This is a genomic window from Hymenobacter plasmatis, from assembly GCF_020711255.1.
In the GTDB taxonomy this organism is placed as follows: Bacteria; Bacteroidota; Bacteroidia; order Cytophagales; family Hymenobacteraceae; genus Hymenobacter.
In genome coordinates this window covers 57,672-109,532 of sequence record NZ_JAJFAW010000019.1, presented here as the reverse complement: position 1 = coordinate 109,532, position 51,861 = coordinate 57,672, and the positions used below count along the sequence as shown (strand labels likewise).

The window sequence follows — 51,861 nt, the reverse complement described above, 5'->3', positions numbered from 1 at the left end:
CTTGCATGTATTAGGCCTGCCGCTAGCGTTCATCCTGAGCCAAGATCAAACTCTCCATTGTAAAATGTTCTACACCCCGGCGAACCGGGGCTGATGTCGAGTGCTGACCTTGCTCACATATTTGACGTTATCGTCTAATTCGTTTCGCTTGGTTTGTTTCACTGTGTTCTTCCCGAAGAAAGACCGGCAAATGAAACACTTACTATTTTGTCTGTTTCCGTCATTCAAAGAACGTGTGTTACTTCCATTTGAAGTAACAGTGCGGAGTTAGTTGTGACTCCTTATCGTTGCTATTGCAGTGCCCTATTCGATTTGGGAGTGCAAAGGTACGAGGCTTTTTCTACTTAGCAAGTTTTATTAAGAAAAGTTTTTGAAGCTTTTCAACTCGCTTTTCAAATTTTTCTGCTTCCTATCGAAGCGGGCTGCAAAGGTACGGTAGCTCTTTTCGGCTTTGCAAGCGGTTCGAAAAATAAATTCTTTCGAGGCTTTTTAAGCGCCGCAGGTGGTAGACAATTCTACGGTCTGCAGGAGTTCCAATATTTAAAAAATTTCGCTGGAGACCTTCGTTTCGCAGCGCCCCGTAGTCCGTTTGACGTTTTTGGGACTGCAAAGGTAGGAGGAGTTTTTGGAGCGGCAAGGGTGCTTTTACGAAATACCTGCAAATAGGTTGTAAGTGTCTGATTGATGCGTCGAAAAATTTGTCCGCATGATGATACTGTATAGAGACGTATCCCTGTTGAGCTAAACCAGCCTAAACACGAAGCCTAACAATTGTCGCTTTTAGCTCAACCATTGGGCAAGGCCCTGTTCATATTAATGCTCTTGTTATAAGCTCACTTATCCACTGCTTGCTTTTTCAATTGGTAGTGGAAGTGTAGTATGCTTGACTGGCAACTATAAAAAAAGCGCCGTAAGCTGTCCCCAATAGGTTCAGTTTACGGCGCTTTTCTTGGCTTACCCTTGGTAGATGTTAAGCTTTACCGTGGCTTTCTTGGCAAGAATTAGCGGTGGAGGGTGCTTACTCTATCTGGGCCCACGCTGACAATGCTAATGGGTACTTGCAGTTCCTGCTCCAGGAAATCCAGGTAGGCTTGCAGATTGGCAGGAAGTTGGGCAGCGTCTGTTATGGTAGTGAGGTCACTGTTCCAGCCCGGGAGGGTGCGGTATTCGGGGGTGATGGTGGTGAGTTCGCCGGGGTCAGGGAGTTGCGGGGTGCTTTCGCCGGTGGCGCTGCGGTAGTGAGTGCAAGCCTGGATTTCGGTGAAGGCATCGAGCACGTCGGCTTTCATCAGGTGCAGCTCGGTGACGCCGTTGAGCATGATGGCGTAGCGGAGGGCGGGCAGGTCTATCCAGCCAGTGCGGCGTGGGCGGCCGGTGGTGGAGCCGAACTCGCGGCCAGCCTGGCGAATCTGCTCCCCTACTTCGTCATGCAGCTCTGTGGGGAACGGGCCACTCCCAACACGGGTACAATAGGCTTTGGTGATACCGTATACCTTATCAATGTGCCGGGGCGCGATGCCCAAGCCGGTGCAGGCGCCTGCGGCGATGGTGCTCGAAGACGTAACGTAGGGATAAGAGCCGAAGTCGATATCCAACAAGGAACCTTGAGCGCCTTCGGCAAGAATGCGCTTGCCTTGCTTCAGCAGGTCGTTGAGCAGGTATTCGGTATCGGTGAGCTGGAGGGTGCGCAGGAAGGCGACGGCGGAGAAGAAGTCGTCTTCTAGCTCTTCAATTTCCAGCCCCTTATTATAATGGGAAGCCAGGGAAGCATGCTGGGCAACGGCTTCCTTATAACGGGTCTCGAAATCGGGCAGCAGAATGTGGCCAACGCGCAAGCCGACGCGGCCGATTTTGTCGGAATACGTGGGCCCGATGCCTTTAAGAGTACTACCAATTTTGGAGCCGCCGCGGGCTTCTTCGTTGATGCGGTCGAGGGCGCGGTGCGAGGGCAGGATGAGCTGGGCCTTCTTGGAGATGTAGAGGTTCTTAGCCCAATCCACTCCCCTATCGGTGAGCTTTTGGAGTTCGGCGCGGAAAACGATGGGGTCGAGCACGACGCCATTGCCTACAATATTGAGGATGTGCGGGTGGAAAATGCCGCTGGGCACTTGGTGCAGCACGTGCTTGATGCCATCGAAGGTGAGGGTGTGGCCGGCGTTGGGGCCGCCCTGGAAGCGTGCTACGGCATCATAGGTGGGCGCGAGTACGTCTACGATTTTGCCTTTGCCTTCATCGCCCCACTGGAGGCCTACTAATACGTCTACTGGCATTTGAAATGGGTTTGTGTCGGGCTGAACATGGGAAGGATTTGCTGCCTCCGGGCCTGCTCAGGGAATCTATTATTTAAAGAGAAAAGCTACCATTGGGTCCGTCGCAAGCTTGCGGATGGCAAATGGCAAAAAAACAGCCGCCCTATTGGACGGCTGGGATTAGTTGTTGGCGGGCGGCGGCCTCATCGGTGGCCACGGTAAAAATATTGGTGAGCTTGGTTAGCGCCAGCATTTTCTTGGGGTGGTCGGCGGGGTTGATGAGGACCATTTCACCGCCTCGGCTCCGGAATTTGGTGAGGAGCGAGACTAGGACGCCAATGCCGGTGCTGTTGATGTAGCGGACTTCGGATAAGTCGACGGCGCAGAAGTTCAGCGTTTCGCCCAAGTGGTCGTTGACGGACTTGAGAAGCTGGTCGGTATCGGGACTGCCGATGAGGTCGCCGGCGAGGCGAATAAACAGGATGCCGTTTTGAACGGAACTGGTGATGGTCATGCGGGAGAAACGGATGAGCGGGCGGCAGCCTGAGCACGGCAGTCGCCACAAATGCCGTAAAGATTTAAAGAATGGTGCAAGATATGGAAGTTCAGAAGCTCCCCCACCATGGTTTGAATGCCGTGAATACGTGGGTCGCAGAATTCCACCACTTTATGGCATTCGGTGCAAATGACGTGGTCGTGCTGACGGTAGCCGTAGCTCTTTTCATATTGAGCTAAGTTGCGGCCGAACTGATGCTTGCTCACGAGCCCTTGCTCCACCAACAAGTCGAGGGTATTATAAACCGTGGCGCGGCTCACTTGCAGGCCCCGCTCCTTCATGCCTGCGTAGAGTTCTTCCACGTCGAAGTGGCCGGAACGGGCGTAGATTTCTTCGAGGATGGCGTACCGCTCGCCGGTTTTGCGCAGGCCTTTGTTTTCGAGGTGGGCGGTGAAGAGCTTGCGCACCTCCTCCAGCTTGTCGGTATTGAGGGTGGCCTGGGAGGCGGCGCTGGGCGTGTGCTTGGCCGCGTAACCCGTTTCGGAAGAGCCGCCTACCTCCTGCCCTGCCGCTTTGGCGGATTCTGCTGGTGACTGGGGCGCCTTGCGGGTGGCTTGGGGGGAATTCACGTTATATATAAGGTATAGTTGGGCAAAGGTAGAAACTCAGGCTAGCTAAGCGCCAAAGCCCGCTTTCGGTTTTACCGTTCGAAATAAAGATGGTAATGATTGGCGCAGCCCGGGTTGAAGGCTGCCTGGCACGCGGGGCAAGTGTTGTCGCAGCTCAGATACTCAGCGATACTCAGGGTGCTTTTGCAATTGCCGCAATAGATGGCCTGAGTTGCGAATTCCGTCTTGGGCCAAACTACGGGGGCGTGGTCGGCCGCTTCTTCGTGGCACTGGATGCAGGCGTAGAAGGCCTCACAGCATTTGAACTGGATAGCGATGATGTCGCGCTCGGAATGGTAGTGGGCGCATTGGGTGCGCTCGTTTACCCCGGTGCCGTGGCAGATGATGGGGGCCGCAATTTTCACTTCAACGAATCAAACCGCTCTACCTGCAACACGCCGTGCACCTTGCTCAGGCGATGGATGAGCTTATTCAGGTGGTCGGTGTCGTTTACAAAGACCATAATCTCACCTTCGAAGATGCCGTCGTTGCTGTCCACGGTGATGGCCCGCATATTGACCTTAAGACTGGTGCTGATAATGCGGGTTACGTCGTTGACGAGGCCTACCCGGTCCGTGCCTTTGATGCGGATGCCCGCCAAGAAAGCCAGCTCCAGTTGCTCCGTCCACTTGGCGCGCACAATGCGGTTGCCGTAGTTCGACATCAAATCGACGGCGCGGGGGCAGCTGGTGCGGTGAATGATGATGCCGCTGTCGGTTTCGAACCCAAACACGTCGTCGCCGGGAATGGGATTGCAGCAGCGCGCAATGCTATAGTTGAACTTGTCGGTGTTCTCCCCCACCACGAGCATATCGGGCCGAACGCCGCGAATTTTCTGCACCTCGTGGTCGAAAGACTTGGGCTCTAGCACCGAGGCCACGCTGGCCACGGGCTTGTCGGCATTGAACAACGACTCCCGAATGGTGCGGCCATCGACTTGCCCCACGGCCAAGCGGTAGTAAAACTCCTGGGCCGTGGGCACATTGAAATAAGCCAGCAGCCGGTTGAAGCTTTCCTGCGTGAAAGGCACGCCAATCAGCTCAAGGCGCTTTTCGAGCAGCTGGCGGCCGTCCTCGGCTTTGGCCCGGCGGTCGTCGCGCAGAAAATCCTTGATTCTGGACCGCGCTTTTGTCGTGATGACGTAGTTGAGCCACTCGTTGGTGGGCCGCTGCTTGTGCGAGGTCAGGATTTCGACCTGGTCGCCGTTGTGGAGCTGGTAGCTCAGCGGCTCCAGCTTCTGGTTGACTTTGGCGCCGAGACAGTGCAGCCCAATTTGTGAGTGAATCTCGAAGGCAAAGTCCAGCGCAGTGGCCTTGTCGGGCAGAATTACGAGCTTGCCTTTGGGGGTAAAGGCGTACACCTCCTTCACGAACAGGTTCTGGCGGAATTCGTCCATGAATTCCAGTGCGCTGGAATTGTTGGACTCCAGCATCTCGCGCACCTTATTTACCCAACCTTCCAAAGAGCTTTCGGGCTGAATGCTGCCGGTGTCCTTGTATTTCCAGTGCGCAGCGTAGCCTTTTTCGGCGATGTCGTCCATGCGCCGCGAGCGGATTTGCACCTCCACCCACTGGCCCGAGCGCGACATTACGGTGGTGTGCAAGCTCTCGTAGCCGTTAGCCTTGGGCGTGGATACCCAGTCGCGCAGGCGGTCGGGGTTGGGCTGGTAGAAGTCCGTCACAATGGAGTATACCTGCCAGCAGGCGGCTTTTTCCTGCTCCGGCGGCACGTCCAGAATCACCCGGATGGCAAACAGGTCATACACCTCGTCGAAGGTGATGTTCTGCTTTTTCATCTTCTTCAGGATGGAGTAGATGCTCTTGGGCCGGCCCTTGATTTCGTACTCGAAGCCCTGCGCCTTCAGCTCATCGTCGATGGGCTGCACAAACTCCTTAATGAAGCGGTTGCGCGCGCTCTGGCTCTGGCGGACTTTCGCCTTGAGGTCGTTATAAGTTTCGGTATCGGTAAACTTGAGGTACAAATCCTCCAGCTCACTCTTTATAGTATAGAGGCCGAGGCGGTGGGCCAGCGGCGCATACAGATACAGGGTTTCCGAGGCAATCTTGAGCTGCTTGTGCCGCGGCATCGAGTCGAGCGTCCGCATGTTGTGCAGGCGGTCGGCGATTTTGATGAGGATGACGCGCACGTCTTCGCTCAGCGTGAGCAGCATTTTGCGGAAGTTCTCGGCCTGCTCGCTGGTGCCGTACTCGAATACGCCGGAAATTTTTGTGAGCCCATCAATAATGCGGGCCACTTTGGGGCCGAACTCGCGCTCGATATCCGAAATTTCCGTCGGCGTGTCCTCCACCACGTCGTGCAGCAGGGCAGCTACAATGCTCGTCGTGCCCAGCCCAATTTCCTCCACCGCAATCTGGGCCACGGCCAGCGGGTGCAGAATGTACGGCTCGCCCGACTTGCGGCGCATCTCCTTGTGCGCCTCAAGGCTCTGATTGAACGCCTTTTTGATGAGCTTGGTGTCGCCCTCTTTCAGGTAGGGCTTGGCCGTGCGCAGCAGGCGGCGGTAGTGGCGCAGGATTTCCTGGCGCTCAGCTTCGGGAGAGATAACGGGAGGCATAATAGGTAAAGTAACAAAGCAGAAGAAGAAAAGGTGGCCCGAAAATCCCCACAACGACTACTTACGCTTGGGCTTTGCGTGCAATCGTTTTAGCGAGTACCTTTGCGGGCCCGTAGCAATTGGCTGCGTGGTGCTCATATGCGGATATGGCGAAATTGGTAGACGTGCCAGACTTAGGATCTGGTGCCGCAAGGCGTGTGGGTTCGAGTCCCTCTATCCGCACTTTATTTGATGTAGGCCTTCAGTCGCATAGGCTGGAGGCTTTTTTTCAACTTTTCAACTTGGCCAGCGGAAGCCGGCTCCCCTGTTTTGAACATTACCCTCGACAAGAACGACGAGCAGCTGACCGGGCTGCTGACCGTGCATCTGACCGAAGCCGACTACGCGCCTACGGTTGACAAGCAAATCAAAGAGTACACCAAGCGCGCCCAGGTGAAGGGCTTCCGCCCCGGCATGGTGCCGGTCGGCATGGTGCGCAAGATGTACGGCAAAGGCATTCTGGCCGAGGAAATCAACAAAATGCTGGGCAAAGCGGTGGACTCCTACATCAAGGAGAACAACATCAAGCTGCTCGGCGAGCCCCTGCCGGTGCAGAGCAACGTGGATTTCGACACTGACAAGGACTTCGATTTCCAGTTTGAGCTGGGCCTGCTGCCCGACTTCGAGCTGCCCGCCGAAGGTGCCCTGCAAGTGGAGCGCCACCAGGTAACCATCGACGAGGAGACTCTGAGCCAAACCAACGAGCAGATTGCCCGTCAGTACGGCGAGACCACCAACCCCGAGGTTTCGGAGGCCGGCGACTACCTGTTCGGCAAGCTGAAGAAGGCCGATGAGGAAGGCGAAGGCCGCACGGTGCTGCTGCCCCTCAATAAGGTGACCGGCGACGTATCGCATTTCATCGGCAAGAAAGCTGGCGACGTTATCACGTTTGACTTGCAGGCCGCTTTCGGCAACGACGCGGCTTCGATTTCGAACTTCTCGGGCCTGAGCAAGGAAGAGGCTGCTGCTGCCACCGGCGACTACGTGCTGAACGTGGAGAAAGTGAACCGCACGGCGGCTCCCGAGTTCAACCAGGAGCTGTTCGATAAAGTATTCGGCCCCGAGGCGGTTTCTTCGCAAGAGGAGTTCGACGCCAAAGTGCGCGAGACCATCCAGTCGAACTACGACCGCGAGAGCGACGGCGCGCTGAACAACAGCATCGTGGAGCAGCTCGTGAACACCGTGGACATCAAGGTGCCCACCGAGTTCTTCAAGAAGTGGCTGGTGCGTGCCAACGAAGGCAAACTGACGCCCGAGAAGGTAGAAGAGCACTACAGCGACTACGAGAAGGAGCTGAAGTGGAGCATGATTCGCAACAAGGTGGTGGAAGACGCCGGCCTGAAGGTGAGCAACGAGGAAATCGTGAACCGCACCCTCGACAAAATCATGGGCCAGTTCAACATGCCCAACATGCCCGACGAAATGCGCGAGTCGATGCGCAGCTACGCCGATAGCTTCCTGAAGCAGGACAACGGCAAGAACTACGTGAGCGAGTACGAGGCCATTCTGGCAGAGAAAGTGCTCGAAAACCTCCGCGGCAAAGTTGTTGTTACGGACAAGCCCGTAACGGCCGAAGAATTCCGGACCCTGCACAGCTAAGCTTAGCCCCGCAGTTTCCTTTTTTCAAAAAGCCCTTACGGTGACGTAGGGGCTTTTTTGTTGGGGTTCCGACAACATTCCTTTACTTCGCCCGTCTTTCTTACCTCACTCGCGCACGCTTCGGCAGGCGCCTCATTTCCTTCAAATGCTGAATAAACAAGAGTTTCGCAAGTTTGCCGTTAAGCACCAGGGCCTCAGCGGGCTGGGTGTGGACCAGTATATCCAACACGTGGAAGGCCAGACGCGCGGTGGCCTCATTTTGCCCACCGGCATGACCCGCTCGGTAATCGAGGAGCGCCCCACGCGCTTCGCCGAAATCGACGTGTTTTCGCGCCTCATCATGGACCGGATTGTGTTCCTGGGCACGGCCGTAGATGATTATGTAGCCAACATCCTGACGGCCCAGATGCTGTTTCTGGAATCGGCCGATGCCAAAAAAGACATTCTGCTTTATATCAACTCGCCCGGTGGCTCGGTGTATGCCGGCCTGGGCATCTACGACACCATGCAGTACGTGAACCCCGACGTGGCCACGATTTGCACCGGCCTCGCGGCTTCGATGGGTGCCGTGTTGCTGGCCGGTGGTGCCGCCAACAAACGCTCAGCCCTCCCCCACGCCCGCGTGATGATTCACCAGCCCTCGGGCGGCGCGCAGGGTCAGTCGTCGGATATTGAAATCACGGCCCGCGAGATTCTGAAGCTAAAGAAAGAGCTGTATGACATTTTGGCCCAACACACCGGCAAGACCTACCAAGAAATCCACGACAACTCGGACCGCGACTACTGGATGCGTGCCGATGAGGCCAAGGAATACGGCCTGATTGACGAGGTGCTGGAGAAGAAGAAAGACTAATTACATATAGTGGAACTCTTCGGAGTCATTTGATAAGAAAAGCCCCTGCTGATTTGGCAGGGGCTTTTTGTTTGCCAGAATGCTTGGAATTCAGCCCAAGAAGAGCAGGTTGAGCCGACGGCGTTTAGAACTTACCCGTGAGGCCTACTTTGAGGTAGGTTTGGTCGTAGCCTAACTCGGCGAAAGCACCGAAGTTTTCGAATAGATAGTAACGCCCGCCTACAAACAGACCGTAGGCCAGGCCGGTGGAACTGTTGGTGTCCAGGCCGTTGGGGTTACTTCCTTCGAAAGACACGCCGGAATGCCGCACGCCCACGCCCACCCCACCATAGGCATCAAACTCAGGCGTGACGGGGTAGTGAAACGAGCCGCGTACGGTCATGATGACATCGGTGTATTTCCATTTATCGCCGCTGCTCAGCACGTACTTGGCACCCTGGTAACCCGCGAAGATGCCCGCGCCCAGCACGCCAGGGCCCACGGCCATCAGCCCTTTCTCATAGGACAAGCTGATGGCAGGTGATACGCTGGAGCTGCCGCCAATCACCTTCATGCCGTAGTTGTAGCGGCTGCCAACTCCGATACCCAAATTAATGGCTCGCGTGCCGACCTGAAAGGGACCAGTAGTGAAAGTGGTGGGAAGCGCGGTTTCGAGCAGCGACGGCTCCGGCTCGGATGCGGGTGCCGGCTGAGCTTTGGGTTGAGAGGCCGGCGCGGGAGTTGGTTTAGAAGCTGGTTTAGCAGTTGGCTTGGTAGCCGCGGGGCGAGGTGCCGGCTTGCGAGTGGTTTGGGCTTGGGCCCCGAGAAACGGAAGCGCGGCCACCGCCGAAGCCGCTACTAAAATGTGAAAGACGCTTTTCATAGAAGGACAAAGTAAGACGGTATGGATAGAAAAGCGCGGCGCTAGGGTGAACACTGGCGGCAGCAAATGGGCAACGCAACGGGCAACAGCCACTTTCAGGCCCTGGGTATCGGACAAATTGTTCCCAATACTGCCTTGGCATGGTTTCGGCGAGAATTAGAAAAAACTACCGGGCGGGAGGTGCGGTTGTGTTCTCAAAGCCGGTAAAATATTGGTCTTATCAGCGGCGTAGCAACCCTTAGCCCGTTGCCAGTGTCTTGATAGCGTGCTTATTGAAAATTGGATAAGTGGGCAGTCAAAAATGCTTTGCCGGTAAAAGCTGGGCCAGGCCCTGATTTTAAATAGCTCAACATCTAGGGAATACCTTATCTAAGCTTTTGAGAATGGCACCAATTTCCGCGCAACAGGCGTTGGCCTTGTTGTACCTTTGAGCCCGCTTGTTTAAAAACTAGCCTTCCCACCTACTATTCTATTCCTCTTTCCGTGGCTGAAATATCCTGTTCCTTTTGCAATAAAAGCAAGCGCGAAGTCGCTGTTATGATTTCGGGCATCAACGCCCACATCTGTGAGAAATGCGTGGGCCAGGCCCAGCACATCCTCAACGAAGAAGCCAAAGCCCAGGACGCCAGCAAGCAGCCCAAGTTCAACCTCATCAAGCCCAAGGCAATTAAGGACCACCTCGACCAGTACGTGGTGGGCCAGGACGAAGCCAAGCGCGTGATGTCGGTGGCCGTGTACAACCACTACAAGCGCCTGATGCAGAAGCCGCAGGACGACGAGGTGCAGATTGAAAAGTCCAACATCATCATGGTGGGCGAAACCGGCACCGGCAAAACCTTCCTGGCCCGCATGCTGGCCAAGATTCTGCAAGTGCCCTTCTGCATTGCCGATGCCACGGTGCTCACCGAGGCTGGCTACGTGGGCGAAGACGTGGAAAGCATCCTTACCCGCCTGCTCCAGGCAGCCGACTACAACCTCGAAGCCGCCGAGCGCGGCATCGTGTACATCGACGAAATCGACAAAATTGCCCGCAAGAGCGACAACCCCAGCATCACGCGCGACGTGAGCGGCGAGGGCGTGCAGCAGGCCTTGCTCAAGCTGTTGGAAGGCACTGCCATCAACGTGCCGCCGCAGGGTGGCCGCAAGCACCCCGAGCAAAAGATGATTTCGGTGAACACCGAGAACATCCTGTTCATCTGCGGCGGCGCCTTCTCCGGCCTCGACCGTATCATAAAGAGCCGTCTGAACACCAAGCCCATGGGCTTTGCCAAGACCAACCTCGATGACCAGGTCGACACCGAGAACTTCCTGCGCTACGTGTCGGCTCAGGATATCAAGAGCTTCGGTCTTATCCCCGAGCTCATCGGCCGCCTGCCCGTGCTCACCCACCTCAACCCGCTGGACCGCACCACGCTGCGCATGATTCTGACCGAGCCCAAGAACTCGCTCGTGCGCCAGTACAAGCGCCTGTTCGGCATGGAGAATATTGAGCTGGATTTCACCGAAGACGCCCTCGAGTACATCGTGGAGAAAGCCGACGAGTACCGCCTCGGGGCCCGCGGCCTGCGCTCCATCTGCGAGAGCATCATGACCGATGCCATGTTCGAGATGCCCTCGGAAGAAGGCGCCGACGCGCTGCTCATCAACTTAACCTACTGCCGCAGCAAGTTTGAAAAATCGACGCTGCGCCACATGCGGGCCGCGTAAGGCCACAACAAATCAACTGCTATTTCGCCTGAATTTATCAGGCAGCAAGCAAAAAGGCCCGCCAACTGGCGGGCCTTTTTGCTTGCTGGAATTACTTGGTTTTAGCTCAACTTCGCTTATTCCACGACTACGCGCCGGATGCTGGGGCTGCGGCCCTCTGCCTGCACGGTGAGCAGGTAAGTGCCCGCCGCTAGGCCTGCGGTAGCCAGCTCAGTAGCGCTGCCGCTAAAGGTGCGCGTGCTCACTAGTTGGCCCACTACATTGCGTAACGCGAGGGTAGCTTTTGCGGCGGGTGCGGCCAGCTTTACCTGCAGCGGGCCATTGCCTATTACTGGGTTGGGCCACACGCTGAATTCGCTCGTGGTCGAATTGGCGGTGGCCGTCGGGGTCGTGACGGTGAAAGGGCTGCCAGCGCTGGCGCCGCTTGGTGTGGTGACCACCACGTTGCCGGTGGTTGCCCCTGCGGGCAGGATAAACGTGAGGGTGGTGGTATTCACCACCGTGAAGCCTGTGATGGCCGCTCCGTTCAAAGTCAGGGTCGTGGCGCCGGTGAAGTTGGTGCCCGTGACGGTGATAAGGGTGCCGACTGGCCCATTTGCTGGGCTCAGGCTGGTGATGGTCGGGGCCGAAGTTAGGTTGGCACAGGTGGCGCTTAGCACGAACGTACCGGTGTCGCCATTGTAGCCGCTCACAAAGACGAGGTATTGGGTGCCCGCTACCGAATTGAACGTGACGGTAGAGGCCGTTGAGCCAGTGGTGCAGTTGTCATCTTCATCATTGCCGCCCACACAGGTATAAGCGCCGCAAGTGCCGGAATACACAAAGAGCTTCGTGTCATAGTTCGTGCCGGCATTGCAGGTAGAAACGGTGAAGCTGGCTCCCGTCCCGGTGATGCTATAAAACACGCCCCCGCCGTCCACCGCGGTAGTACAGGCGGTGGTGGGGTCGCCGGTGGCCGTGGCCCTCACAGTGGTTCCGGTCAGGGTCTGGCCGCAGGTCAAGGGAGCAGCATTGCTACACAAATCATTGGCGGGCGCAACCACAAATTGAGCCGTTGAAGTGCCCACGCCGCCAGCGGAAGTCACGGCGATGGGGCCGGTAGCAGCGCCGGTGGGCACGGTCACCGTAATCTGCGTGGCCGAGTTCACCGTGAAGGCGGGCGCCACAGTTCCATTAAAGGTGATTTGGGTGGCGCCGGTAAAGTAGCCGCCCGTTAGCACTACTACGGTACCCCCGGCGCCGGCAGTAGGCGTGAATGAGGCAATAAATGGAGCTGGAATGACCGTGAAGCTATTTGCCGAAACGCCTGTGCTTACGGGCGTAGTCACGGAAATGGAGCCGGTGGTAGCATGCACGGGCACCGTCGCCGTAATCTGCGTAGCCGAGTTTACGGTGAAGGAAGGCGCGACGATACCGTTAAACGCCACCTGCGTAGCACCCGAAAAATCTGAGCCGGTGATGACGACGCTGGTGCCCACGGGCCCGGTGGTGGGGCTAAATCCGCTGATAACCGGCGAGGCTCCCACCACAAACGGCGTAGCCGAGTTAGCCGTGCCGGCTGGGCCCGCAACGCTGATGGGGCCAGTGCTGGTGCCGGCAGCTACCGTCGCCGTTAGCTGCGTAGCCGAGTTGACGGTGAAGCTGGCAGCTGTTGTGCTGTTGAAACTCACTGCAGTTGCCCCGGTAAAGTTTGAGCCGAGCACGGTCACATCCGTACCACTTAGCCCGCCGGTGGGTGTGAAGCTGGTAATGGTGGGCCCCACAGCGGGAGGTGTGATGGTGAAGTTGGCGTCCGAGATATCAAAGAAGTAGTTATCGGCGGCTTCAACCATTACGCGGGCCTGGGTTTGCGTGGAAGCTGGGCTGGGGGCAATTACCACGGCCGAGCCGTCGTTGGCTTCGTTCTGGGCCAATATGATAGGGTACGTCAAGCCACCATCAAGGCTAAGGCGCAGCTTTACCAGGGCGCAGCTCACCGGGGCATTGGTGGTACCGGCAACATCCCAGGTTACGGTCTGGGCCGCGCCGCCGGTCCAGGACACGGCCGTATTAGGCGCCGTGACCACGAAGGGGCCGGCGGTGCTGCTCACATCCAGGCTCACGAGCGGGCTGAAATTTACGCCGCCAATGATGCCAGCCGGGCCGTTGTGCTCGTCGCGGGCCGTGCACCGAAACGTCAGCGCGCGCGTCACGGTGGGCAGTCGCTCGCCAATGGTCGTGGTGTTAGCCACCAGATTGCTCAACCGCGGAAAGTAGCGGGTACCCGACGCCGTGGGGTAGAAGGAGCGAAACAGCGGCACGTTGTCGCCCGGCACCTGGGCCGTGGTGGGCGCGCCCGCACTGCCCAAGTCCAGTTCCTCCCAGGAGTAAGTCAGCGCGTCGTTTTCAGCGTCGGTAGCCGAGGCCGTCAGCTTGAAGGGCGTGCTTATAGGCAGGGTTTTGCCACCGGCGGGAGCCGTAATGCTCGGAGCGGTGTTGCCGGTGGGCGATTCAACGCTACACGTGGTGCCTTCGATGAAGGCCCGCATCTCCTGGTAGTTACCCGTATGAAACGTGGGGTCGGAGTTGGGCTGCAAGTCGTTGGCGGAGCCACATATGCCCGCATAGGCCATAATTGTGGAGCCTGAGCCCGGCTCCCAGGCCGTGCTTGGGTTGCGGTTGCCGCCCGCGCAGTTGCCAGCGTTGCCGTTGAAAGGGTGGCGGCCCGCAAACTGATGGCCCATTTCGTGGGCTACGAAGTCAATGTCGAACGCGTCGCCCACGGGGCTGGGCGAGCCGGTGACACCGGCGGCTTTCCAGGCGCTCGAGCACACCACGCCGAAGTAAGCCCACCCGCCGCCCCCGGTGCTCACCACGTGACCAATGTCATAATTGGCCGGGCCGATGAGTTGGTCCACGTTGGTTTGGTTCTGGCTCAGCATGGCGCTGCCGCTGGAGTTGGAGTACGGCGTGGGCGGCTGCGGCCCGGCGCCGCTCAGAAAAATCAGCTTGTCGTTGTCGGGCACCAGTACCATGCGCACGGCCAGCTCTTTTTCGTACACGCCCACCACCCGGTTCACGGTCGTGACTTCGGCGGCCATCACGCCAGCCACTGTGTTGCCTTTGGTAAGGGCATACTCCGGCGTGCAGGCCAGAGCCAAGCGGTAGGTGCGCAGCTGCGGTCCACTCGACCGCGCCATAGTGGCCCTACCAGCCGACGCGGCCAGCCGAGCCGATTGAGCTTTCAGGTCGGCAGCGGTGGGCGCGAAGCTACACGCGAGGGCCGACCCAGCCGCCGCCCGGTTCATATCCCGCTGATAGAAGCCCAGGTAGTGCCGGGCATCATTTCGAGACACGGGGTCGATGTAAAAGCTATTGCCCCCGGCCGTGAGTACTTGGCCGTGAAAACCCTGCGGCGTCATGTCGAGCCGCACCGACGCCGATGCATCGTCGAGGCCTATGCCGGCGTAGGTCTTTATATCGGGAAAACGAGCCGCTAGCGCGGGAGCCATGATGGGAGCCTCGTGCAGGGCAAAGCGACCGGTGCCCCCATCGGGCAGAGGCAATGCTATTACCAGCGGCACGGCGCCGGCCAGCGCCTCCGGCGGCGCCATGGCCAGGGCCGCCTGCAGGCCGTCCACATCCAGCGTCAGGGCTTGCGACCGGTACAGCGCCGATGCCAGCGACGAGGTCGCCGCCGTAGTTCGCGCCGCAGCATCGGCGTGGAAGAACTGCGGCGCTTCCTTTTGAGCTTGGGCAGCCAGCGTAACACCAAGAGCCAGGAGCATGGAGGCACCAATTCGGCTCAGGGTAGTTTTAACCGCAGAATAGCTTGCCGGCACGCAGGTGCTGTAAAATTGCTTCACGAAGAAATGGTGCCTTTAGTAGCAGGAGTAAATTTAGCCGAAAACGATATGCTATTAGAATTTGATGCTCCTCCCCTGCTGCTTTGCGTGAGCTAATAACAGTTGACCACCCCACCGCTATTGTAAATGCCTAATTACAAACCTCTTGTTAATGGCTTTTGGGAAGAAAGCAAAAAGCTCCGACGCTTATCGTTGGAGCTTTTTGGATAATCAGCAAATAAAATTTTTCTTAGAACCGGCAGCTGGCACCCTGGAAATGAAGCGAGAAGCTAGCTCAACCCGGTGCGGTTCCTTAAGCCTCTTTTAAGTACTTCACCATCAGCTCGGCCGTCTTACGGGCGGCTTGTTGCTGGCCGAGCTTTTCGCGCAGCTCGGCATAGCCGGCTTTGATGCGGGCCATGTAGTCGGCATCCGTCAGCATGGTCTTGAGCTCGTCGAGCAGGTTGCGCGCGTTGAAATCGCTCTGGATGAGCTCCTTTACCACGGCGCGGCCAGCAATCAGGTTCACAAGGGAGATGTACGGGACTTTGATGACCATCTTGCCGATGGCGTAGCTCAGGCCGCTGGTGCGGTAGCACACAATCTGGGGAACGCCAAACAAGGCGGTTTCGAGGGTGGCCGTGCCGCTGGTAACCAGGGCTGCGCTGGCATGGCTCAACAAATCGAAGGTTTGCTCGAACAGAAACCGGATGCCGTTGCGCTCAAAATGGCGGTAGTAGTTCGGGTCGAGGTTGCTCACGCCGGCCACCACAAATTGATACTCCTGAAAACCGGGCAGAATGGCAATCATTTCGTGCAGCATCTCTTCGATTTCCTGCTTGCGCGAGCCCGGCAATACGGCGATTATCGGCCGGGTCGGGTCGAGGCGGTTGCGGTCGTAGAAGTCCGGTGCAGGCTGGAACTCGGCCACGGCATCGGCGGTGGGGTTGCCGGTGTAATCCACGTTGTACCCAAACTTCTGGTAGAACTCTTCCTCAAAGGGCAGAATGACGAACATCTTGTCGACCCGTGCCTTCACCTTTTCGACGCGGCCCTGGTTCCAAGCCCAGATTTTGGGCGAGATGTAATAAAACACCTTGATGCCGTGGTCTTTGGCCACCTTGGCCATTCGCAGGTTGAAGCCGGCGTAGTCTACCAAAATCAGCACGTCGGGCTTGTAGGCCAGCAAATCGGCCTGGCACTGCTTCAAATACCCCCGGAACTTGAGCACGCTGGTGGCTGCCTCTACAAAGCCCATGATGGCCAGGTCCTGGTAGTGGCGCACCAGCTCGCCGCCTTCGGCCTGCATTTGGTCGCCGCCCCAGAAGCGAAATTGCGCGGCGGCGTCCTGTCCGCGCAGTTCGCGCATGAGGTGGGCTGCGTGGAAATCGCCTGAACGCTCGCCGGCAATGAGGTAATATTTCATTCTTTCATTTAACAGTTATCAATTAACATTTAACAGTAAGCCGTTGCCTCCAAGGTTGTTCAGAGTAGCACTGGCTCATCAATCAACAAGTGTTAACTGTTAATTGATAATTGTTAAATGAAATCAGCCGCCGTAATATTCTACAAAGTTGCGCGGCGTTTCGTAGAGTTTTACGCAGTGCAACTTGGCCTCGGTAATGGCGGGTAATTCGCGCTCCAGAATTTGCCAGAAGGCGATGACCAGGTTCTCGGTGCTGGCCATTTGGCCGGCCATGAACGGCACGTCGAGGTTGAGGTTTTTGTGGTCGACCTGCTCGGTAATGTGCACGCGCAGCAGGTCGGAAAGGGCCTTTAAGTCAACCACAAAGCCGGTATCCGGGTCGGGCTGACCTTTAACGGTTACGATGAGGTCGTAGTTGTGGCCGTGCCAGTTGGCGTTGGCGCAAGGTCCAAATACCTCGCGGTTGCGTTCGTCGCTCCACTTGGGGTTGTGCAGCTTGTGGGCGGCGTTGAAATGTTCCTGACGGCTAACGTATATCATTCTTCGGGTTGTCAGCTGTCGGTGGTTGGCTGTCAGTATAGACGAGCCTGTTCCAGACCTGACAACTGATACCTAACAACCGGCAACTATGAATTTCTACGCAGCAAATATACGAAGAAGGGTACCCCGAACAGGGCCGTGACTAAGCCCACCGGCAGGCCGGCCGGCGGGTACAGCAGGCGCGCAAGCAAGTCGCAGGCCAGCAGAAACACGCCGCCCAGCAGCGCACACGCCAGCAGATTGTACCGGCCCGTGGTGCCCAGCAGCCCCCGCGTGAGGTGCGGAACCAGCAGGCCCACAAAGCCTACCGGGCCGCACAGCGCCACCACGCCCCCGGTAAGGCCAGCCGCCAGCAGCACCAGCAGCCACCTCCGCTGTGCCACCGGCAGGCCCAGCGCCGAGGCCCGCTCTTCCCCCAGCAGCAGCAAGTTGAGGTCCTTTTGCAGAAAGGCCAGCACAAACAGGCTGATGCCCAGCGCCGCCGCCGGGTACGGCAGCACGCTCCAGCCAGCCCGCTCAAAGCTGCCAAATGCCCAGAACACCACGCTTCGCAAGCTGCCCTCGGGCGAAGCCAGGAAGGTGAGCAGGCTGCCAATGGCCGCCGCCAGCGCCCCCACGGCTACGCCCGCCAGCAGCAGCGGGGCCGGCAGAATGCGGCCGCGTCGGGTGCCCAGGGCCACCACCAGCAGCGTGGCCCCAAATGCCCCGGCCAGCGCCGCTACCGGCGGCAAATACACGCCTGCCACCGTGAGCGACGGCACCAGCACGTAAGAAGCAATGGCCCCGAGCGAGGCCCCCGAGGCCGTGCCCAACAGGTAAGGGTCGGCCAAAGGATTGGTAACCAAGGTTTGCAGCAGGTAGCCGCTCACGGCCAGGCTGGCCCCGGCCAGCAGCGCCAGCAGGATGCGCGGCAGGCGCAGCTGCACCAGCGCAAGTTGGGCTGGGTCGGCGGGGTCGTAGTGCCGCAGCGTATTCAGAATGAAAGGGTACGAGGTGGAGTAGCTGCCCACGCGCAAGCCCAGCAGCACCAACGCCAGCATCAGCACGAGGCCTAGGGCTAAACACAACAGGGGGCGATTTTTCACTCCGCGGCCTTAATTGATAACAGCTTTTGCAGCTCGCGCACCGACTCCAGCACGCGGGGGCCGGGGCGCTCGAGCAGGTTGCCGGTGATGGGAAATACGCGGTGGGTCTGGTAGGCGCGGATGCGGCGCAGCTCGGGATAGTTCTTGAAAAAGGTGCTGTCCAACTTCTCGAAACTGCCGCCCAGCAGCACGTCGGGGTTGAGCTTGAGGATGTACTCGCGGGTGAGGGCCGGGTAAGGCTGCGGGAAGGTCTCGGTGACGGCGTTCTGCCCACCGGCCAAGCGGATTTCATCGGTAAACAGCGTGTTTTGGCCGTAGCAGTAGATGGGGTCCTGCCAGGTGATGGCCAGCACCCTCGGCGGCGCGGCGGATTGGCTTTGGGCTGAGGCAGCGAGGGTTTTGAGCTGGCGGCGCAGCGAATCGGCGAGGTGCTGGGCCTGCGGCTGGCGGCCAAGGAGCCGGCCCATAGTTTCGAGGCCGGTAAACACGTCCTCGACCCGGCGAAACTTCATGTAATACACCGGGATGCCCAGCTCCTGCAGGCGTTGGGCATCGTCGACGGAGGTGATGCCTTCGATGGTAAACACCACGTCGGGGCGCAGCAGCACCAGCTTTTCAAAGTCCAGCGGGTAGTTGTTGACCACGGGCTTCCGGCGCACGGCGGCGGGGTAGTCGTCCTGGGGCACGCGGGCCACGATGGTGGCAGTATCGGCCACGGCGTACAACATTTCGGTCATGCTGGGGGCCAGCGCCAGCACCCGGCGCGGCTGCGCGGGCAGCGTGAGGTGGCGGCCCAAGTCGTCCTGCACGGCTACGGCAGCCGCTTGCCGGGGCTCGGAGTGGCAGGCCGCCAGCAGAGCCAGCACTGAAATCAGTAACGGGTAACGCATGGGGCAAAGGTAGGCCGGATGGCCAACGGCCAACCGCAACGGTTTACCTTTGCCGCTCTCCCAAATCCGCCCAGTATGATAGTAGTCACCGGCGCGGCCGGCTTCATCGCCAGCTGCCTTGTTTCCCGCCTCAACGCCTCCAACTTCAACGACATCGTGGTGGTTGATAATTTTTCGATTGCCAAGAAGCTGCCCAACATCGAGGGCAAAAAACTGCGCGAGTACGTCGACCGGGAAACGTTTTTTGAGTGGCTCGATGCCAACCACGAGCAGGTGGAATTCGTGTTTCACCTCGGCGCCCGCACCGACACCACGGAGATGGACCCGGCCGTGTTCGATGTGCTCAACCTGAACTATTCCAAGCAGATGTGGCAGGCCTGCGTCCGCTACAACCTGCCGCTGGTGTACGCCTCCTCGGCCGCTACCTACGGCGACGGCACCCTGGGCTACACCGATACCGACGAAGCCCTGTTTCCGCTCTACCGGCCGCTCAACCCCTACGGTGACTCGAAAAACGACTTCGACAACTGGGCCCTGCAGCAGAAAGAGAAGCCGTATTTCTGGGCCGGGCTCAAGTTTTTCAACGTGTACGGGCCCAACGAGTACCACAAGGGCCGCATGGCGTCGGTGATTCTGCACGCGTTCCGGCAGATTGAGCAAACGGGCTCGATGGTGCTGTTTAAGTCGCACAACCCGGACTACGAAGACGGCGGGCAAATGCGCGACTTCGTGTATGTGAAGGACGTGGTGGAGGTGTGCTACTTCCTGCTGCACCACCGCAAAGATTCGGGCATTTACAACCTGGGCAGCGGCCAGGCTCGCACCTTCCTGGACCTGGCCCTGAACACGTTTAACGCCCTGGGCCGCACCGCAGACATCCAGTTCCGGGACACGCCCGAGGACATTCGCGACAAATACCAGTACTTCACCCAGGCCAACATGAGCAAGCTCGCCAGCATCGGCTACGACCTGCCCTTCACGCACCTGGAAGACGGAATCGCCGACTACGTGAAGAACTACCTGGTACCGGGCAAGTATTTGTAGGCTGAAGTTTTTAGCTTGCGCCCGGCTTGGGCCGCCCAAAACCATCGGGGCGGCCACCGGTTGCCACTTTCCCACTGCTACTGGTTCAGCTTTGGGCGTGCTTCTCCTTAGGCTGAAATCCTTCCTGCTTTCCCACCCATTATTTCCGCTGTGACTCACTCTGGCCGTCCCGTTATTACCGTTGTGGGCGGCGGCTTCGCAGGAACGGCGCTGGTGCTGCAGCTACGGCGGCAGCCTGCACTGGCGCAGGCCGAAATTCACCTGATTGAGCCACGCGACATTCCCGGGCCCGGCCTGGCGTACACTGCTCGGCGCCCCGAGTACCTGCTCAATGTGCGGCCCGGTGTGCTGAGTTTGTACCCCGATGAGCCTGGGCATTTTGCCGCGTGGCTACGGCAGCAGCCCGAAAGTACGGGCGGCATGCCCGAGTTTGCCTCGCGCTCTGCCTTCGGGCGTTACCTGCACGAGGAACTGGCCCCCGCGCTGGCGCCGGGCACGGGCCAGGTGCAGTGGCACGCCACCAAAGCCGTAGCCGCCCCGCTCCTCCCCGATGGCCGCCGGGCCGTGCAGTTGGCCGACGGCACCGAAATCCGGAGCGACTACGTGGTGCTGGCGCTGGGCAATTTCCCGCCCCCGCCGCCCGCCGGCCCCGACCTGGCCTACCTCGCCCACCCCGGCTACCACGCCGACCCCTGGGTGGCCGGCAACCTGCGCCGCATTGGGCCCGACGAGGACGTGCTGCTTATTGGCTCGGGCCTCACGGCGGTGGACGTGCTGCTGGCCCTGCGCCAGGATGGCCACCGCGCCCCCATTACGGTAGTGGCACGGCACGGCCGCTGGCCCGCGACGCACGGTCCCGAAACGGCCGCTTACCCGAACTTTTACCCGGAGCTAGCGCACGAAACCACGGTTACTGGCGTGCTGGCGGTTTTCAAGCGGCACCTGCAGGCGGCGGCCGCGCGGGGCATCGACTGGCGGCCGGTGCTCGACTCGCTTCGGCCCAACTTGGGGCATATCTGGGCAGCTTGGCCGCTGGACGAGCAATGCCGATTCTTGCGGCACCTAGCGGGCCTGTGGTCGGTAAAGCGGCATCGCAGCCCCCCACAAAACGCGCAGGCCATCGACGACCTAACGGCGGCGGGCATGATACACATGCAGATAGGCACGGTGCGCGAGATTCTGCCCGCCGGCAATCAGCTGCGCGTGCGCATACGGCCCCACGGCACTGAGGCCTGCTGGCACGCCGCCCACCACGTGGTGTGCTGTGCCGGCCCGCTACTTGATTATGGCCGCATTGACGACCCGCTGGTGGTGAGCCTGCGCGAAGCCGGTCAGCTCAACCCCGACCCGCTGCGGCTGGGCCTGCTCACCGACGAATCTGGGGCAGTCCTGGGGACCAGTGGCGCTGCTTCACCGGGGCTTTTCACGCTCGGCCCCAGCCGCCGTCCGGCTTATTTCGAATCAACCGCGGTGCCAGAGCTGCGGCAGCAGGCGGCGGATTTGGCTCTGGAAATAGCCCGCCGCGAGGGGAATATTGATTGAGCTGGCTCAATAAGACAAAAGCCCCGGCTACTTCGAAAAGTAGCCGGGGCCTCGTTTTATAACCTACCCGGCTGTCATGCAGAGCGCAGCGAAGCATCTTATCACCATTGAACGACTCGTTCGAACCTGAGAAGATGCTTCGCTGCGCTCTGCATGACAGGCGATTGAGCAACTATGGTGCTGCTCCACTTAAACGCAAAGCCACTTAAGCGGCCATGCGCTCCTGGTTCGGGTAGATGGGCAGCACGGGCGCGCCTTCAGCAAAGAAGGAAGCAGCGGTGCCAGTGACTTGAGCTGGGACAGTAACCGCCGTTTCGTCGGCGTGACGGCGCAGGGCACGCATCAGGAGATATTTGTATTTCTCAGCATCAGCCAGGGCTTGCTCAATGGCTTGCACGGCGTCGGCATAAGCCACAACGGGCTGCAATTCGCGGCGCGGACGGCGGGCTTCAAAAACGTGGTTTTCGAGGTATTCGGCAGCAGACTTCATGACGAAAAATTGGGCTGAATCAATGAGGATAACGGCGTGCTTCATTAACCCCAAAATCCTCATTATCATTCCACCCAACGCAGTATTTGGCTCACTTTAGAGCCAAGAAAACCACGACTTTTTTAGCTCAATTTCCCGCTTTGTTACTAACTGATTTTCAGCACTACTTTGCCGAACTGCGCGCCGGCATCGAGGCGGCGCAGGGCAGCTTCTCCCTCGGCTAGCGGGAATACTTCGTCTACCACCGGAATTATACTTTTCTCGGTTACCAGCTGCAGCATATCCTCAAAGTCCTGCTCGGTGCCCATGGTGGAGCCGAGGATGCTGAGTTGCTTCCAGAACACCTTGGCCGGCGGCAGTTGGGGGATGGTGCCTAGGGTGCCGCCATAGAACACAATGCGGCCACCCGGCACAGCGGCATCCAGCAGGGAGTTGAACGGAGCCCCGGCGGCGCTGTCGATGATGATATCGAACGGGCCGCCGGCTTGCTGCATCAGGGTTTTCACCCAGTTGTCGGCGTTGTAATTGACGCCGCCTTTGGCGCCCAGCGCCTGCGCCCGGGCCAGCTTCTCGTCGGAGCTGGAAGTCACCCAAACTTCGGCGCCGCGGGCCGCGCAAAACTGGGCGGCCAGCAGGGCCACGCCCCCGCCTACGCCGGTCACCAGCACCCGCTCGCCGGCCTGCACCTGCGCCCTGGTAAAGGCCGCGCGGTAAGCCGTGAGGCCGCCCAGCGGCAGCGCGGCGCCCTGCTCAAAGCTCAGGTGAGCAGGCAGCGGCCGGATGTAGCGCGCCGGCAGCGTGATGTACTCGGCAAACGTGCCGGGGTCGGGCATACCCAGCACCACAAAGTCTTTGGCCTGGGCGCGGGGGTTGTCGCCCCAGCGCAGGCCAGGGTTGATGAGTACGCGGCTGCCTACGGCGGGCGCATTGGCGGGCACCTCGGGGCCATGGGCGGCTACCTCACCAGCGCCATCGGCCCCGAGGGTGCAGGGCAGGCGCAGGCCCGCGTATTGGCCCTTTTGAATCCAGACATCGCGGTGGTTGAGCGCGGCGGCGTGCAGCTTCACCAGAATTTCGCCAGCGGCGGGAGTAGGTGTCGGAATCTCGCGGACGGCGGCGGGTTGGTTGATGGCGTCGAGCTGCAGGGCTTGCATAGGTGGGTTTGGGTTAGGAAGGTTTTGATAGACAGTGCGGCATTGTAATGAGTTAAGCCCCGCATTGTTTATCGACGCGCAACACGGAATGCGCACCGCTGAAGCTGCACGCAACGACGGCTTACGGCAGAGTTTTCTTGAGCCCGGCCAAGGCCAGCGGCCCGGCCACAAACAGGCCGGTGAGCAAGCCGCCGATGTGCGCAGCGTTGTCGATGTTGCCGGTCAGGCCCGAAAGCAGGTTACTGAGCACCAAGTAGATTACCAGTCCCAACATGGCGCGGCGGTCGGACTTGTCAAGTACCAGCCGTTTACTCACCAGCAGGGTAAGCAGGAAGCCGTATAGGCCAAAAATAGCCCCACTTGCGCCCACCGAATTGATGCCGTAGACATGCCACCACAGGCTGGCTAGCCCACCACCCACGCCGCTGGCCAGGTACACCAGCACCAGCCGCACCGGCCCCACCCGGTCTTCCACCAACAGGCCCAGCAGCCAGAGCGAAAACATATTCAGGAGCAAATGCGAGAGGCCGGCGTGGATGAACAGGCAAGTGAGCAGCCGCCACGGCTCGCCGTTCAGCGTGAGGCCGGATACGTTGGAGCCCCAGCGCATGAGCTGATGCCCCGAAGGGCTGGAGGCCGACACGCCGTTGAGCAGCATCAGGCCGAATACCAGCAGGTTGAGGTCGAGCAGAATCGGCGTGGCCAGGAAGCGGCGCGAGGGAATGAACAGCCCCTTGAACAAGTGCCCAATCAGTTCAGCCCACGTTTCCTGGTCCTCGGCGGGCGGTGGTGGGACCGGCTGGCCGGGGGCGGGCAGCAGGCCCCGGCGCTCGAGCTCGGCCACGGCGGCAGCCCCCACGGCTGGCGGGTAGCGGGCTGCATTCTGAGCCAGGTATAGCAGCTCGGCTTCGGGCTTTTGGGCGAAGAGCTGAGCGGCCAGCGCGGCCGTGGAACTGGCGGCCGAAGAGCCGTTATCGGGGTCAGGTGCTTCCATATGAACTTGCCGCGGCAAGGAGCACGCCACCTTGCCAATCGGCCACTTTGCCAGGCGATGGTAGCGCCCGCGTCCTTACTTCTGCCGCCTCAACTAAGTAACAACCGAACCCGCGCATTGCCATGGCAGCGGCTACATTTTGAGCACCGTACGCTTGTAGGCCCGGCCCGTTACGGGCGACACCCGCACCAGGCCGCCCAGAATATCCTGCACTTCGGCCGTGCGGCTTACCATTTCTTTATCGGTCAAAAATTTGCGCCCGGGCAGCAGGTCCGGCAAATTGTCCAGAATGTGCTGCTGGCTGCTGGCGGCCTTGGCCATGAGGTCATACTGGCTTTGCATGGCGGGCCGAAAGCCGTAGGAATAAACGGCGGCGTGGTTCCAGGCGCGCCACGTTTCGCGCACCACCAGGGCCTGGTCGGCAAACATGGGCCCGGCCTTGCCAGCTTCGGCCTGGTTGGTGAGGTACTCAGTCTGGGCATTGGCGCTCCAGAAGCGCTTGGCCAGCTCTCGGAACTGGCGCAGGTGCTTGGCATCGGCCTTTTCGGAAGCAGGCACCCGCTTGAGTTGCTGCTCTACGCAGCCGGCCACCACGCCCTCGTAGCTGGGAATCACGGAGGTGGCCACTTCCGTGAGCTGGGGCGCGGCGTGAGGCACGTGGGCAGCAGCGGCCTTTGCTGCCGCGGCGGCATCATTTTTTTGTTTCATGAAATGAAACGTGCCCGCTCCAATGGCCAGCACGGCTACCAGCAGCACCACCGCGCCGGTTTTGGAGCTGGTTTCCTTGGTCTCAATAGGTACGTAAGCCGGGGTGTCGGGGCTGACGGTGGGCAGCAGGCCCCGGCGCTTCAATTCGCCCCGCGCCGCATCCACCACGCTGGGTTGGTAATAATCGGGGTGCTCGACGAAAAACAGGAGTTCGGCGTCGGTTTTCTTGTGGTAGAAGTCGGTAGCGGTTTCGGACACGGCAGTAGTTTGGGGCTGAGGAATGAATGCGGACAGCAAGTTGGCGAATGGCGGGCAATAAGCCATTCCCAACCGTTGAGCCCCGCCGCCGTAAACCTTCTTCCGGGGCCACTGCGCCCCAATTAATCTTTCATTTTCTCCTAGCCATGCCCATTCCCGAGCCCACTCCCACCGACCCGCGTCCTGACCAAGCCAGCACCGGCGGCCAAACCACTTCGCAAGGCACCGACACCGACCAGAACGCCACCGGCAACCCCGAAGCGGGCACTACCGAGGACGGCGCCACCCCCAAGAGCACCCAGGAAAACATGGGCGACGGCGCGGGCATCCGCGGCGATTACGGCGATGCCAGCCAGACCAACGGCCTCGAAGGCGGCCCTGCCGGGTCCGACCCCGACCAGCCCCAGACCGATACTGAGCTGACCGGTTCCTGAGTTAAAGCACAACCCGCAAAAAGCAGGCGGAAGCAAGCAGTACCACGTGGCCCAACCCGGCCGGGGCTGCTTGCTTCCGCCTGCTTTTTGCGCAATAGGCCCGGCCAACTTGCGTTGTCAGGCTATATGCTACTGTTGTGCTCCGTAATTTGCAGCACTTATTCGTGCTGTTGATATCTGATTAATGCTCCGTTCTTTCCACGCTGGCCGTTTCCTGTTTTTTCTATTTGCCATTGCCTGGAGCGGTTTGGGCACTCGGGTACAGGCCCGAGTCACTGCCGACTCTACCGATACCCCGCCGCCCAAGCACGAGCTGCGCGGCATGTGGATTGCCACCGTCGAAAACATTGACTGGCCCAACCAGCGCGGCGAGGCCCCGGAGCAGTACCGCCGCGACTATCGCCGCCTGCTCGACGCCGGCCAGCGCGCCGGTATCAACGCCGTGTTTGTACAAATCCGGCCCGCTTCGGATGCCTTCTATAAGTCGACTTTAGAGCCCTGGAGCAAGTGGCTCACCGGGGTGCAGGGCAAGGCCCCCGCCGGGGGCGACGACCCCCTGCCCTTCCTCATCACCGAAGCGCACCGCCGCGGCATGGAGTTCCACGCCTGGTTCAACCCCTACCGCGCCACCATGGACTCAGTGACGCGCCGCCTCGCGCCCAGCCACCCCTACCGCCAGCATCCGCAGTGGTTTCTGCGCTACGGCGGGCAGCTGCTGTACAATCCCGGCTTGCCCGAAGTGCGAGCCCACATCACCCGCGTGATTCTCGACGTGGTGCGGCGCTACGACATCGACGCCGTTCACTTCGACGACTATTTCTACCCGTACCCCGAGCCGGGCCAGGTGTTTCACGACGAAGCCGCCTTCCGCGACTTCAACCCCGACCACTTTGAGAAGCTGGCCGACTGGCGCCGCAACAACGTTAACGTGCTGATTCACGACCTGCACGACAGCATCCGGCTCACCAAGCGCTGGGTAAAATTCGGGATTTCGCCCTTTGGTGTGTGGATGAACAAATCGGCCGACCCGTTGGGCTCCGACACCCGCGCCGGGCAGCCGTCTTTTTCCAATCTGTACGCCGACTCGCGCCTGTGGCTGGAAAAAGGCTGGATTGACTACATCGTACCGCAGCTGTACTGGAGCTCCAACTTTCGCCTCGTGCCCTACCCCATCCTGCTGGAATGGTGGACGCGCAACCACTTCGACCGGCACCTGTACATCGGCCACGGCACATACCGCATGCTGGAAAGCACCCGCTCCGACACCACCTGGCGCAACCCCCGAGAGCTGCCCCGCCAGATTCGGCTCAACCGCTCGTATGACGGCGAGGCTCCCGGCAGCGTATTTTTCTCGGCCAAGTCATTACTGGCCAATCCACTGCACACCACCGATTCGCTGCGCCAAAACCTATTCCGCTATCCGGCGCTGGTGCCCTCCATGCCCTGGATGGATGCCGTGCCGCCCCTACCCGTGGCCAACCTGACGCTTCGCCGCCTCAGCCACTACGTGACCCTGAACTGGCAGCCCGGCCCCGCCGCCCCCGATGGCGACGTGGCGACGTACTACGTTCTCTACCGCTTTGAAGCCAACGAGCGCTCGACGCCCAACGACCCGCGCCGCATCCTGGCGCTGCCCCGCCCCGCCCCCGGCTTCCCCGCCACCTTCGTGGATACGGCCGCTGTGCCCGGCCAAGCCTACGCCTATTATGTGACGGCAGTAGACCGCCTGCACAACGAAAGCCGGCCCATGCGCGTCATCACCATGGGGCTGCAATCAACCGAAATAGCCCAGGGCCAAGCACCCGCCGGCGCCACCAGCACCGGCGCCCGGCCTGCCACCGTGGCCGCGCAGCCAGGAATGAGCCGCCCCCAGCCGCGCATCGTGCTCCGGCCCAACGGCACGAACGAAAGCCCGGAAGCCTCCACGCCATTCACCAAAGTCAAGATGAAAGTGAAAGAGAAGCCCAAGCGGCGCGGCTTCTTCGCGAAGCTGTTTGGGAATTGATTTTTAAAAGCAAAAAAAGAGGCTTTCCAGATTGGGAAGCCTCTTTTTTTGGTGAATTGTGTGCGCTTTAATTCATCACCTGACGGATACTAGAAGCGCGGCATCTCTGCCTCGGCAGTAACCTAAATCGGCTGTCATGCAGAGCGCAGCGAAGCATCTTATCACCGTTGAACGACTCGTTCGCACCTGATAAGATGCTTCGCTGCGCTCTGCATGACAAGAGGCGTGGGCAAGTTGATGAGCGGTGCTCGGCATGACGTTTTTTATTGAGCTAGTTTCCTGAGAGCGTTGCTGCTGCCACGCCCAAATTGATATTTAGCCCAACCAGCACCAAGAAAAGAATATTCTTTTTGCCCGGAATTCGTACCCATTTATATGCTGCGGTAGAAGCCTTCCCAGGGCCGCGCCAGCAGCGTTTATAACATCCCATATCATCATCGATGCGCACAAAATTATTCGGCTGGTCACTGGCGCTTCTAAGCATTCTACCGCTGGCTGGCCGCGCGCAAACCGAAACTGCGACGCCCAAAGCGGTGCCAAAACCCGTGGCGGAAGCGGCGACTCCAGCCACGTTACCCAAGCCAGCATCGCCGCGGCAGCTGTTTCCGGGCCTGTTTGAAGCCGTGCAGATGGGCCGGGTTTTCCCCGACGGCAAAACCTTCGTTGATGCGGCGCCACGGCAGCGTCCGGCCACCATACTGGCCGCGTGGCAGCGCGAAAAAAGCAAGCCCGGCTTTCAGCTCAAGGCGTTTGTGGAAAGCCACTTCGTTATGCCGACTGATAGCGTAGCCACGTTCCGCAGCAACGTCCAGGCCGGCCTGCGCCATCAGCTCGATACGCTTTGGACGGTACTGGCCCGGCCCGCCACTCCTCCAGCCGACCCCAATGATTCGCTGGCTGCTTTCCGCTCCCTGCTGCCGCTCCCGAAACCTTACATCGTGCCCGGGGGGCGCTTTCGCGAGATGTATTACTGGGATACCTACTTCACGATGCTGGGCCTGGCCGAAGCCGGCAAAGGGCAGCTTCTGCACGACCTCACCGACAATTTCGCGTTCCTGATAAGTCGCTATGGCTTCGTGCCCAACGGCACCCGCAGCTATTACCTTACCCGCTCGCAGCCGCCCTTTTTTGCCAGCATGGTCAACCTGATTGCCAAGGACCAGGGCAACGGAATGCTGCTGCGTTACCGCGCGGCCCTAGAGAGCGAATACCGCTACTGGATGCTGGGGGCTGAGCAGCTGGCGCCCGGTACCGCCGCCCACCGCGTGGTGCGCGTGCCCAGCGGCGCCGTGCTCAACCGGTATTGGGACGAAAGCACGCAGCCCCGTGAGGAATCCTACGCCGAAGACGTGAAAGCCGCCAAGCTCAGTAAGCAGGCGCCGGCCCGGTTCTACCGCAACGTGCGCGCTGCGGCCGCATCCGGCTGGGATTTCAGCAGCCGCTGGTTCCAGCCAGGCGGTGGGCTAGCTACCATCCAAACCACTGACCTCGTGCCCGTGGACCTCAACTGCCTGCTCTACCAAATGGAGCTAACCCTGGCCGAAGCCTGCCGCGTGGCCGGCCAGCCCGTGCAAGCCCGCGACTACACCGCCAAAGCCACCCGGCGCCGGGCCGCCCTCCTGGCCTTGTGCTGGGACAGTAAATTGGGCTGGTTTCAGGACTACAATTGGGCTAAACGCCAGCGCTCAGCGGTGCGCACGCTGGCGGGGGTGTACCCGCTGGCCTTCGGGCTGGCTACGCCCGTTCAGGCTACCCGGGTGGCCAAAGAGCTGAAAAGCAATTTCCTCCGCCCCGGTGGGCTGGTTACCAGTCTGAGCAAAACCGGCCAGCAGTGGGATGCGCCCAATGGCTGGGCCCCGTTGGAGTACCTGGCCATCGAAGGGCTGCGGCGGTACCAGCAGCTGCCCCTGGCCGACACTATAGCCCACCGCTGGATTGGGCTTAACCGCCGCGTGTTCACCCAGACCGGCAAGCTGCTGGAGAAATACGACGTGGTGAACCCCAACCGGCCCGCCGGGGGTGGCGAGTACCCCTTGCAAGACGGCTTCGGGTGGACCAACGGCGTGTTGCTGCGGCTGCTGGAGTGGTACAAGCTGGAGTAAAACCATGCCTGAGAAGCCGTCGCAACGAATTATTGAGATGCCAAAACGGTGTAGAGACGCGACACTTCGCGTCTCCTCGTTGAACGATGACGGCTCAACGAGCCCCACATGGCGCGGTCCCGGAGACGCGAAGTGTCGCGTCTCTACCACCGTTCTGGTTATTGTAAAATCCAACCCGAATAACTGCTTAATGACAGCCAGGGTAAATAAAAAAGGGCCGCTTTCCAATCAGGAAAGCGGCCCTTTTTCAATCTATTCAGCTGCTGCTGAATCTAAGCGGCTTGCTGTTCCGCGCTTATAGGGAGCGGTACTCAAACTTTACCCTGCCGATTCCGCCGCTCGTGCTGGGGCGCACGGCCTGAATGCGCAACAGCATAACTTCGCTGGTACCGCGCACTTTCACGGCGTATACGTCGCCTGCCGTGGCAGTGCCCAGGTCAGCCACCAGCGTGTTTTGGAAAACAAGGGTACCGATGGCGTTGGCAGTGGCCGTCGCGTACGGGTTGGCCGTCAGTTGCGCGGCGGTGAGCTTGTAGTAGCGCGTGGTGTTGGGCGCGTTCAAGGTGAGGCCACCCGTGGAGCTCAGGCCGCTCACTTGCAGGTCTTTGCCGGTCACGGGGTTAGCGGAAGGCTCGTTCAGGCCGGTCTTCAGGTTGAAGGCCAGCGAGTCGGGCGTGGAGCCGGCGCCGAAGCTAACCCGGCCCAGGCGCGAGGTGGCCAGGGCCGTGGGAGTCACCACGTTCACCGGGGCCGAAACCAGGGTACTGGAGCCGGCCTGGGCATAAGCCGTGAAGGCAAACGTAACCGCCTGCCCGTTGCTGCCGGCCGGCACTTTCACATCAACCGTGCGGGTGTTGGTCACGCCGGCGGTGGGGTTTTTCACCACGCCCTGGCGAACCAGCGGCCCCGTACCAACGCGGGAGAAGTACGTGAGGCTGTCGACTGCTTTGAACAGCTGGGCCGTGGGCGTAGCGGCGGGCGGCGGGAAAGTCGAAACCCCGTTTTCGTTAATAATTAACGAGTAGCCAATCAGGTCGTTTTCGCTCTGGGCTGCGGCGGCCAGGCCGTTGCGGTACGTAGCCGGGGTGGCCCCAAATTTCAGCGTGGGGTTGTTGGCCACGTTGTACGTGAAGCGGCGCAGGCGCGTAGCCCCGTTGGCAAACGTCGAGATAACGTCGACCCGCACGGGCAGGCCATTGGCCACGTTCGGCACCACGTAGGGCACCGTTTGCACGGTCAGGCCCAAGGCGGTATTCAGGGTACCGCCGGCGTTGTACGTGCCGGTGGTTACCGAGTCGGTTTTGTTAATCACCTGGAAAACGGAGACGCTCTTGAGTTGGTCGGCCGCGTTGTAGCCCAACGAAATCGGAATGGTTTCGCCCACCGCGTACTTGGTGTTCACAGCCAGGTTGGGCAGGGTGATGGACGCAAAGCCCGTGTCGCCGGCGCTGGTGTAAAAATCGTCGAGCTCTTTTTTACAGCCGGTGGCCAGCATGGCCAGGGCGAGTAGCCCGCACAGCGTGGTGCGGGCCGGTATATATGATTTCATAAACAGAGTCAGTTAGGTGAGGCCCGAAAGCCGGAAAAGGAAAGCGCGGCCCGGCCGCGGGGTGCCTCAGGGCATGTCAAACCACAGTGGCTTGGTCACGTAGTCCTGGTCGGAAGTGGCACCCACTTCGGAGTAGAGGCCGGCCACGGCGTTCGGGTTCACGGTCACTTCGGTGGCGCCGGGCAGCAGGCGGCGGGGGTATTTGCCGGCCAGCGGGCCGGTGCCGCTGCCGCTGTAGGTCGGGTACTGGAAGTTCACATAAATCAGGGGGTCGAAGTCGAGACGGCGCAAATCAGACCACGAGTCCGGGTTGAGGAACATGGCAATGTACTTCTGCTCCATGATGGACCGGAGGGTCAGGGCAGCCTCGGTTTGGGGCACGGCAGCGCTGGCCAGGTAGGCGGCAATCTGCGCGTCCGTGATGACGGGGAACGTCACGGCCGGGGCGGCGAAGGTGCCACCGCCGCTCATTTTCTTCATGTGCGCCCGGATACCTTCTTTCAGCGAGCTCAGGGCCAGGGTCTTGTCGCCGGAGCGGTATGCGGCCTCGGCCTCAATGAACTTCACCTCGTGGTAGGTAATGGCCTCGTAGTAGCCCAGGTCGCGGGCATACCAGCTGCCGTAGAAGTCGGTGAGTGTGGAGCCAGGCGTCAGGTTGGCCGTTGAGCTGGTGCCGGCACCGGGCGCAGCGCCGGTGCTGATGGTCGGCGCCATCACCCCAAAACGGGGGTCCACTACCCCGGGAAAGGTGGTGCCGTTCAGGTACTTGATGATGTTGGTCGAGAAAGTAGCCCCACCGAAGTTAGACCGCGTGGTGCCGAAGATGTTGGTCGTGCCCGCGAGCGGAGCCACGGCCACTTGAAACTGAATCTGGGCGTCTTCGGCCGACGATTTAAAGGCATTGGCGCACAAAGCCAGCACCGCCTTGGGGTCGTAGCTGGCTTTCTTGGTGAGGTGCTGGGCTTGGCGGGCCTTGAGGGCGTAGGCCAGGTGCTGCCACTTAAGGGGGTCGCCCTTGTACATTATGTCGCCGCTTTCGCTGGGGTTGGTGCTGTAGAACGGGCGGAACTCCGCGCTGGCGGGCTTGGCCATTTCCACCGCGCCCTCGTCGCAGAGCTGGTTGATAACCTTATAGATATCCTCCTGCTTGTCGTATTTGGGCGTGAAGTTGGCCCCGCCCTGGTAGGCTTCCGTGTACGGAATGTTGCCCAGCATGTCGGTGGCATGCGCCAGAATCAGGGCCTGCATGATTTTGCCGGCACCCACGTAGTACGGCGAGCCTTCTTCCTGAGCCGTTTTTATCATGCCGGGGATGTTGCCGCCCGACTGATAGTAGGAGTAGTTGAAGGTGTTGGTGCTCTGCGCGTTGGTAAAGTAGTACTGGTCGTTGGTACCGCTGTTGGCGGTGCGGCTCACCACGTACTGCGTGATGTAGGGCGTGCGGAGCGCCGTAAACATCTGGGTCTGGAGGCCGTTGGAAATAATGCCCGGCAACACGAAGTTGGGGGTGGAAACCACCGGGTTGTTGGGGTTGTCGTTTACGTCGAGGAATTTCTCGCACGACGTAAGGGCACTGCCACTCAGCAGCAAGCCCAGGCCCATCAAAAAATGTTTCAGGTTCATATTATAGCAGGAAGGACAGCGTTAGCCGTCAATTAGAAATTCACGCGCACAGCCATGTCCACGCCGCGCGTGGCAGGCACGTTGCCGTAGTCAAACCCACTCGAGCCGCCGCCGCGCACACCGGCGCCAGCTGCGGAGGTTTCGGGGTCGGCGCCGCTGTACTTGGTCAGCAACACCAGGTTGCGGCCGGTCACGCTCAGCTCCACGCCTTTGATGAAGCCGGTGCGGGACAGGAACGTCGCGGGTACGGCGTAGCTCATCGTCACGTAGCGCAGGCGGGCCCATGAGCCGTCTTCCACGAAGGCGGTGCCCGTGCGGCCCAGAATGCTGGTGTAGTAAGTCTGGGTCAGCTCAACGGGGCGCGAGTTAGGCGAGTAGGTGCCGTCGGCGTTTTTCACCACGCCGTCGAACACCACCTGCTTGTAGCGGTCGGCGGTGCGGGGCGAGGTGCCCACGCCGGTCTGGTACCAGTCGTTGCCGTTCACTACCACGCCGCCCACGCGGAAGTCGAGCAGCGAAGTCAGCGACAAACCTTTGTAGGTAAACGTGTTGGTGAGCTGCGTGGTAAAGCGCGGAGCACGGTTGCCAGCGTAGATGAAGTTCGTGTTTACCGAAGGGTAGCCCGTGCTGCCGATGATGACCTTGTTGTAATCGGGGCTATTGGGGTCGGTTACGCGCACAAAGTCGGTGGCGCCGAGGCCCGTGATGGGGCGGCCCGGGAAGGCACCGCCTTCGTGCACGTCCGTGATGAAGGCATCCGACTGGAAGATAACCGTGAGCGGGAAAGGCAGCTCTTCTACGCGGTTGGTGTTGTGGTAGAAGTTGGTAATGATGTCCCAGGAGAAATCTTTGGTTTTCACGGGCGTGCCGGTCAGCGAGATTTCCTGGCCTTCGTTGGTCACGATGCCGCCGTTGATGTACTGCAGGATGAAACCGGCCGCTTGGCTCACGCGGGGCGCAATAATCTGGTCCTTGGTGCGCGAGTAGTAATAGTTGAAGTCCAGGCCCAGGCGGTTCTTGAAGAACTGCAGGTTCACGCCGGCTTCGTAGGTGCGGGTGCGCTCGGGCTTCAGGTTGGGGTTCGAGCCAAAGAAGTCGTTGCGGAAGCCGCCGCCGATGTAGGTGTTCTGGGCCAGGGCCGACTGCACCCGGTACGGGCCGGTGTCTTTGCCCACCTCGGCTATCGAGGCGCGCAGCTTGCCGTAGTTCAGCACGTTGTTCTGCTCCAGGCCCAGGGTTTTGGTGAATTCATAGCCCAGGCCGGCCGAGCCGTACAGGAAGCCTTTACCGTAAATCTTGTTCTCATCGGGCCGCGGCAGGGTCGACGACTGGTCGTAGCGGGCCTGCAGCTCCAGAAACAGCTGGTCGAGCAGCGTCAGGTTCAGGCGAGCGAAGTTGCCGATGAGGTGGCGCTTGGTGTCGCGCTGCAGGGCGTTGCGGTTCACCGTGTTGTTGAGCCCCACGAAATTAGGGTTCTGGAAAATCAGGCCGAGGTAGTCTACGGCCTGGTCCTGGTTCTCTTCAATGGTGTTGCCCAACACGAGCGCGCCGCCAAAGTTGTCGTTGAAATCGTGGGTGAAGCTGGCCAGTGTGGTGGCAGTCGTCAAGCGGAACTGGTCCACGGTTTCGGCCAGGCCGCCGTTCTGGTTGCCAATCTGCGAGGTGCCCACGGCGCGCACCGAAGTCACGCGCGAGGTGTACAGGTCGGTGCCGATGTTGTGGCTCAACGTCACCCATTTAAACGGCTTGAAGCTGAGCTGCATGTTGCCGATAAAGCGGTTGGTGCGGTCGGTCTGGGGGTTGTTTTGCACCGTCCAGTACGGGTTGTCGGCGTCGGCGTCGGTGCCGTTGCCGCGGGCCAGCAGGCGGCGGCGGGTGCCGTCGGCGTTGAGGTAGTTGCGGGCATCGTCATCGCGCGGCCAGTTGAGCAAGCTCAGCAGGAAGCCGCCCGTTGAGCCAAACAGGCCGGGGCCCTGAATGGGCCGCTCGCCGCCCGTGGTCAGGTATTGGGCTGCGCCGCTCACCTTGAGTTTGGGCGAAATCTCGGCCGTGCCCGACAGGCGCACCGTCGTTTTGTCGTACTTGCTTTCGGGCACTACGCCGGATTGCTGCAGGTTGGAGGCCGACACAAAGAAGCTGGCCTTGTCCGAACCGCCCGACATGTTCAGGAAGTTTTGGAAGTTGTGGCCCTTGCGGAAGAAGTTGCCCACGTTGTCGTACACCTGCTCGCCCGGCGAAAAGCGGGGGCCAAACGAGATGCGCGTGGTGGGGTCGGTGATGCCGCTGGAGCCGCGCTTGTACAGGTCTTGCATCTTGGGCAGGCGGCTCACCTCGTCTACCGAGTACTGGGTGCGGTAGTTGAGGGTGGTGCGGCCGGCCACGCCTTTTTTGGTGGTGATTACCACGGCGCCACCGGCGGCGCGCAGGCCGTAGAGGGCGGCGGCGGCGGGGCCTTTCAGCACCGTGATGCTTTCAATGTCTTCGGGGTTGAGGTCGCCGGCGCGGTTGGCCGAGCCCACCGAGCGGCCCAGCAGGCCGTTGAACTGTGAGCCCGCGCCGGGGGCAGCGCTTTCCGAAAACGAGCCGTTGTCCATTATCATCCCGTCGATGACGAACAGCGGCTGGTTGTCGCCGTCGAGCGAGGTACCGCCGCGGATGATAATGCCCGAGCCTTCACCCGGCGCACCGCCCGAGGAGGTGATGTTGACGCCGGCCACTTTGCCTTGCAGCGCGTTCACCACGTTGGTCTGCCGCGAGTCGATGATGTCCTTGCTCTTCACTTCCTGCACGGCCGTCACGAGTTCGCGCTTGGCCTGGGCCAGGCCGTAGCCCGTCACCACCACTTCTTCGAGGCCGGTGGTGCTTTCTTTCAGGGCCACGTCCACGCTGCCATCGGCGGGCACGGCGCGCTCCTGCGGCGCGTAGCCGATGAAGCTAAATACCAACGTGGCGCCCGGTGCTGCCTGCACCGAGAAGCGGCCATCGGAGCTGGAGGTGCTGCCTGTGGTGGTGCCTTTCACCAGCACGGTTACGCCGGGCAGGGGGGTTTGGTCGGTGGCAGAGGTAACAACGCCCGTCACGGCGCGAACCGTTTGGGCCCAGCCGGGAGGCGCTAGCAGCACACCCAGCAAGAGCAGGAGTAGCCAGTAATTTTTTTTCATGTGAATAAAAATGGGGTGGGAAAACAGAAAAATGGAAGCCAATAAAAAAAGCCGGAACCCCGGCAAGATGCACCATCAGGTTCCGGCCTAGCGGGTCGGAGAAAATACTATGCTGCTACAACACAACGGTATGTTCGTATTTAGGCTGGTATAAGTGTGCATCAGAAGAGTAGCGTGCCGAAGTCAGATGTGCTAAATGTTCAGGCAAAACTCATCCAAATGTGCGCACAAAAATCGATTTTTCTTGCAAGCCTACGGTTGAGAAAAAGCTTTGTTTGAATAGATAAAGTTGATTATTAAAGATTATAATAGCTTTGATTCCTGGTTAGCTTTCGCCTATTTCCGGTTTGGTTGCCTCTCTCTTTCGCCCCATCTTTTCCCTGCACCCATGGCCCCCACCCTTGCCACCTTGCCCACGCACGCCGGCGCCCGCCTGCCCGTCAGCATCTACGCCGACTCCGACGAAGCCTCTGCGGCCGTGGCCGCGCAGATTGCCAACCTGATTCGCACCCGGGCCGCCGAAGGCAAGGCCTGCGTGCTGGGCCTGGCCACGGGCTCGTCGCCCACGCGGGTGTACGAGGAGCTGGTGCGCCTGCACCGCGAAGAAGGGCTGAGCTTTCAGAACGTCATCAGCTTCAACCTCGACGAGTACTACCCCATGGCGCCGAGCTCGCTGCAGAGCTACGTGCGCTTCATGCGCGAGTACTTGTTCGACCACGTCGACATCCGGCCCGAAAACGTGCACATCCCGGACGGCACCGTGCCGCCGGAGCAAGTAGCCGAATATTGCCGGCGCTACGAGGAGCAGATTAAAGAAGCCGGGGGCATCGACCTGCAGCTGCTCGGCATTGGGCGCACCGGCCACATCGGCTTCAACGAGCCCGGCTCGGGGCCGGCTTCGCGCACCCGCATCATCACCCTCGACCACGTGACGCGCACCGACGCGGCCTCCGATTTTTACGGTGAAGAAAATGTGCCGCGCCGCGCCCTCACCATGGGCGTGGGCACCATTCTCGAAGCCCGCCGCATTGTGCTCATGGCTTGGGGCGAGGGCAAAGCCGCCGTGGTTAAGCGCATGGTGGAAGGCGAAGTAACCGACTCCGTGCCCGCCACTTACCTGCAAAGCCACCCCGATGTGCAAGTGGTGCTGGACGAAGCCGCCGGCGCCGAGCTCACGCCCCGCAAAACGCCCTGGCTGCTGGGCCTGCCCTGCAACTGGCACGACGACGCGCTGGTGCGCAAGGCCGTGACCTGGCTGGCGCGCTGCGTGAGCAAGCCCATTCTCAAGCTCACCGACGAGCAGTACAACGAAAACGGCCTCTCGGAGCTGCTGGCCCAATCGGGCCCGGCCTACGACATCAACATTCGGGTGTTCAACGAGCTGCAGCATACCATCACGGGCTGGCCCGGCGGCAAGCCCAACGCCGACGACACCTACCGCCCGGAGCGGGCCGCGCCCTTTCCGAAGCGGGTGCTCATCTTCTCGCCCCACCCAGACGACGACGTGATTTCGATGGGCGGCACGCTGCTGCGGCTTGTAGACCAGGGCCATGAGGTGCACGTAGCCTACCAGACTTCGGGCAACATTGCCGTATTCGACGATGAAGCCATCCGCTTCGCGGAGTTCGTGGCCGACTACGACCACGCCTTCCGCCTGCCCGCCGTCGAGCCCGCCGACAACCTCTACCACCGCGTCACGGAATTCCTGAAGAACAAGCCGCCCGGACAGGTCGACTCCCACGAGGTACAGCAGATAAAAGGCCTTATCCGGCGGGGCGAGGCCAAAAGCGCCTGCCGCCTGGCCGGCATCCCCGATGCCAATGTTCACTTCCTCGACCTGCCCTTCTACGAGACCGGCCGGGTGCGCAAAAAGCCCTTGGGCGACGAGGACATTCGCCTCACCATGGAGCTGCTCAACCGCATTCAGCCCCACCAGATATACGCGGCGGGCGACCTTAGCGACCCGCACGGCACCCACCGGGTGTGCCTGGCCGCTATTTTCCAGTCCATCCACCAGCTCAAAGCATCGGGCACGCCCTGGCTTGATGACTGCTGGGTGTGGCTCTACCGCGGCGCCTGGCAAGAGTGGGACATCGACCAGATTGAAATGGCCGTGCCCCTCTCGCCCGATGAGCTCACGCGCAAACGCCGGGCTATTTTCAAGCACCAGTCGCAGAAAGACCGGCCGCTCTTCCCCGGGGCCGACCAGCGCGAGTTCTGGCAGCGCAGCGAGGCCCGCAACCGCACCACCGCCAAGCTTTACGACCAACTGGGTTTGCCCGAGTACGAGGGCATCGAAGCCTTTGTCCGGTGGGAGTTTTAGGCGTTATTTGCCCATTGAGGCCTTTTATTAGGCACAAGCCGGCACAAAATACTTTTGTGCCGTTGCGGTAGTTTATAGAGGTCTTAGTATGAATCCTTACGTTGCGCGCCTGCACCAGCTTGCGGGTCAGCCCAGTCGCCGCATCATTGGGCTGATGTCGGGCACTTCGCTCGATGGGCTGGATGTGGCGCTCTGCCGGCTCACTGGTCATGGCCCAGGCACGCAGCTTGAGCTGGAGCAGTTCCGGACCGTGCCTTACAATGACGACACGCGGGCCCGCATTCGCACCGTGTTTGCCCAAGAGCAGGTCAGCCTGGAATACCTCACGCTGCTCAACCCATGGCTGGGCAGCCTGCATGCCGCCGCCATCCTGGACTGCCTGCGCGAGTGGCAAATAGCGCCGGCCGACGTGGACCTGGTAGCCAGCCACGGCCAAACCGTGTACCATGCCCCGCAGCACCAACACCAGCGCGCCGACTTCTCTATCAATGCTACCCTGCAGCTCGGCGATGGCGACCACGTAGCCGTGGGCACGGGCATCATCACCCTCAGCGACTTCAGGCAGAAGCACGTGGCCGCAGGCGGCGAAGGAGCTCCTCTGGCGGCCTACGGAGACTTTCTCCTACTGAGCAGTCCCGACGAGGAACGGCTGCTGCTCAACCTGGGCGGCATTGCCAACTTCACGTACCTGCCCCGCGCCGGCGGCGACGCCAGCACAGCATTCAGCACCGACACTGGGCCCGGAAATACCCTGCTCGATGGCACTGCGCGCGCCCACCGCCCCAACCTGCAGTACGACGAAGACGGCCGCCTGGCCGCCGCGGGCCACGTGCACGAGGGCCTGCTGGCGGCCCTGCTCCACCACCCGTTCTTCGCTGCTCCCCTGCCGAAAACCACGGGCCCCGAACTATTCAGCTCAACTTTTCTGACCGAAGCCCAGCAGCGCAGCAACACTGCCTCGCTGAGCCTGGAAGACACGCTAGCCACCCTAGCCGAACTGAGCGCGGTAGGCGTGGCCCGGGCCGTGCAGGCAGCTTTTACAGAGCGGCCGGCGCCCACAGCCGTGTACACCAGCGGCGGCGGCGCCCACAATCCGGCCCTGATGGCGGCGCTGCAGCGGCACCTGCCCGACGCCCGCTTCCAGAGCACCGATGTATTGGGCGTGCCTGGCGATGCTAAAGAAGCTATTCTGTTTGCAGTGTTAGCCAACGAAACCGTGGCAGGCCAGCCGGTGGCGATTGGCGCTGGCCGGCAGCGGGTGCCAGCCGTAAGCATGGGGAAAATTTCATTCCCGGGCTGATTCAGCCATTGGTTAGCTTCATTTTATATGTCTGTTTATATGTCTGTCATGCAGAGCGCAGCGAAGCATCTTATCCCCGCGGAACGAGTCGCGCTGAACTGATAAGATGCTTCGCTGCGCTCTGCATGACCGAACTGCCAATAGCAAATTCCTGAAGAGCTTCAACAGAAAGCAGCCCCTCTGTCCAGTTTCGCTAGACGTGAGGGGCTGCTTTTTATTCGCCTGTCATGCTGAGGCACGAAGCATCTTATCTCCGCTGAACGACTCAGGCGTGATAAGATGCTTCGTGCCTCAGCATGACAGATGCAAAGGTTGGCGGACTGAGTCCTACTAAATCGTAGGGTCAGCTGGCGTGGCGGAATTGTTCTCCCGCTCTACCCGGGGGTATGGCAAGAAATTTCGGTTACGCTCGGCCCCCGTGGTGCCCGGGCCGGGCCGGCCAAAGCGCCGGCTGTCGCTGAGGCGGAACCCCTGGAAGGCCAGCTCAATTTGGCGATTGCGGTAGATTTCCAGCAGGATGGCATCGGCGGTGAGGGGCCCGGAGTAGGCCGGCAGCGCGGCCCCCACCCCGAAGGCATCGGCGGCCGGCGTCTTGGTGAGCACCTTGTTCAGCTCAACTACGGCGTTGGTCAGGTCGGCTTTGCGGGCGTAGGCTTCGGCCCGAATCAGGAGCATCTCGCCGGGCAGGTACACCGGAACGGCCGCGTTGTTGGCGGTGTAGAAGCCCGTGCCCAGGTTTTGCGTGGCGGCCGGGTTCGAGCGGATATAGAACGGCAGGCGTCGGTCGGCGGAGTTAGGAGCTAGCGCACCCGTCAGGCCGAGGCTGGCGTTGGTAGGCTCAAACACGTTCTTGTTGCCGAAAGAAGTCTCGAACAAGGGGTTGCGAGTGTTGTCGTCGAAGTTGAACACCGACTTTTTGGTCAGGTCTACTTTGCCGGCGGCGGCCAGGGCCTTGTCGTAGTCGCCGGCTTCGAGGCTGTAGCGCGCAATCAGGGCCTGCACTGTGTTGGTCAGGTCGATGCCGGGCACAATCTTGGCGTTGAAATCGGCCGAAACCGGCGTGGCGGCCAGCTGCGTGGCGGCGGCTTCGAGCTGGGTTACGGCGCTGCGCAGCAGGTCGAGGCGGGGCACAAAGGGGGCGTTTTCCTGCGTGGTGAGCGGGGCCTGCTCAAAATACTGGGCCAGCGTGCCCAGCGCCAGCGCCCGGAAAATACTGGCGTAGGCCACGATGCCGCTGCGGGTGCCGGCCTCCGGGGCGTTGCCCGCATTTAGCAGAATCAGGTCGGCGTTGGCGCGCACCAGTTGGCTCTGGGTCCAGAGGTTGCGCGCCACGCCGTTGCTGTTGGTGAGGTTGCCGGCCCCGAGGCTGACGTTGTATTCCTCGATGTTGCCCACGTTCAGGATGGCCAGTTCGCGGGTAGTGAGCCCGCCGGCGGCCACGGTGTTGTAGAGCACGCTCAGGAAGCCGCCGGCGGCGTAGCGGTACTGCAGGCCGTTGCAGAGGGTGATGAGGCCGTCGGAAGAGGCCACCACCTGGTCTTGGCTGGTAGTGCTGGGGTTCTGGTATTCCTTGTTGCAGCTGCCGAGGGCCAGGGGCAGCAGGGCGGCAAAAACGAGTAGTTTCTTCATGATAATAAGGAAAGAACAGGCATTAGAAGGAGGCCGACAGCTTCAGCTGGTAGGTGCGCGGAATGGGCACGTTGCCAAAGTCGATGGCCCGCAGCAGGTCGGAGGTGCCGCCGGCGCTGGTTTCGGGGTCGAAGCCGTTGTAGTTGTCCCACGAGTACAGGTTGCGGCCCACCAGCGTGAGGTTCAGGGCGCTGATGAGCTTGGTGAACGTGGGCAGCGTGTAGTTCAGGGCCACTTCGCGCAGCTTCACGTACGAGCCGTCGTCGACGCGGAATTCCTGGGTGTTGTAGATGGCGAAGATGTAGCCGCGCGGCAGCTGCCCGCGCAGCTCCTGCTCGGCCAGGTCGCCCAGGCCCACCCCCTGCCGGGTGCGCTTGTCGGCGTTGAACACGTCCACGCCCTGCACGGCGTCGAGCAGCACGTGCAGCGAAAGCTTCTTATAAGTCAGGTTTGTCGTGAACGAGCCCGTCCACTTCGGGTTGGGATTGCCGATGATGACGTTGGCAATGGTTGAGCCCGGGCCGTAGCTGGGTTGGCCTTCGCTGTTGCGGGCCGGCGTGAACTGCGTCGAGCCTACGGCCTGGCCGATGGTGCGCTCGTCCTGCGGGAAGCCCTGAGCTGTGAGCAGCAGCGAGCCGTCGGGGTTGCGGGCGTAGGCCGAGCCAAAGAACACGCCGGCCGGCTGCCCTTCCAGCAAGTACACCGGGGCCCCGGCCACGTTGTCGATGGAAATGGCCTGGGTGGCGCCGTTGGAGCCGGGCAGGCTCAGCACCTTGTTGCGGTTGCGGTTGTAAATCACGCCCACGTCCCAGGTGAAGTTGCTGGTTTTCACTGGTACGGCGTTCAGCGCAATCTCCAGGCCGCGGTTTTCCATCGAGCCCACGTTGTTCACGATGGAAGAGCCGCCGGTGCTCGGGGCCAGGTTGCGGCGCACCACCAGGTCGTTGATTTTCTGGTAGTAGAACGTGAGGCCCAGGTTCAGGCGGTCGCGCAGAAAGCCCAGGTCGGCCCCGGCTTCGGTCTCAGCCATGCGCTCGGGCTTCACAGCCGGATTGGCCAGGGTGGTGCCGGGCGTGATGGTGTTGCGGCCCAGGAAACCCACCGGGTTGAACTGGTAAAACCGGTCATATGACCCGATGCCCGTCAGGTTGCCGGCTTCGCCGTAGCTGGCGCGCAGCTTGAGGCTATTGAAGGTGTTGGCATAAGCTGCGTTCTGCCAGAAGCCCAGGTCGGACAGCACCAGCGAGCCGCTGATTTTGGGGTACACCTGGTTGGTTTCGGTGGTGGAGAACTTCGACGACCGGTCGCGCCGCACGGCTCCGGTCAGGAAGGCCAGGTTGCGGTAGCCGATGGTGGCCTGCCCGTAGTAGCCGCTCAAATCAAAGCGGTCGAGGCTGTAGGCCGACACCACGGTGGTGCTCGCCGCGCCCGACACCGTGGTGATGAACGGGGCCAGGTTCTGCCCCTGCGTGGTGGTGTAGTCCTGCCGGGCAAACTGGTAGCTGTAGCCCGCCCGCAGGTTCACCTTAAGGTTTTCGTTGACCGCGATTTCGTAGCCTGCGTTCACGTCGGAGTTGAGCTGCAGTACCGCGTTGTTGCCGTTGGCCGCGAAGCCTAAGGGGTAGCGGGCGGCGGGCAGGCCGGCCGTGGCCTGGTACGGATAGGGCCGGATGTAGCTCTGGCCCACCTGCGAGTAAGCGTCCACGCCCAACACGTAGTCGAGCGAAAAGCTCTTAAAAGGCGTCAGGTTCACCTGCACGTCGCCCACCGTCCGGTTCACGCTCTGCGTAAACTTCATGTCCTCAATGGTAGAGAGCGGGTTTACGCGGGTGGGCTCCACGGCCAGCAGGTTGCCGGCGGCGTCGCGCTGGTTGATGTCGTAGATATTGTTGGTGATGTTGATGGAGTTGATGGGGCTGTAGAACACGTTGCCGTTGGCCTTCTCGTTGGAGAAGCTGTTGATGTAGCTCAACCCGGCCGAGACTTTAGCCCAATTGGTAAGGCGCTGGTCGACCCGCGCCCGCAGGTTGTAGCGCGTGAAGTCGGTGCCCTTGATGATGCCCTGATTTTTGAGGTAGTTGGCCGACACGTAGTACTGCGTCTGGTCCGAACCGCCGGCGATGGAAACCGCGTCGTCGGTGCCGTAGCCGGTCCGGAAAATCTCCTTGAAGTAGTCGTAGCGCGGCACGTCCACCAGGTTAGAAGCCAGCTGCGTGACGGCGCCCGCGCGGTTGATGCCCACCGTGGTAGTGCCGGGGTTGGCCGCTATTTGGGCCGGCGTGACCCCGCCGATGGTGTAGAGCCGCAGCCCGGCAAAGCCAAACTGCTTGCCGTAGGTATTCACCGGCACCGACTTGCGCAGCTCGTTGATATTGAAGCTGGTGGACACCGACACCCGGGGCGTGCCGGCCTGGCCGCGCTTGGTGGTGATGAGCACCACGCCATTGGCCGCGCGCGAGCCGTACTGGGCCGCCGCCGCCGCCCCGTTAATGATGTTGATGCTGGCGATGTCGTTGGGGTTGAGGTCGGCCAGGCGGTTCTGGCCGGCATTGGCCACGCCTACGTCGTTGCTCACGGCCAGCTGCGACACGTTGGTGCTGGCGTTGCTCACAATCACGCCGTCAATTACATACAGCGGGTCGGAAGAGCCCTGGAGCGAGTGCACGCCCCGCAGGCGAATGGACAGCGAGCCGGCCGGGTCGCCGGAGTTCTGGGTAATCTGCGCGCCGGGCACCTTGCCCTGCAGCGAGTTGAGCACCCCACCCGAGCCGCTTTGGGTCAGCTCGGCCCCGTTGATGGTGCTGATGGCGTTGCCCAGCTCGCGCTTGGGCGCGCTCACCGTGGAGCCCACCACCACCACCTCGTCGAGCTTCTGGCGGGCTACCGTCAGCGCCACGTTGGTGGTCACGGTTTCGTCGGCCCCCAGCGTAATGGCCCGCGTCTCGGTCGTAAAGCCCACCGAGCTAAAGGTGAGGGTGTAAAGTCCGGGCGCCAAGGTTGCCTCCAGCGAATACGCCCCGTCGCTGCCCGAGGTAGCGCCCGCCGTGGTGCCTTCCAGGCGCACCGTGGTGCCGGGCACGTCCTGCCCGGCGGCGTCGGTCACGCGGCCCTTCAGCACATACCGCCGGGCGCCACCGGTGGGCTGGGCCCCTACCTGCATGGCCAGCAGGAGCAGTAAGAGCAGGCCGGCCCATTGCAGGGGCAGCCTACCGAAGACGTAAATTTTCATCATTTCAGCAGGGTTAAAAGGTGAAAGAGTATCCGGAATTTTGTTGCAATAAAGCTACAGAAAACAACATTAATGCAGGACGGCAATACTGCAGAACTTTCTTGTAGGCCCCGGCTGGGAAGCGGCCTTGGTTGGGCCGATGGCAGTCATCGGATTCCGCCTTTTCAGACCAACAAAACCGGCACCCTACTCCCTGCTGCTGGCTTTTGCCTACCCGCCACTTCGGCGTGTCTTGCTTTTTCTCCCGAAATAAATAGCGACCTTAGGCCCCATGCAAACCACCACCGAAGCCGCCGTAGCCACCACCGGCGCCACCCCGCTCGCCGAGGCCTCGCAGCCCGGCCGCCTCATCTCGCTGGATGTCTTCCGGGGCATCACCGTCATGGCCATGATTCTGGTGAACAACCCCGGCGACTGGGGCCACATTTACCCGCCGTTCGAGCACGCCGAATGGAACGGCTGCACGCCCACGGACCTCATTTTCCCGTTTTTCCTGTTCATCGTGGGCGTGAGTTTGGTGTATGCCCTCGATGGCGTGAAGCAGAAGGGTGGCCCGCAAGGCGCCGTGCTGCTGCGCGTGCTGCGGCGGGCCGCCGTGCTATTTGGGCTGGGCCTGCTCCTGTCGCTCTACCCCAAGTTCGACTTTTCGGTGGTGCGCATCATGGGCGTGCTGCAGCGGATTGCGCTGGTATTTCTGGGCTGCAGCTTCATCTTCTTGAAAACTAACTGGCGCACGCAGGTGTATCTGCTGGTGGCGTTTCTGGTGGGCTACGCCGTGCTCATGCAGCTGGTGCCCGTGCCGGGCTTCGGCCCTGCCAACCTGGAGCCCAGCACCAACCTCGGCGCCTGGCTCGACCGCCTCGTATTCGGCGAAGCCCACCTCTGGAAGCAAAGCAAAACCTGGGACCCCGAAGGCCTGCTCGGCACCTTGCCGGCGCTGGGCACCGGCCTGCTCGGTGGCCTCACCGCCCAGTGGCTGCGGCGGCGCGACCAGCAGCCGGCCGCCAAAGTGGCCTGGCTGTTTGTAGCGGCCGGCGTGGTCATAATCGCGGGACTGGTGTGGGCGCCGTGGTTTCCCATCAACAAAGCCCTGTGGAGCAGCCCCTACGTGCTTTACACCGGCGGGCTGGCCATGGCGGGGCTGGCGGCCCTGTACTGGGTGTGCGACGTACAGGGCTACCGCGCCTGGACGCGCCCGGCCCTGGTGTATGGCGTCAACGCCATTCTGGTGTTCTGCCTGTCGGCCCTGCTCTCGCGCACGTTCAGCCTGTTCAAATTGATGGGGCCCGCGGGCAAAACCGTGGGGCTGAAGGAGTGGCTCTACGAGTGGGGCATCGCGCCCTTCTTCTCCGACCCGCGCACCGCCTCGCTGGTGGGCGCGGTGGTGCTGGTGCTTATCTGGCTCGGAATATTGAGCTGGATGTATAAAAAGGGCATTGTGCTGAAAGTATGAGCGGCGTCAGGGGTAGAATCATTGCCTAATACTGTTCAGCTTATATTAAAATAAGAAATAATATGATTTTTGCAATGGCTGTACTTATATTTGTCGGGTCCTCCACCAAATACATCCACAGCCACTATGAAAACAACCGTACCTCCATCAGCACCGGCTAACCACTCGTTTCTCCGGCGCGCAAGTGCCGTTTCCATCCTTGCCGTTACCCTGCTGTTCTCGGCCTGTAGCCCCGACCCTGACCCGTTGATGGACCCCAAGCCGGCTTCCCCGCTAACGGAAAGCTATTCGTCAGACGTAGCTACTAAGTGGGCTGATGTAGAATTGCGGCTGATTAAAAACGGGACTGGCTTTTCGCCTCCGGTAGCGGCCCGGGCGCTGGGCTACTCCGGCGTGACCCTCTACGAAGCCGTAGTGCCCGGCATGCCGGAATATCAATCCCTGGCCGGCCAACTCACTAGCTTGGGTGCCTTGCCCCAACCCGAGGCAGGCCAGCTCTATAACTGGAACGTATCGGCGAACGCTGCCGAAGCCTTCATTATCAAAAATCTTTTTGGCAACGCCACAGCGGCCCAGCGCGCCACTATCGATTCGCTGGAAACGGCCCTCAATCAGCCTTACTACACGGCGGCAGAATTTGACCGATCGGTGAAGTTTGGGCAGCAGGTAGCCCAAGCCGTGTTCGACTGGTCGAAGACCGACGGTGGGCACCAAGGCTACCTTAATAACCAGTCCAGCAGCTACGTGCCGCCCGTCGGAGTGGGATTGTGGGTGCAGACATCGCCCGGCGCAGCCGGTATGGCGCTGCAGCCCAACTGGGGCAACAACCGCCGCTTCGTGCCCGCCAACGCCGCGCTGCCCATGCCTGGCCTTGCGTACACGTACTCCAAGCAGCCTGGCTCCGCATATTACGCCCAGGCACTAGAGGTGTATAATACGAGCCGCTCCCTTACTGCAGGGCAGCGCGTTATCTCCGCCTACTGGGCCGATGCCGGCAAAACCATTACCCCGCCTGGCCATATGGTGAGCATCACGTCCATCGTGCTGCGCGACCGGAAGGCCACGCTCGCCACAGCAAGCGAAGCCTACGCCCGCGTAGGCGTTGCCGTCGCCGATGCATTCATGGGCTGCTGGAAATGCAAATACGTCTATAACTGGGAACGGCCCGTCACGGCCATCCGGGCCATGATTGACCCCACCTGGAATCCAGATTGGGAAACGCCCCCTTTCCCGGAGTTTGTATCCGGCCACGCCACCCAATCAGCAGCTACCGCGCAAGTCCTGTCCGACATGTTTGGTGCCCAAACGCCCTTTACCGACTACACACACCAGACCCGGGGACCGGGCTTTGAGCCCCGTTCATTCGCCAACTTTGCCGCTTTTGCCGACGAAGCAGCCATGTCACGCCTCTATGGCGGCATTCACTTCCGCAACGGAAACGAAGTAGGCTTGAGCGAAGGCGTGAAAGTGGGCCGCAACGTGAGTGCCCTACGCTTCCACCGCTAGCGCTAGTTGCCCCCTCCGGCGGCAGTAGGATGCTTCGTGCCGAACTTGCGACCTTACTCTGGTTAGCAAGCAACTACAGCTATGAAAATTCTCATCGTCGGGGGCGGCAACATGGGCCTGACTTATGCCCGCAGCTTTGTGCGGGCGCACATCACCTCGCGGCTCGATTTGCGGCTGCTGGCCCGCTCGCCCCAGCGCGTGGCGGCCCTGGCCGCGCACGAGCTGGGCACCGTATGGGGCGACCCCGCCCAGTGCGTGCCGGGAGCTGACATCATCATTCTGGCGGTGAAGCCGCAGGATTCGCCGGCCCTGTTTGAGGCGATGCGCGGGCTGGTGCAGCCGCACCAAGTGGTGCTCAGCATCATGGCTGGGGTGCGCATTGCCACGCTCCGCGAAGAATTGCGCACGCCCAAAGTCATTCGGGCCATGCCCAACCTGCCCGCCCAAATCGGCATGGGCATGACGGCCTTCACCAGCACCGACGAAGTAACCCGCGCCGAGCTGGTGCAGGTGCAAAACCTTCTCAGCACCACGGGCAAGACGGTTTACGTCGAGGAAGAATCGGCCATTGATGCGGCCACGGCCATCTCGGGCAGCGGCCCGGCCTACGTGTACTACTGCATGGATGCCCTGATGACCGCCGCCACCCAAATGGGTTTCACCCCGGCCGAAGCCGAGCTGCTGGTGAGCCAGACCTTCCGCGGCGCGGTGGAGCTGTACTCCCAATCAGGCCTGAGCTGCACCGACTGGATTGCCAAAGTGGCTTCCAAAGGCGGCACTACGGAGGCGGCCATGCACGCTTTCGGCGCAGGGCAGGTGCGCGAAGGGCTGGTAGCCGGCGCCGTGGCCGCCCGCGACCGGGCCGAGGAGCTGGGGAAATGATTTCATTTAACAGTTATCAATTAACAATTAACAGTCTTTCAGGCAGCCCGAATGGCGCTAATTGAACAGCTGTTAATTGTTAACTGTTAAATGACCCTACGCCACCGAGTACCCTGCAAAGTCCTTGCGTAGCTGCGTTTTGAGCAGCTTGCCGGTGGCTGTGTGGGGCAATTGCTCCACAAACTCCACGGCATCGGGCTCGCAGAACTTGGCTACTTTCCCTTTGAAAAATGCGAGCAGGTCCGGGGCCGACACGTCCATGCCGGGGCGGCGCACTACTACCAGCAGGGGCCGCTCGCTCCACTTGGCGCTGGGCACTCCTATCACGGCGGCTTCGGCCACGGCGGGGTGGGCAATGGCCAGGTTCTCCAAATCGATGCTGGAAATCCACTCGCCGCCGGACTTGATGACGTCCTTCGAGCGGTCGGTAATTTGCATGTAGCCGTCGGGGTCGATGGTGGCCACGTCACCGGTCCGGAACCAGCCGTCGGCCGTTAGCTCACCGGGCTTGCCGCTGCGGAAATAGTCGCCCACCACCCATGGCCCGCGCACCAGCAAGTCGCCGAAAGCCACCCCGTCGTGCGGCAGCTCCTGGCTGTCGTCGCCCACAATTTTCATATCCACGCCAAACACCACGCGGCCCTGCTTGGCCCGTACGGCCAGGTTGTCGGCGGGGCTTAGCGCCTGGTGTTTCGGCTTGATGTGGCCGGCGGTGCCCAGCGGGCTGGTTTCGGTCATGCCCCAGGCGTGCTTGATGGTCACACCCAGCTCCTCCTCAAACGCCTTCATCAGAGCTGGGGGGCATGAGGAGCCGCCCACCACCGTACGCCGCAAGGTGCTGAACGTGCGCTTGCCTTCGCGCATGAATTGCAGCAGCGCCAGCCAGATGGTGGGCACGCCGGCCGAGAAAGTCACGCCTTCGTTCTCGGCCAGCTCGTACAGGCTGGCACTGTCCATGCCGGCGCCGGGCAGTACCAGCTTGGCCCCGTTGAGCGGGGCCGCATACGGCAGGCCCCAGGCATTGACGTGGAACATGGGCACCACGGGCATCACCACATCCAGCGCCGAGCAGCTCAGGGCATCGGGCAGCGAAATGGCCATGGCGTGCAGCACCGTGGAGCGGTGCGAGTACAGCACACCCTTGGGCTGGTCGGTGGTGCCGGAGGTGTAGCAGAGCGAGCAGGCCGTGTTTTCGTCAAACATCGGCCATTCATAATCGGCCGATTCGGCGGCAAGCAGGTCTTCGTAGCTGCACAAGCCGGGCAGAGTAGAATCGGTGGGCAAGTGTTTGGGGCCAGTCATCAGCACCCACTTCTCCACGCTGGGGCACAGGGGCGCCAGCCGCTCCACCAAGGGCAAAAAGGTGATATCAAAGAACAGCAGCCGGTCCTCGGCGTGGTTGATGATGTAAACCAGCTGCTCCGGAAACAGGCGCGGGTTGATGGTATGGCACACGGCCCCGATGCCCGCCACGCCAAAATAGAGCTCGAAATGCCGGTGCGTGTTCCAAGCCAGCGTGCCCACCCGCTCGCCGTCCTTAATGCCCAGTTTCAGCAGGGCATTGGCCAACTGCTTGCTGCGGTGGTGCGCCTGCGCGTAGGTGTAGCGGTGAATGCCGCCCTCGGGCAGGCGCGAAACGACTTCGGATTCGGCGTGCCACTTGGCGGCGTGTTCGAGCACGCCGGCCACGCGCAGCTGGTCAGCCATCATCAATCCTAGCATAAGTCCGTCGGCAGTAAGGGGTGGGAATGGCAGCCAAGCTACCTAATATTTCTGATTCCAGAACCCCTACAACCGTGCGTTACTTATCCGGTTCGCAACCAGCGTTTCTCATTGCTTGTGCACGGCCTCAATGGCTATTTGCAGCAGCGCGCTGCGCACGCCCAGCTCCGTCAGCTTGTTGTTGTTGCGCGAGGGATGCACGCGGTTGGTGAGCAGTATTACCACCAAATCCTCCTTGGGCTCAACCCAGAAATACGTGCCGGTGTAGCCGGTGTGGCCGTAGCTGCTCTGGGAAGCATTTTTGGCGGAATTCACAGTCGGGTTGGTGGCGGGCCGGTCGAAGGCCAGGGCGCGGCGGTTATCGGGGCAGAACTGGCAGCGGGTCCAGTCGGCCAGAATTTCCTGCTTGAAAATCTGCTGGCCGCCGTAGCGCCCGCCCCAGGCGTAAGTTTGGGCCAGCTTGGCCAGGTCATTGGCCGAGCCAAACAGGCCGGCGTGGCCCGAAAGGCCGCCGAGCAGCGCGGCTCCTTCGTCGTGCACGGTGCCGTGCAGCAGCTGGCGGCGGAACGCCGAATCGACTTCCGTGGGCACGATGCGGCGCAGCGGAAAGCGGTTGGTAGGCCGGAAGCCCAGGGTGGTGGCGCCCAGTGGGCCATATACCTCGCGCTGCAAAAAGGCATCAAATGTCTGCCCGGTGCGCGCCTTCACCAGCTCCGGATACAGAATAAACGACAGGTCGGAATAAACGTAGCCGGGCTTTTCATTCAGCGGCGACTCCCCTATTTCCTTGTAGATGCGGGCCGGCAGTTTCTTGCGAGCCCACAGCCCCTGGGCAGCCGGCAGCGGGAACCGGGCCGAGGAATCGGACCGGAAAAAGCGCCGGCGCAGCTCGCCGTTCTTTCTGGTGAGCTCCTTCCAAAACGGAATCCAAGCCTTGAGCCGGGCCTGATGGGTGAGCACATCGCGCATGCGCAAGTTGGCCTTGTTGGTGCCCCGCAGGAAAGGGAAATACTGCCCCATGGTGCTGTCGGGGCTGAATTTATTCTGCTCCTGCAGCTTGAGCAGGGCGGGCGTCGAGGCCATGAGTTTGGTCACCGAGGCCAGGTCGTAGATGTCGTCATTGCGCACGGGGCGCGGCACCGATAGCGATTCTGGGCTGGAGGCAGCCTGCTGCTTACGCTTCTTTTTCTTTTGAATAACCACGTTGCCCAGGCCTGCATACGTGTGGTTGCCGTAGCTTTTGCGCAGCACCACCGTGCCGCGCCGGGCAATGACCACCTGCGCGCCCGGAAACGCCTGAGCCGCCATAGCCCGGCCCACCAGGCTATCTACCTGGGCCTCGAGGTGCCCGTCCATGTCCACGTCTTCGGGGTTGGCGTAGCGCAGGCGCAGGTTACCGGCGGTGCGCAGGCCATAGCCGCGCGGGTAGCGGTCCGACACCGTGACGGGCAGCTTGCCTGCAGCTGCCATGCCGCCAAAAATGGCCTGCGCGGCTAGGTTTTGGGCATCGGGGCTCTCTTGGTAGGCCAACACCACGGCGCCGGCACGGTCGAGGTCGCGCACTTTGGCCACGGCATAAGCCGAGCCAAACACGCTCACCACCACTTCCTGCTTTTGATTCACCAGCTCACGGAGCAGCAGGTTGGTTTCGGGCGTAATGCCGAAGCTGGTAGCGGGCAGTCGGCCCAGGCTTTGCAGCGACACCAGCACCATATTATAAGGCTTAAGGGCGGTGCGCAGTTGCAGCAGCTCATCTAGCGTGGGCGAGGCCGAGGCATGGAAATGCGCCGTGGGGGCATAGTCGGCCACCGCTTTTTGGAAGTCGGTGGTATCGCGTGCGGAGCCTCCCAGTACCAGCGTGGCAATGCGCAGGGTATCTAGCCGCTGCAGGGGCAGCAGCTTGTTTTGGTTGCGCAGCAGCGTGATGCTGAGCTCCGTGA

35 protein-coding genes and 1 tRNA gene (1 of these 36 cut by a window edge) are annotated in these 51,861 nt (G+C 61.0%); 14 read left to right on the top strand and 22 right to left on the bottom strand.

From position 1 onward, the window contains the following. Positions 1 to 1,001: 1,001 nt before the first annotated feature. The 5 genes from LJ738_RS14480 to LJ738_RS14460 all read right to left on the bottom strand — a co-directional run bounded on the left by LJ738_RS14480 (position 1,002) and on the right by LJ738_RS14460 (position 5,988). Positions 1,002 to 2,270, bottom strand: a complete 1,269-nt coding sequence (locus tag LJ738_RS14480) for an adenylosuccinate synthase (protein ID WP_227787135.1) — start codon at positions 2,268 to 2,270, stop codon at positions 1,002 to 1,004. Between the two features lie 142 nt (positions 2,271 to 2,412). Next, complete coding sequence (locus LJ738_RS14475) at positions 2,413 to 2,763, bottom strand: STAS domain-containing protein (RefSeq protein WP_227787134.1); 351 nt, start codon at positions 2,761 to 2,763, stop codon at positions 2,413 to 2,415. After that, a complete protein-coding gene (locus LJ738_RS14470) occupies positions 2,760 to 3,221 on the bottom strand; it encodes a Fur family transcriptional regulator (protein ID WP_068198527.1) in 462 nt (153 codons plus the stop codon). Before LJ738_RS14470 ends, LJ738_RS14475 begins: the two co-directional genes overlap by 4 nt. A gap of 224 nt (positions 3,222 to 3,445) precedes the next feature. Further along, positions 3,446 to 3,778 (bottom strand): CHY zinc finger protein, encoded by a 333-nt coding sequence (locus LJ738_RS14465; protein ID WP_227787133.1) that lies wholly within the window; start codon positions 3,776 to 3,778, stop codon positions 3,446 to 3,448. Next, a complete protein-coding gene (locus LJ738_RS14460) occupies positions 3,775 to 5,988 on the bottom strand; it encodes a RelA/SpoT family protein (RefSeq protein ID WP_227787132.1) in 2,214 nt (737 codons plus the stop codon). The genes LJ738_RS14465 and LJ738_RS14460 overlap by 4 nt, the downstream gene beginning before the upstream one ends. Positions 5,989 to 6,128: 140 nt before the next feature. On the opposite strand from LJ738_RS14460, the gene LJ738_RS14455 reads away from it, so the two are divergent. The 3 genes from LJ738_RS14455 (at position 6,129) to LJ738_RS14445 (ending at position 8,479) form a co-directional block, all read left to right on the top strand. Beyond that, a tRNA-Leu gene (locus LJ738_RS14455) sits at positions 6,129 to 6,210 on the top strand. 87 nt (positions 6,211 to 6,297) lie between these two features. Continuing rightward, a complete protein-coding gene (gene tig, locus LJ738_RS14450) occupies positions 6,298 to 7,626 on the top strand; it encodes a trigger factor (RefSeq protein WP_227787131.1) in 1,329 nt (442 codons plus the stop codon). 145 nt (positions 7,627 to 7,771) lie between these two features. Then, positions 7,772 to 8,479: a ClpP family protease gene (locus tag LJ738_RS14445; RefSeq protein ID WP_262907692.1), complete on the top strand. Its 708-nt coding sequence runs from the start codon at positions 7,772 to 7,774 to the stop codon at positions 8,477 to 8,479. A 124-nt stretch (positions 8,480 to 8,603) separates the two neighbouring features. Here LJ738_RS14445 and LJ738_RS14440 read toward each other — a convergent pair whose 3' ends face one another. Next, positions 8,604 to 9,341 (bottom strand): outer membrane protein, encoded by a 738-nt coding sequence (locus tag LJ738_RS14440; protein ID WP_227787130.1) that lies wholly within the window; start codon positions 9,339 to 9,341, stop codon positions 8,604 to 8,606. 483 nt (positions 9,342 to 9,824) lie between these two features. Between LJ738_RS14440 and clpX the strand changes: the two genes are divergently transcribed. Then, positions 9,825 to 11,048 (top strand): ATP-dependent Clp protease ATP-binding subunit ClpX, encoded by a 1,224-nt coding sequence (clpX, locus tag LJ738_RS14435; protein WP_227787129.1) that lies wholly within the window; start codon positions 9,825 to 9,827, stop codon positions 11,046 to 11,048. 116 nt (positions 11,049 to 11,164) lie between these two features. Here the strand turns inward: clpX and LJ738_RS14430 are convergent, their stop codons facing one another. The 5 genes from LJ738_RS14430 to LJ738_RS14410 form a co-directional block, all read right to left on the bottom strand. Next, positions 11,165 to 14,815 (bottom strand): choice-of-anchor Z repeating domain-containing protein, encoded by a 3,651-nt coding sequence (locus LJ738_RS14430; RefSeq protein WP_227787128.1) that lies wholly within the window; start codon positions 14,813 to 14,815, stop codon positions 11,165 to 11,167. Positions 14,816 to 15,185: 370 nt separating this feature from the next. Further along, positions 15,186 to 16,298, bottom strand: coding sequence for a lipid-A-disaccharide synthase (gene lpxB, locus LJ738_RS14425; RefSeq protein WP_227787127.1), 1,113 nt, complete (start codon positions 16,296 to 16,298; stop codon positions 15,186 to 15,188). A gap of 123 nt (positions 16,299 to 16,421) precedes the next feature. Continuing rightward, positions 16,422 to 16,838 carry a 6-pyruvoyl trahydropterin synthase family protein gene (locus LJ738_RS14420; protein ID WP_068193313.1) on the bottom strand — a complete coding sequence of 139 codons (417 nt, stop codon included), beginning with the start codon at positions 16,836 to 16,838 and terminating at the stop codon, positions 16,422 to 16,424. 86 nt (positions 16,839 to 16,924) lie between these two features. Next, positions 16,925 to 17,923: a FecCD family ABC transporter permease gene (locus LJ738_RS14415; protein WP_227787126.1), complete on the bottom strand. Its 999-nt coding sequence runs from the start codon at positions 17,921 to 17,923 to the stop codon at positions 16,925 to 16,927. Continuing rightward, a complete protein-coding gene (locus tag LJ738_RS14410) occupies positions 17,920 to 18,813 on the bottom strand; it encodes an ABC transporter substrate-binding protein (RefSeq protein WP_227787125.1) in 894 nt (297 codons plus the stop codon). Before LJ738_RS14410 ends, LJ738_RS14415 begins: the two co-directional genes overlap by 4 nt. 75 nt (positions 18,814 to 18,888) lie before the next feature. On the opposite strand from LJ738_RS14410, the gene rfaD reads away from it, so the two are divergent. Beyond that, a complete protein-coding gene (gene rfaD, locus LJ738_RS14405; protein WP_227787124.1) occupies positions 18,889 to 19,857 on the top strand; it encodes an ADP-glyceromanno-heptose 6-epimerase in 969 nt (322 codons plus the stop codon). Between the two features lie 150 nt (positions 19,858 to 20,007). Next, the gene (locus LJ738_RS14400; protein WP_227787123.1) at positions 20,008 to 21,399 is read left to right on the top strand and encodes an FAD/NAD(P)-binding protein; all 1,392 of its coding nucleotides are present in this window, start codon (positions 20,008 to 20,010) and stop codon (positions 21,397 to 21,399) included. Between the two features lie 205 nt (positions 21,400 to 21,604). On the opposite strand, the gene LJ738_RS14395 is transcribed toward LJ738_RS14400, so the two are convergent. The 4 genes from LJ738_RS14395 to LJ738_RS14380 form a co-directional block, all read right to left on the bottom strand. Further along, positions 21,605 to 21,889 carry a hypothetical protein gene (locus LJ738_RS14395; RefSeq protein WP_227787122.1) on the bottom strand — a complete coding sequence of 95 codons (285 nt, stop codon included), beginning with the start codon at positions 21,887 to 21,889 and terminating at the stop codon, positions 21,605 to 21,607. Between the two features lie 146 nt (positions 21,890 to 22,035). Beyond that, the gene (locus LJ738_RS14390) at positions 22,036 to 23,043 is read right to left on the bottom strand and encodes a zinc-binding dehydrogenase (RefSeq protein WP_227787121.1); all 1,008 of its coding nucleotides are present in this window, start codon (positions 23,041 to 23,043) and stop codon (positions 22,036 to 22,038) included. Between the two features lie 121 nt (positions 23,044 to 23,164). Next, entirely contained in the window at positions 23,165 to 24,037 is an 873-nt protein-coding gene (locus LJ738_RS14385) for a rhomboid family intramembrane serine protease (RefSeq protein WP_227787120.1), read from the bottom strand. A gap of 132 nt (positions 24,038 to 24,169) precedes the next feature. Further along, a complete protein-coding gene (locus LJ738_RS14380; protein WP_227787119.1) occupies positions 24,170 to 25,003 on the bottom strand; it encodes a hypothetical protein in 834 nt (277 codons plus the stop codon). Between the two features lie 146 nt (positions 25,004 to 25,149). Between LJ738_RS14380 and LJ738_RS14375 the strand changes: the two genes are divergently transcribed. The 3 genes from LJ738_RS14375 (at position 25,150) to treF (ending at position 29,544) form a co-directional block, all read left to right on the top strand. Beyond that, a complete protein-coding gene (locus LJ738_RS14375; protein ID WP_227787118.1) occupies positions 25,150 to 25,437 on the top strand; it encodes a hypothetical protein in 288 nt (95 codons plus the stop codon). Between the two features lie 184 nt (positions 25,438 to 25,621). Beyond that, the gene (locus tag LJ738_RS14370) at positions 25,622 to 27,442 is read left to right on the top strand and encodes a glycoside hydrolase family 10-like protein (RefSeq protein WP_227787117.1); all 1,821 of its coding nucleotides are present in this window, start codon (positions 25,622 to 25,624) and stop codon (positions 27,440 to 27,442) included. Between the two features lie 440 nt (positions 27,443 to 27,882). Then, complete coding sequence (gene treF / locus LJ738_RS14365; RefSeq protein WP_227787116.1) at positions 27,883 to 29,544, top strand: alpha,alpha-trehalase TreF; 1,662 nt, start codon at positions 27,883 to 27,885, stop codon at positions 29,542 to 29,544. 295 nt (positions 29,545 to 29,839) lie between these two features. On the opposite strand, the gene LJ738_RS14360 is transcribed toward treF, so the two are convergent. From LJ738_RS14360 to LJ738_RS14350, 3 genes are all read right to left on the bottom strand, one after another. Next, positions 29,840 to 31,093 carry a hypothetical protein gene (locus LJ738_RS14360; protein ID WP_227787115.1) on the bottom strand — a complete coding sequence of 418 codons (1,254 nt, stop codon included), beginning with the start codon at positions 31,091 to 31,093 and terminating at the stop codon, positions 29,840 to 29,842. Positions 31,094 to 31,159: 66 nt separating this feature from the next. Then, on the bottom strand, positions 31,160 to 32,716 hold the full coding sequence (locus LJ738_RS14355) for a SusD/RagB family nutrient-binding outer membrane lipoprotein (protein ID WP_227787114.1): 1,557 nt from the start codon (positions 32,714 to 32,716) through the stop codon (positions 31,160 to 31,162). A 32-nt stretch (positions 32,717 to 32,748) separates the two neighbouring features. Next, positions 32,749 to 35,877: a SusC/RagA family TonB-linked outer membrane protein gene (locus tag LJ738_RS14350; protein WP_227787113.1), complete on the bottom strand. Its 3,129-nt coding sequence runs from the start codon at positions 35,875 to 35,877 to the stop codon at positions 32,749 to 32,751. Positions 35,878 to 36,265: 388 nt separating this feature from the next. On the opposite strand from LJ738_RS14350, the gene nagB reads away from it, so the two are divergent. Continuing rightward, positions 36,266 to 38,200 (top strand): glucosamine-6-phosphate deaminase, encoded by a 1,935-nt coding sequence (gene nagB / locus LJ738_RS14345; protein ID WP_227787112.1) that lies wholly within the window; start codon positions 36,266 to 36,268, stop codon positions 38,198 to 38,200. Between the two features lie 88 nt (positions 38,201 to 38,288). Continuing rightward, a complete protein-coding gene (locus LJ738_RS14340) occupies positions 38,289 to 39,500 on the top strand; it encodes an anhydro-N-acetylmuramic acid kinase (protein WP_227787111.1) in 1,212 nt (403 codons plus the stop codon). Positions 39,501 to 39,830: 330 nt separating this feature from the next. Here LJ738_RS14340 and LJ738_RS14335 read toward each other — a convergent pair whose 3' ends face one another. Continuing rightward, complete coding sequence (locus tag LJ738_RS14335) at positions 39,831 to 41,129, bottom strand: RagB/SusD family nutrient uptake outer membrane protein (protein ID WP_227787110.1); 1,299 nt, start codon at positions 41,127 to 41,129, stop codon at positions 39,831 to 39,833. 22 nt (positions 41,130 to 41,151) lie between these two features. Further along, on the bottom strand, positions 41,152 to 44,358 hold the full coding sequence (locus tag LJ738_RS14330) for a SusC/RagA family TonB-linked outer membrane protein (protein WP_410779924.1): 3,207 nt from the start codon (positions 44,356 to 44,358) through the stop codon (positions 41,152 to 41,154). Between the two features lie 271 nt (positions 44,359 to 44,629). On the opposite strand from LJ738_RS14330, the gene LJ738_RS14325 reads away from it, so the two are divergent. From LJ738_RS14325 to proC, 3 genes are all read left to right on the top strand, one after another. Continuing rightward, positions 44,630 to 45,811 carry an acyltransferase family protein gene (locus tag LJ738_RS14325; protein ID WP_227787109.1) on the top strand — a complete coding sequence of 394 codons (1,182 nt, stop codon included), beginning with the start codon at positions 44,630 to 44,632 and terminating at the stop codon, positions 45,809 to 45,811. Positions 45,812 to 45,937: 126 nt separating this feature from the next. Beyond that, the gene (locus LJ738_RS14320; protein WP_227787108.1) at positions 45,938 to 47,317 is read left to right on the top strand and encodes a vanadium-dependent haloperoxidase; all 1,380 of its coding nucleotides are present in this window, start codon (positions 45,938 to 45,940) and stop codon (positions 47,315 to 47,317) included. A gap of 81 nt (positions 47,318 to 47,398) precedes the next feature. Continuing rightward, the gene (gene proC, locus LJ738_RS14315) at positions 47,399 to 48,199 is read left to right on the top strand and encodes a pyrroline-5-carboxylate reductase (protein ID WP_227787107.1); all 801 of its coding nucleotides are present in this window, start codon (positions 47,399 to 47,401) and stop codon (positions 48,197 to 48,199) included. 96 nt (positions 48,200 to 48,295) lie between these two features. Here proC and LJ738_RS14310 read toward each other — a convergent pair whose 3' ends face one another. Continuing rightward, positions 48,296 to 49,921: a 3-(methylthio)propionyl-CoA ligase gene (locus LJ738_RS14310; protein WP_262907691.1), complete on the bottom strand. Its 1,626-nt coding sequence runs from the start codon at positions 49,919 to 49,921 to the stop codon at positions 48,296 to 48,298. A 108-nt stretch (positions 49,922 to 50,029) separates the two neighbouring features. Continuing rightward, positions 50,030 to 51,861 carry the 3' portion of a serine hydrolase domain-containing protein gene (locus tag LJ738_RS14305; protein WP_227787105.1) on the bottom strand. 1,348 nt of this gene lie beyond the right edge of the window, so 1,832 of the gene's 3,180 nt are visible here — the last part of the coding sequence; its start codon lies beyond the right edge, outside the window; the stop codon is at positions 50,030 to 50,032.

What these genes read in the sequence shown, in the direction of transcription:
- LJ738_RS14475 (WP_227787134.1), bottom strand. Translation starts at nt 2,763, where the DNA reads ATGACCATCACCAGTTCCGTTCAAAACGGCATCCTGTTTATTCGCCTC.
- LJ738_RS14460 (WP_227787132.1), bottom strand. Translation starts at nt 5,988, where the DNA reads ATGCCTCCCGTTATCTCTCCCGAAGCTGAGCGCCAGGAAATCCTGCGC.
- LJ738_RS14350 (WP_227787113.1), bottom strand. Translation starts at nt 35,877, where the DNA reads ATGAAAAAAAATTACTGGCTACTCCTGCTCTTGCTGGGTGTGCTGCTA.
- LJ738_RS14410 (WP_227787125.1), bottom strand. Translation starts at nt 18,813, where the DNA reads ATGCGTTACCCGTTACTGATTTCAGTGCTGGCTCTGCTGGCGGCCTGC.
- LJ738_RS14355 (WP_227787114.1), bottom strand. Translation starts at nt 32,716, where the DNA reads ATGAACCTGAAACATTTTTTGATGGGCCTGGGCTTGCTGCTGAGTGGC.
- LJ738_RS14420 (WP_068193313.1), bottom strand. Translation starts at nt 16,838, where the DNA reads ATGATATACGTTAGCCGTCAGGAACATTTCAACGCCGCCCACAAGCTG.
- LJ738_RS14340 (WP_227787111.1), top strand. Translation starts at nt 38,289, where the DNA reads ATGAATCCTTACGTTGCGCGCCTGCACCAGCTTGCGGGTCAGCCCAGT.
- LJ738_RS14335 (WP_227787110.1), bottom strand. Translation starts at nt 41,129, where the DNA reads ATGAAGAAACTACTCGTTTTTGCCGCCCTGCTGCCCCTGGCCCTCGGC.
- LJ738_RS14375 (WP_227787118.1), top strand. Translation starts at nt 25,150, where the DNA reads ATGCCCATTCCCGAGCCCACTCCCACCGACCCGCGTCCTGACCAAGCC.
- LJ738_RS14325 (WP_227787109.1), top strand. Translation starts at nt 44,630, where the DNA reads ATGCAAACCACCACCGAAGCCGCCGTAGCCACCACCGGCGCCACCCCG.
- LJ738_RS14395 (WP_227787122.1), bottom strand. Translation starts at nt 21,889, where the DNA reads ATGAAGTCTGCTGCCGAATACCTCGAAAACCACGTTTTTGAAGCCCGC.
- LJ738_RS14330 (WP_410779924.1), bottom strand. Translation starts at nt 44,358, where the DNA reads ATGAAAATTTACGTCTTCGGTAGGCTGCCCCTGCAATGGGCCGGCCTG.
- LJ738_RS14440 (WP_227787130.1), bottom strand. Translation starts at nt 9,341, where the DNA reads ATGAAAAGCGTCTTTCACATTTTAGTAGCGGCTTCGGCGGTGGCCGCG.
- LJ738_RS14390 (WP_227787121.1), bottom strand. Translation starts at nt 23,043, where the DNA reads ATGCAAGCCCTGCAGCTCGACGCCATCAACCAACCCGCCGCCGTCCGC.
- treF (WP_227787116.1), top strand. Translation starts at nt 27,883, where the DNA reads ATGCGCACAAAATTATTCGGCTGGTCACTGGCGCTTCTAAGCATTCTA.
- LJ738_RS14445 (WP_262907692.1), top strand. Translation starts at nt 7,772, where the DNA reads ATGCTGAATAAACAAGAGTTTCGCAAGTTTGCCGTTAAGCACCAGGGC.
- lpxB (WP_227787127.1), bottom strand. Translation starts at nt 16,298, where the DNA reads ATGAAATATTACCTCATTGCCGGCGAGCGTTCAGGCGATTTCCACGCA.
- LJ738_RS14310 (WP_262907691.1), bottom strand. Translation starts at nt 49,921, where the DNA reads ATGCTAGGATTGATGATGGCTGACCAGCTGCGCGTGGCCGGCGTGCTC.
- LJ738_RS14370 (WP_227787117.1), top strand. Translation starts at nt 25,622, where the DNA reads ATGCTCCGTTCTTTCCACGCTGGCCGTTTCCTGTTTTTTCTATTTGCC.
- LJ738_RS14430 (WP_227787128.1), bottom strand. Translation starts at nt 14,815, where the DNA reads ATGCTCCTGGCTCTTGGTGTTACGCTGGCTGCCCAAGCTCAAAAGGAA.
- LJ738_RS14320 (WP_227787108.1), top strand. Translation starts at nt 45,938, where the DNA reads ATGAAAACAACCGTACCTCCATCAGCACCGGCTAACCACTCGTTTCTC.
- proC (WP_227787107.1), top strand. Translation starts at nt 47,399, where the DNA reads ATGAAAATTCTCATCGTCGGGGGCGGCAACATGGGCCTGACTTATGCC.
- rfaD (WP_227787124.1), top strand. Translation starts at nt 18,889, where the DNA reads ATGATAGTAGTCACCGGCGCGGCCGGCTTCATCGCCAGCTGCCTTGTT.
- LJ738_RS14480 (WP_227787135.1), bottom strand. Translation starts at nt 2,270, where the DNA reads ATGCCAGTAGACGTATTAGTAGGCCTCCAGTGGGGCGATGAAGGCAAA.
- LJ738_RS14385 (WP_227787120.1), bottom strand. Translation starts at nt 24,037, where the DNA reads ATGGAAGCACCTGACCCCGATAACGGCTCTTCGGCCGCCAGTTCCACG.
- LJ738_RS14360 (WP_227787115.1), bottom strand. Translation starts at nt 31,093, where the DNA reads ATGAAATCATATATACCGGCCCGCACCACGCTGTGCGGGCTACTCGCC.
- nagB (WP_227787112.1), top strand. Translation starts at nt 36,266, where the DNA reads ATGGCCCCCACCCTTGCCACCTTGCCCACGCACGCCGGCGCCCGCCTG.